The organism is Glaciimonas immobilis, from assembly GCF_011947285.1.
Taxonomy (GTDB): domain Bacteria; phylum Pseudomonadota; class Gammaproteobacteria; order Burkholderiales; family Burkholderiaceae_D; genus Glaciimonas; species Glaciimonas immobilis.
In genome coordinates this window covers 745,209-801,627 of record NZ_JAAOZT010000002.1, presented here as the reverse complement: position 1 = coordinate 801,627, position 56,419 = coordinate 745,209, and the positions used below count along the sequence as shown (strand labels likewise).

The following is a 56,419-nucleotide window of genomic DNA, read 5'->3' as shown; positions in this document are numbered from 1 at the left end:
TCGGTCACGGTAGTCGCCAATCGCGTCCATCTGACAGCACTTGATCCGCTAGGACTGACTGCCGCGCAATTACAAACAAATCCACGCGGGGCAGGAACCGGGGCCGACGCTTTTGCTACGCGCAAAAGTGTCGATCAGACCCAAGTCGGCGTAACGCTCAATCAACGTATTAGTGCGACCGACTCGCTCACCTTTACGCCCTATGGTGGTGAGCGCAAAACCACGCAATTTCTTGCATCTGCGGTAAATGGAGTGATAAATCTTAAGCGTGATTTTTTTGGTATGGATAGCAAATGGTTGCACGCCGCGAATGTCGGCGGCATGCCATTAAAACTGGTGGCCGGCGTCGATGCCAACGAAAACAGGGATCATCGCTTAACCTACTCAAACGTCGGTGGCCAGCAGCGCGTGGCACCGACAGATCAGGATTATTCGATGGAGGCGCGCAATCTTGATTTCTATTTGCAAGGGGAGCTGCATCCGACTGACCGCTTGGCATTCACCGCCGGCGTACGTCAGTCAGAAATCACCTTAAGCGCCGACAGTAACAATAATCTGGCCTCATTGGGGTCGCGCACTTACCAAGCGGTGACCGGCATGATATCGGCGCAATATTATGTCCAGGAAAATGCTAACGTGTATGTGTCTTATGGTGCCGGCTTTGATACACCGACATTGAATCAGATCATTTACAGCCCCAGCTACGTCACTTCCGGGGGAACCAATACCGGCAATATGAAGCTTAATGCGGCTAGGACGAAACAAGTTGAAATTGGCTATAAAAGCGAAATCTCCAAAACTGCTTTGGTAAAAATTGCGCTTTTTCATGCAGAAACCACTGACGATATTGTACTTGCGGCCAGCAACGGCGGTAAATCATCCTATATGAATGCCCCAAAAACGCGTCGCGATGGATTGGAACTCAGTACGCAGGTGAACCTGCCTTATAACCTGCAAGCGAACGTGTCCTACACGTTGCTGGATGCCAAGGTTGCGCAGACTTACGCCCAAACCGTTACTAATCCAGCGACTAATGCGTCGACTTCATACTCTGTTGCCAGCGGCAGGCGGATACCTGGCGTCCCTGATCAAGGATTATTTGCTGAGCTGGTGTGGCGCAAACCTGACAATTCGTTGGAGCTTGCGGTGGAGGGAAGAGCGGCGGGCAGTATCGTTGCCAACGACGTGAATAAGGCTTACGCTGGTGGATATGGCTTGATGAATTTGCGCGCAGTTTTTCGGCAGGCAGTTGGAAAATGGACGATATCTGAATTTGCGCGCGTGGATAATTTATTCGACCACTCCTACGTGGGATCTGTCATTGTTAATCAGGCCAATAGCCAGTTTTATGAGAGCGCACCTGGGCGCAACTGGTTAGCTGGCTTAAGCGCTAGCTATCGGTTCTAACTCAGTCACGTATTCAGTGGATGATTCAGTCCCTGAATCGACTAGCATAACAAAACTGACAGGCCGAAGTGCAAAGCGGGCGTTACGCAGCAGATGAACCTTTGATAAGATGAACAATCCCGTCATACTTGGACTCACTTGTCAAAAGTACAGCGTGAACGCACGGGGGCTGCCATGTCCAGAAGCAACAAAAGAATGTCACCTATCGTTGTTCTTGGATGGGCACTGATCTGCTGGTTAACGCCGGACCAGATTGCTGAAGGTGCGACGGCTGAATCTAACACTGCTGGCAAACCACCCATTTCCGTAGAGGACCTGTCGCCGAGCAACAGTAAAGGCTACGCCTCGGTCGCATTTGGAAATGGCATCCTTTACGGATCTGGTATCAATCACGCCAAGCCGATGAGATGGCGTGATGGAGAGCTCAGATTCGGACAACCTGTCGATATTTTCGGACTAGTTTCGAGCGGACACATCCCAACTGGCGAAGCGCCTCGGTTTGACGTTGTGTACTACAACGAGGGCCATCCTGATAACAACCATCGCGATGGTTACGCGCTGCAAGTGGTGCTTAGGAAAAGTCTGCGCCCTGACTTCAGCGCCGAATTTGGCATGGGGCCGTATTTCAGCATGAACAGGACCACCATCAACGGCACGGAAATCGACGATGCGCGCGTCGGGGCCATGTTCTCTTTGGCGCTGCTCATAGACCTCGATAAATCCTCGTCCGGGCTTCATTTACGGGCTGGCTACACCCATATACTCATGCCCGGCGCCCCCTCGTCGGATGCGTTATTCATTGGCGTCGGCAAAGAAATCGGACCCGCAACTTCAGACCCACCTAACAAAGCACTCAAGCGTACGATATGGTTCGGCGCAACGGGTGGCTTTGCACAGACCAATCAATCGGGACCCGGCAAACGTCCGGGTTACTCCCTGGACGCAAAAAGTTACGCCAATCAATGGGCGACCTCGTTTTCGGCGATAAAGGAAGGCGATGATGGCGTCCGCGTGAATCGTCAAGGAGTCGCCGCGCAACAGTGGACCGTGCAACGAATCAACGAAAACTGGGCTATCAGTGCTGGTGCTGGCCCATATCTTGCGGTCAATAAGCGCCAATCCGATAACTGGCGACTCATGGGCCTGGTCACCATCGCGCTGGACCGCGATCTGGGCAACGACTGGAAAGCGATCGCGAGTTTCCGACGAGTAGTGACATTTCAAAATCGGAACGACGTGGATCTAATGACCATCGGCCTCATGAAACGCTTCAGCTTTTAAAGGCAATACGGCAGGACTTGTAAGCGTCCTACATTTTTTTCGGAAAAAATCCTACATTAAACAGCGAGTATTTGCTTCACAATTAAAATTAAGAGCAGTCTTCACAAACAATCTCCGCGGACCGTCTTTATTAACAATTTTGTTCGACGGGTCTCGCGCAAATATAGAGCGCGGCGGAATGCATTGAATAAAACGCGGGACACAACGACCACCTTGTTGCGAAGGTAATCGTAGCGTCGCCGGGAACATGCGCAACGAAGTAGTTCTGTTTCTATCTTGCGAACGGAAATATTATGCCAACATATTCCTATCCTTCCCCCCCTTTTTCTAAACAGAAAGAAATTCGCCCTCCGGGTAACAATCGGGAAATGTATCCGTTGCCGGACCATGGGGAACAATCTTATAAAGGATCGCAGCGTCTTGCTGGCAAAGTTGCGCTCATTACCGGGGCAGATAGCGGCATTGGTCGCGCGGTGGCAATTGCGTATGCACGTGAAGGCGCGGACGTAGGAGTCGCTTACCTAAATGAAGACGAGGATGCCAAAGAAACGGCGCGTTGGGTAGAGGAGGCGGGCCGCAAAGCCCTGCTGTTGCCAGGTGACATTGCCGACCACGAGCACTGCCGCACGTTAGTGGCGGATACAGCACAAGCATTCGGGCGGATCGACATCCTGGTCAATAACGCAGCCTACCAAATGAGTTACGATAGTTTGGAAGAAATCACTGATCACGAATGGGATAAAACATTCTCGGTCAATATTGGCGCAAACTTCCGAATTACTAAAGCAGCGTTACCCTATATGCGTTCAGGCAGCACAATCATCAACACTACCTCAATTAATGCGGATGCTCCCAGTCCCGGCTTGATAGCATATGCGGCAACCAAAGGTGCAATTCAGAATTTCACCGGGGGCCTTGCGCAATTGTTAGCTGAAAGAGGGATACGCGTAAACTGCGTCGCGCCAGGGCCAATCTGGACCCCCTTAATTCCTTCCACCATGCCTATGGAAAAAGTGAAAAACTTCGGCCTGCAGGTGCCAATGAAACGTCCCGGTCAGCCTGCAGAGCTCGCCGCTGTATTTGTAATGCTCGCTTCTGATGAGGCCAGTTATATTTCCGGTGCAACCGTCGCTGTGACAGGGGGCAAGCCCATTATCTAAATTAACGGGCGCAGCACAGGCCGTTAACCGCGACTTTCTTTAACGTGAAGGTTACGGCGGCAGGACTTCTTCAGGAATCCCGGGCGGCCATTCTCGGTAATCAACCAAACGGCGTGTCCGATTTCTTCAGCGTGCGCAATACGAACGTCGATTTGCTGTGACGGATGCCCGGAATTTTGTACAGCTTTTCTCTTAACAAACGTTCATAGTCCCGTGTGTCTTTAACAGCAATACGAATGTAATAATCGTAGTCACCCGACACCAGATACGCCTCGACGATTTCTGGAATGGTTTCCAGGACGCGGCCAAATTCATAAAGCGTGGCATCGCTGTGGCTTTCAAGGTTAACTTGAACAATTACCGTATCCTGATAGCCCAGTTGGGCGAGATCCACCTTCACCGTATAGCCTTGTATCGCCCCGGATTCCTCCATCCGTTTGATGCGGTTCCAGCACGAAGTGGTCGATAACCCAACCTCCTGTCCGATGTCTTGGAAGCTCTTGCGCGAATCCTGTAACAGCGCTCGCAAAATGGCGCGATCCTGCATGTCGAATAGTTTTCCTTCCTTCTTTGAAATACTCATATTATTTTCCGTATTTATGCAAATTAGGCTGAAATTATGAAGCCTTTTCAGGCTTTAGAAGAATATAATTTTAGTATGAAAACCTTCCAGAATGCACTAATGCCCGACAATATAATGTTGGCCTCCGACCCGCACACGCCATTGAGCGGCGCCCAGATGTTGTTGCAGACGCTAATTGCGTGCGGAGTAGATACCATTTTTGGCTATCCGGGCGGTGCCGTATTGCCACTTTACGATGCGTTGTATTTAGAGCCGCGCCTGCGCCATGTTCTGGTACGACATGAGCAGGCAGCGGTGCACGCGGCGCAGGGTTATGCGCGTTCGACTGGGCGTCTGGGCGTGGTCATCGTCACCTCTGGCCCCGGCATCGCCAATACGACGTCGGGTTTGCTCGACGCATTAAGTGATTCGATACCGGTACTGTGTATCAGTGGCCAGGTTGCCACGACCGCCATCGGCACCAATGCATTTCAGGAGTGCGATGCGCTCGGTATCTCCCGGACGGTCACCAAGTGGAATGGGCAGATTGGACACGTGTCTACTATTCCCGATACGGTCCGGCACGCGGTCGCGCAAGCCACGACCGGTCGACCCGGCCCGGTGCTAATTGATATTCCGAAAGATATTCAGGGACAGGTGTTTGTTGCGCACCCCACGTCTGCGCCGGTTGCCGAAACGCTACCGTTGTCTGAGGGGCAACAGCGCTTGCCCGCGACCGCACTTATACGCGAAGCCGTACAGATGATCGCCACCTCACGCCAGCCTATTTTCTACGGGGGAGGAGGGCTGATCAACTCGGGCCGTGACGCATGCACGCAATTTGCCGATCTGGTCCACAAAAGCCATGCGCCGTGTACGCTCACGCTGATGGGTTTGGGCGCATTTCCCGCGTCCGACCCTCAGTGGATTGGCATGCTTGGGATGCACGGCACGCTGGAAGCAAATCTGGCAATGCACGAAGCTGATCTGGTCGTTTGCGTAGGCGCACGTTTCGACGATAGGGTAACGGGTCGCTTGCAGGACTTTTGTCCGAGAGCGCACATCATCCACATCGATATCGACCCCAGTTCCGTCGGCAAAGTAGTCAAAACAAAAGTTGCTTTGGTTGGGGACTGCGCCCAAGTGTTGGCAGTGCTTAATGCAGAATTGGAATTGATGCCGATTGAATCAGCGCGCACAACAAAATGGTGGAAGCAGATCAATCAGTGGCGCAACGAAAATTCACTGGGCTTCACATCCTCCGCCCCCAACATTGTGCCTCAGCAATTGATGCAAACACTGGCCGATCACCTTGAGGGCAGCGACGCGATTGTGTCCACCGACGTCGGTCAACACCAAATGTGGGCCGCGCAATACCTGCGCTTTGAAGCGCCGCACCGCTGGCTCACCTCGGGTGGCGCCGGCACGATGGGATACGGGTTGCCCGCAGCAATTGGTGCGCAGATTGCGCATCCCGACAAGTTGGTGGTGTGCGTCAGCGGAGACGCGTCCATTCTGATGAATATTCAGGAGATGGCGACGGCCGCACAGCATCGTTGTCCGGTAAAAGTGGTTATTTCGAACAACGGCTGTATGGGAATGGTCCGTCAATGGCAGGAGTTGCATCACGGCGCACGGTATAGCCATAGCTACAACGAGGCATTGCCAGATTTTGTCGCGCTGGCCAAGGCATTCGGTTGGGGTGCGCGTCGGGTGGTTCTGGCGTCCGAACTGGACGAAGCGATCGCTGAATGCTTGTCCTGGTCTGGACCGTTCCTGCTTGATGTTGCAGTCGAGCAGCTAGAAAATTGCTTTCCAATGATACCCGGTGGACGTGGACATCATGAAATAATGCTTTCGAAAAATCGCTGGTATGACAGACGTACAGGCACGATAGTCTCGAATCCGCCGGGTGCCGAGTCTTAAGCCGACCTTAATCAACAGCGCTAACAGGGCAATCCGGGTAAGGGCGCGATGGCCTCAGGTGGCGGCATAAACTTCCAGTCGCGATAGGAAGTCTTGCCGTCGAAGCTCAGAAACTGCAGGTCGAAATAACCGACTTCGATCAGCTTGCCCTCCGCCAGACTGTACACGCCCATGATGGTTGAAGCGCCAAAAGCGATAGGTAAGCATGGTGGCTATTGGTGGTGGGCACTTTGACCACCAAATAATTGACCCATCATGTCGAGTCGCTATTAGCGTGCGTCGTCTTAAGCAATTTTATTAAGCACGCTACTTGTGGGTCGACGTTTGGATAGCGATAGCTTTGGTTGTGCCGCCGGGCTGCAAAGACGCTGTTCTGTCGTCCGTGCACGCCCGAGCAGAATGGCTCCCGATGGTTCCGCCATGAAAAACTTCCCTTGATTGCACGGTGCGCTGCCAAAAATGCCTACGGCAGTCATCTAAAGAAATCTTTACAACTCTTAATTGGTGATGCCAGCGTTGTCGCCGGTCCCACGCGGTTGCCCATCCTTGCCATACGTGCCCCTCGCATCCTTAGAACCAAACATATCTGCACTCCTTGCGGCACGGTATAGGACTGCAAAACGTGCAAATGCGTAAGCTAAGCCACACTCGATGGTCTGCACTTTCCTTTTAATTTCATAGTTTTGTTAGTAAGAATATCACGATTTTAGGATGAAATAATAATAAAATTACAACATTGTATTTTGGAATTGGAGCGTATATTATTATTTTAATAACACAAATAAGTTGTCAATGAACACCCATCAAAATTAACAGGGGAGATTGCAATGTTCTGTATAGAAAAAACGTCGCCTTAACGTGTCCATCATCTCAAGCGCACGGCGATTGCCGCGCCTCTTTCCCGTTAGCTTTTGGCCTATGTCAACGTGCCGATTAATTGGTCACTGAACGCGGCTTTGGCGCACACGCAGGGTTGAAAAAATTAACTGCATGAGCCTGACAATGTTGCGGCTTCACGCAGGCTGCCTATTGTTCATTCGCTTGGACGTCGTCCCCTGATCTGGGGGGCATTTTCCAGCTTCTAATTCGACTATCGGAGTACAACATGCATCCCAATCGTACGATTTTGAAGGGCTTCTGTGGCGCCTCTCTGTATCCGGCGGTAGTTTCCGTTCGCACTGCCGAAGCAGGTACCGGCGTGAGGTCAGTGACGGGGGTTACCAGTGAAGGTCCACGGGCCGATTACTTTCCTAATGTTGATTTCATGGATCAGGATGGCCGCAAGATAAAGTTCTACGACGACATTATCAGAGGCAGGCTGGTCGTTATCAACATGATGTACACCGCGTGCACCGGAATCTGTCCGCCTAACACTGCCAACCTGTTGCAGGTGCAGCAGGCTTTAGGCCCGCGAATTGGACGCGATGTCCACATGGTTTCGATTTCGCTCCACCCCGAGTTTGACTCACCTGCGACGCTAAAGGCGTATGCCAAAAAATACGATATACAGCCGGGCTGGACCTTCCTCTCAGGAAAACGCGGCGATATGGAATCGGTGCGCCGCAAGTTGGGTTTCTACGATAAAGACCCTTTCGAGGATGCCAAATTGGCGCGCCATACCGGCATGCTGCGTATCGGTAATGAACGCATCGATCGCTGGTGCATGGTGCCATCGCTATCCCCAACGCGTCAAATCGTCAAATCGATCCTCGATATGGTTTAGGACCAAAAAAGTGTTTCCGAGGATTCGAAACTAAACAGCTTCATATAAAAAACGAAGAATAACGAGAGGGTAATCATCATGAACAAGATCAGGGATGGGGTAAGGGAGGCATCGTCCGAAAGATTACAAAAGGTGTTCGAAGAGTCGCAGATTACCCATAAATTCAACAAGATCCTTGCATCCCGCGGCAAGGCAAAGTGGGGGGCGTATGGCCTGATCGCTTTGGCAGTCTGCCTTCAAATGGCAGCGGTAGGGTGGTTGTACGCAGAGGTAGGGCGGCCGACTCTCCCGCTACAACGTCCGCTGGGGACACTGAAGAATGTACCGTTACCGGGGCCAGCGGGGAAGGAACTGGCAGAATTTCGTGCGCGACCACGGGCGCGCCTTTTGCAACTAGGACAAAAGCTTTTGCGCCAGAAGGTACTTGCTGACCAAACCATCGCGCCCATCGATAGCTTTTTTTGGGAGGGCTGATGTCTAACGTTCCCACCTATAGCGTTTGGCAAATTTAAGTACATCGTCGCGGTTAATTGCCTCCTGCGAGACCGTCTTAGTGCGAAATGCTTTCGAGCGAAGCGCCGCGAGTGCGTGGTCCAAAAGTGCCGATTGTTATCATCACGATGAGCATCGCGCCGGCGATAAAAATGAATACTCTGAGACCCCAAATCGGCCCAGAATGTGGGCAATTATAAACGAACTGAACACGGCGAAAAGACGGCTCCAGGAGTAAGCGAATCCGACTGCTCGCGCTCTGATACCCGTCGGGTAAAGCTCTTGCTGGTAGGTATGATAAGTGAAGGAAATAATATTGCGCGCTAGGTCATAAAGCGACTTAATCGCCGTCTGGGTAAGCCGGATGGACAAATGTTGATGCATCAAAAATCCTGTTTCTTAAGCTCGGCTCTTGATGCTGTAATTTCGTATAATTTATATTATGTCAAATCGTACGTCGCAAAAAAGCCTCAAAAATCACAATAAAAGCATGGTTTTACCGGATTTTTCTTCGCCCCACACTTGGACCGGCAACACCGTAACAAATCTAGTATCTCCCGCCTTGTCATGCCTCCTAACTGGAGGCTTTTTTTATGTATGGCCACCTTCCGATACTCCCGTTTTCGCCGTGCCAAATTCCACTGCGTTTTGCGCAAGTTCCGAAGAAACCAATACGACTGACGTATTTCAGACATCATATGCGAACGCTCAATCGCACTAATAATCAACCACTCAAATAATTCCAGTTGCATACAAATTTCTCAAGGGAACATGACGGAATACATTTTATTTTTTCCCTAAAAGCAATATTTTTACGATCCGTGACCCAGATAGCAAGTTCATCGAGTAAAGCCGTACTCTCACGCTCGCACCGTGCCTTATACTCCCGAGAACGGACTTCCAAACATCTTTGATCGATATCATTCATGTTTCCTCCGGTAAACTATATGGTATCAAAAAGGACAAGCATTTACCAGCGGCCCCGATCTCGGCGCGGTAGCTATCCAAACAACGCCCAACGCGTTATTACACCAAGTCTGGACACCCTCTAACCCGAACTCAGCAGCGATAGCAAAAGCCGTTTGAACAGCGCCGAGCATATCTGTGGACGAGATTCGCCAGGTGTTCACCTCAGGCAGAACAATGCCCCTCGAACGGAAATACCGCTTTTGATTCAACTCGCGAGAATCCATTTTCTTGCCGACGTATTTAGCAATGTAAGAAGCCAACTTATTAGCACCGTTTTTGCCGAAGCCGAACTTATGCGGGTCACGCACATTCGCTTGGCCCATTTGTTGACCGCCCTCGCCCACTCCGACAATTGATTGCCAGATCGAACGAACCAAAACGTAAGACTGGCGACCGTGCACAGCGATATGGAAGTGAATAGCGCCCCGCTCTTGCTGTTCAATCACCGCAACGTAATGGAACCCGGCCACCTTGCCGACACGCCTTGCAAACGCCTTTAAATGCTTTAACGCCAGATCACGATCAGTCATGTTTTCCCGATACGTCAATGTAATCATGCGGTCAGCCCTAATTTCCTTACAACACAAGCGCACGTTCTTTTTTGCACGCCGAGAAGCATCCTCATCATTACGCTCACGCTTTTCTGATTTACCACGCTTTGCCGGAGGAAGCGCCAACGCCTCACGACTGATAAAAAACTTTTCTTTGGAAATCACTATTTCTGCTTGACCATCAGCAAAAATACGTTGCCGGGCCGTAAATGTATCTTGCCAGCCGTGACCGTCATCATTCCACCAGTCAGGCTTAGAATTTAATTGCGGAGATTGTGAAAAATCGATTGACGATTCGAGAGATTCATTAAATAATTCAGACATTCTATTTTCCTGTTACGATCAGGTGAATCGAAGGCCTCCCGGACTGTAATCCGGTGAGGCTTTTTTTTTGTTTAAGTCAAAAACTGAATTTCAGAAAACCAGAAAAACATGAACTTCCATAGTGCATTGACCTGTTCATGTTCTTAAGTGTCCGTAGTACAAGTTTAGCGGCGCTGCGCGCCGCTCGCCTTCGTACCTCAGTCGGCGTCTCGCATCCCGCACACCTAATACAAGACCAACTTCAAAAACGGTCTTTAAGGCGACGGTATAGTACGTGCAAGGCATTCATTCCAAAATTAGGCATTAGGACTGCCCGCCTAAAACTTGCCCTTCAGACGCCCGGAGGGCGACAACCACCGAGCGCCGAACGATTGCATATAATCGTAGTTCTTTACTCGGACGGACTCGCAAGATTTTGCACTTCGTGCCGGCTCTGATCAAAACGTACATTACTAATCTCGACCGAGAGCCACTTCGTCATTTTTGCAGCAACAATAAGAGTTAAAGACATACGCTCAGCATCAGTCATTTGAGAAATGATCTCCAGAGCTTTATCATATTTTTTCATGTCCATAATTCACTTTCAAAATTAGCGGCGGAAAACCATTCTCATTTAGAACCAACAGCACCGCCGCGATGCTTTCCGAGAACACCGTAACCGTCTTCGTTTCCAAGCGTAGCCAGAACCGGAACGTTAGCGCTCGACGCCCTCACCTCACGCCCATCTTTAGCCGAAAGCATCACAGCGCCAGCACTCGAAACACCTGGCGAATTAGTAGCCAATTTAGCCGTATTTCCATTCGGATCAAATTCCATGTAAAAACCACGCGCAACAATGTCCCGACATAAAATTTCAGGAACATTTATCGGCGTAGCTTGTTGCGTATAGCAGTTACAGCGTTTCCGATCGGATATGCAAGCAGCAGGTACAGGCACAGAAACAGGCTTCGTCATCTCATCATACCGGGGCGCAGTTTGCGGAAGACCTTGCACACGAGCCGTGCGATCATAAGCAAATTGCTTCGCATCTTCCATCGCATTTTTATACGAAACACGGACAGACGATCCAGACGCTTGCGAAGCCGGTGCAACCGGCGAACCTGTTTTCGCATTCACCTGCAATTCAGGATGGATTTTCTTTTGTATATTGCCATACACCATATACACAAGACCACACAGCAGAATCACCACGACCCCTAGACCCCACACTTTCATCGGAATATTACGCTTAACAGTGTGCTGTTCAGCAGACTTGTAATACGTATAAACCTCTTTCGGATATCCCCATTTGTGTTGTATCGAGTCTTTGCGGCTGGAAGGCTTTTCCGGAGATTCGCGCACACTCATCCACTCATGCACAACCGCTCTTTCCATGCCGAACGTACGAACAATATGCAAATGCTTACCAACTAATTTGCGCACAAAATTATCAACCAGTGACGGATTTTGCGTAATCAACACAATGTCGAAACCTAGATGACGATGCACCGCTAATTGCGAATACCACTCAGGCAATTTCGAGCCGTTTGGTTTTTTCTCAAAAACAAATTGCGCCTCATCGATGACAATAATTGCACCTGCTGGACAGTCCATCCACTTGGTCGGATCAATCTTTGTCCACGGAAGCATAAGCTGATTAATGCCGTGATAAAACACCTCACGCAATTGCTTGCCCTCTTTTTCACGCTCTCTATTTTCACGCTCAACCCACTGCTTAACGTACCACAGCGTATATAACGTTTTGCCATTGCCGGGCAATCCGGTAAATAGATTTAACATTATTTGACGACCATTTTAGTGATCGATGAACCAGTGCCAACCTTGATCGCCAACGCCGTAGCAAACGCAGAAAACACTGTTGTGATCGCTTTATCGACCCACAAATAGCCAATGAATCCAATCACGTCAGCACTCAAACCACCGAAAGAAGAGATGACCGACAACTTAATTGCATCGACACCATAACTAAGCCCTGTATAAGTCAAAAAACTAATACCGAGCGCAAGGAGAATCCTACCAACCAGTGACCCCAGAACAGGCGCTAATGCACCCCAGATCGCATTAATCAACAAAGTCCAGCCCATAACGTCAACTCCTTAAAATAGCGCCTGAGAGCATGAAATACGAAGCCATTAACGCAGAAAACATAACAGCAAGACGCAATGGAATTAGATAAGGACAAACGTTAGAAAACGGGATCACTAAAGTACGACCACCATAGTCAAAACTTTTGTCTGCGAAACACGACGAAGCGCCAAGAAAGCCAGAACTGTCAAGGCCATGACCAACAGACATATCAATAATCTGCCCATTTGCTTTTGTTGGAAGAGTATTAGCCAGCGGATCGTTACCAGAGGCCATCTGATCGTACAAGTTATTCGCTGCGGTAGGGACAGACCGCGCGCAGTCTTCGTCAGCAATTCTTTTTAAAATCGCACCCTGAATGGCGTCACCGTCAACAGCGACATTTGATACAGCACCAGTACAGCCGCCAGCAGAGAGTACTTGCGAATTCCGACACGCATTTATGTTTGGATGAATCGTACAAAACTGTTTATCAGGATCTGGCAAACCATCCGCTTTACCCGGTAACCCTGTGGCATTAGGTGACGTTTGAGAAGACGTAGTACAAGATGACTTTCCATCTGTACCAGTATTGCAAACCTTGGTATCAGTCGTTTTACTTCCATCTGAATTATTAGAAGAAGATGTATCGGTGGCAGTAGTCGAACCGTCGGGATTCGTTGCTGTGACAGTCGGCGTGGTAGATTTAGTGGTCGAGGTATCCGGAGTTCCAGCAGCCGTGCCAGAGCCGGCACACATCGGCGTACCGGTTGAATCCGTACCAATATTTACCGTTCCAGCAGGACAGCCCCTTGACTGATCGCCTGACGTTTTGATCGTAGATGGCACAGCAGCAGAGCCGGGCAATCCATCATCGCGTGAAACACCGCCAACAGACTGAGTGCCATCCTGAGTATAAGAAAAAGTACAATATTTTTGGGCTGAAGGAGGACGCGAAAAACATTCCTTAACACTAAACGGAGCACTGTAATTAAAATTACACGCACCATCATTTTCAGGAATTTTTCCGTTGTAATCATTACCGTAAACATCGCCAAACTTGACCGTAAAAACAGTAGTTTTACCAGCTACACATGAGTTTTTAGGTGGAAGACAAGCCAGAGTGACAGAATCAACAGCGTCAGGTGCGTCACACGAACCCGTAGGCGGAGGAGGCTGACCATTCATGTTACCGTTATAAAGACACGTACCAGTCAAAGGATACGCTGAGTGTAAAGACCAGTCCAAATTTAACGCTTTGCTACAGTACAAAGCAGGACTACTGTAACCACCGAAATTATAAGTAGAAGCGGCACGACTTACCTTATGAACACACATCATCACAACGGCAATTGCCACACCAACAAGCACACGCCTAAGAAAATAGTTCATGCTAAAAACAAAATCCAAAACGCGCCGAGAAAAGTTACGATCACAAGCAAGCCCATACATCCCCCGATACCGTTAACTAACAACGGAGGCCGAAGCCCCCGCCGAATCATCAAACTATTGCATTACGGATAATCGCAAAAGTGAAACGAAGTATATAAAGCGCCACACCCGCAGCTCCAACAATTAACACGGTTATTAACGCCCCGTCCAGTGCGCTAATATCGACGGAAGACATTAGAGCGCAGCCCGAATCCACTTATACAATTTCACGCCAACAAACACCCCAAACACCGCCGCACCAACCAACGCAACATTTGTACCAGCGCCAGTGATCGCAGTCACATCGACAGTATCAGCCATCGAAGCACCAGCTAACGCAGTACTAGCAACAACAATTCCAGCACGAGAAAACAATTTATTCAGAGTCATTTTGATCACCATTTAAAGTACGAACGAACATTCGAAAAGCCCAAGCCGTAACCCACACGGAGAATATTGCAAGGGAATATGTAGCACCATCATTTGCAGACATTAGCAACAACGAGCCAGCTATGTCCGCCCCACTTTGCACAACATAAGTGCAACTCGACACATCGGTAACAGTTGGATCAACCTGCAATAAATAAGACCCGTCAGCCTGTTGAACTGCTACCGCACACGTACTCATTTTTAAACAACCTTAGGAGCAGCGAGAGAAACACCAGATGTAGCCTTAAGAGGTATTGGCGTAAGCAAAGAAACAGCAGATTCAACCCGTTTTTGCTGCGAAATAGCTACTTCAAATTCAACCTCGTACATACCGGGGACTGTATCCATATACCGCTGAGGTAAGAGCAACTCACCTACCAATGGCTCAATAACACCAGTATCCTTATTTACTTTATGCACGATGCATTGCGCCATGCGCATATCGTAGTCATTACCCGTTTTTTTAGACCGCCCGGCATTTGTAACAACGTGCAAAATTTGAATTGTGCTTTTCATAATTTTCTAACCTCTAGGTTGATTTTTAAGACTGATCGATGAAATCTGCTAAAATCAGATTATCCCAAACAGAGATATCCCAGAACGAGATATTATCTCAAAACGAGAATTTTGCAAGGAAAAAACATGCACATCGACAAATATTTAAATGCGGCAATGAAAAAACACGGAATCAAGACGGATAGCAACCTAGCCGACTACCTCGGTGTTGCACAGAACACGCTTAGCCAGTACAGACACGGAAAACGTTTTATTGATAACGAAATGTGCATGAAATTAGCACTTTCGCTAGACATGGATAGCCCGATAGATATCATCATGGCCGCAGATGCAGACCGAGCAGAAATGAATGGTCAAAAATCATTATGGGAAGTTTTTTCGAGGAGGACAGCAACAGCGGCTAGCGTTGCTCTCTTAACAGGTGTTGTCACTTTATTCGGGACACCGACACCAGCTCAAGCCTCACCCCTGCTAAAAAGCGTAGGCGTAGACTTTATATTATGTCAAATCGAAGAACAAGATTAATTGACCTAATCACAATAAAAACATGGTTTTACAGGGTTATTTTTGGCACCGCACTTAAACCGGCAACAACGCAACAAATCGAGCATTTCCCGCTTTGTCATGCCTCCCAACCGGAGGCATTTTTTATGTATAGCAACCTTACGATACTCCCGTCTCCTCCTAAGTATTCCGGTTTCAGCCCATGCGCAAACTCCAGCAAGCGCCGCGCCATATTTGCAACGGACTCCAGATATTTGGCTTACTTGAGTTGCTTAATGAATACTTCACCAGTCTTTGTAACAGCTCAATGCAAATGGAGCACTCACGCATCGTGCGACAAGCCCAAATTCTCATTAGCCGGAACGGCGATATCCAGCAGCCTCGGCTTTGGCAAATGCAAGTTTTTCATTAAGGCAATGAAATCGGTTCGGTTACAACCTGCTAGCCGTGCGTTATGTGTCTTCTCCCAACCGATGGTCGAAACTGAACGACCCTTGTAATCATGCGCAGGCCAGACTTTCGTGTCTTCTGATAATGTAAATAATTTGGTCGTTATCGAGGTATAAAGTGCATCGGCACTGCCGCTCTGGAAATCGGTACGACCACAACCATCAATCAAAAGAGCGTCGCCCGTAAACACATTGTCGCGCCACAAATAGGACATGCTGCCTGCAGTATGTCCTGGCGTATGAATGACATAAAGTTCTTCACCTGGGGCAAATACAATCCGATCGCCATCATTGAGCTGCAAGTCGGCAGGCCCGATACCGCATCCGGTGGGAGCGCCCGACTTCGCACCTGTGATTTGACATAATTTTCCTGCTGAAGTCACATGGTCTGCATGAGCATGCGTTTCCAGTACATAGGTAAGGCTTAGGCCGAGTCTATCCAATTGTTGCAAATCACGTTCCCAATGCCGTGCCACCGGGTCTATGATCACCGCTGCCGTTTGACCGGGAATAAAGAGGAGATAAGTGAACGTAGAGGATTCGGTATCGAACAACTGTAGTGGATTCATGATTGCACTTCCTGAAATTACGTTTGAAATGCACATAGTGAAAGCTGTCCAGTTCAGTATATCGCGAGTAAGGGTACGGCCAAAATTCCGCCGTCCGCGCCAGTTAGCGCGAGGATGATACCGACAATAAAGCCGAGAGTAAAAATCATCATCGCAACCCTGCCCTGTCTTATGTCCTGCCTCATACTTTACCCGGGCGCGCCAGCCACTCGCGACCCTTGAGCATCAACTGCCAATAGATCGCTGGCAGCAGGTTTTTCTTGAGCACCCATGCAAAGCGGCTGGCAACCGTAGGATCGATTGGAAACGTCGGCAATAATTTTCCACCGTAGCCAAATTCTGCCAATACTACTTTTCCGATTTCAACGGTTAATGGACATGCGCCGTACCCGTCATATTCGGTCATCAGAGCGTGCTGTTGACGCAGCGCCAGTAAATTTTCTGCCACCACGACGATCTGCTTGCGTACTGCGGCAACCGTCTTAGCATTGGGTGCAGAACAGGCGTCGCCGAGGCTGAAAATGGTTGGGTAGCGTAAATGCTGCAATGTTTTTTGGTCGACCTCCACCCAGCCATCGGCATTCCCGAGGCGGCTGGCTTTGATGACATCATGCGGAATCTGGGGCGGCACCACATGCAGAAAGTCGAATGATTTTTTCACTCTACTGGTCTGGCCGTCGCTGTCTTTGACATCAAACCATGCCGTACGGGCTGGTCCATCAACCGCCACCAGATTTGAATTGAACTGCAAATTGGCCTTGTAACGTTCGATATAACGCATCAAGGCTGGCACAAATGACGGCACACCAAACAACACGCCGCCAGCATTGTCGAATTCGACGCTGATATTGGACAACACGCCTTGTGCCTCCCAATAAGAGCAGGACAGATACAACGCTTTTTGCGGTGCACCAGCACATTTGATCGGCATCGCGGGTTGGGTGAAAATGGCGTGGCCGGATCGTAGCGTCTGCACCAGCGACCAGGTGTAGGGTGCCAGATCAAACCGGTAATTCGACGTCACGCCATTGCTCCCCAATGTCGCTTCAAGACCAGCTATGCCCGCCCAATGTAATTTTAGTCCTGGTGCAACGATCAGGTATTGATAGCAGTGGGTCGAACCGTCTGAAAGGGTCAGTTGTTGATTTTCCGGATCAAAGCTGCTGGCGCACTGTTTTAACCACCGGACAGTCGCCGGTACCAGGTCGGCGGTGGGTCTGACGGTGTCAGCGATATCGAATTCGCCCGCACCGACCAGGCTCCAGGCCGGCTGGTAGTAATGTTGTTCGCTGGGCTCGATGATACTGATCTGAAGTCCTGGCTCGCGCCGCAGCAGGCTAGCCGCCACGCCGATCCCGCCAGCACCGCCACCGACGATGAGTACATCGTGCGTAAACTGTTGAGCAACAACTTTCCCGTCAGTCACGGCAAGCGGGCCAGGCGCAGCGTCTTGTGCAAGCTGAAACGATGTGGAAGCGCGTCGCCCGCTGCTGCAATAAGCGAGAATCGGGGCTGAAATCAATTTATATTCTCCTAATATATTTAACTATATACTATTATTTAATATAATGTTTTAAGTAAACAGATTGGATATAAAGATGAAAAGTAATGGAGGAGGAATAGATATCCAAGCGATGCGACTGGCCGCCTTGCAGGCCAGTAGTTTGTTGAAAGCGTTGGCTAACCCTGATCGCTTGCTATTGTTATGCCAGTTAAGCCAAAGTGAACACAGCGTGGGCGAACTTGAAACCTTGACCGCCATCTTGCAACCGACCTTGTCACAGCAGCTCAGTGTCTTGCGCGAAGAAAGCCTGGTCAGTACCAGACGTGAGGGCAAACAGATTTTTTACAGTATTGCGAGTAAGCCGGCCATGGCCGTAATGCAAGTGTTGTACCAGCAATTTTGTATCACTGGCGCTGGAAAAAGTGATGGTTGACTGAGCACACTTCACGCCATGGTCCTCGCTGACAGGCGGATTATTGATCGGTATCGCTACTGCGTTCCGCTTTTCTTAAAAGTCCTGATCACGGTCGGACAATCAGTTGATGATGCGCATCAACGCCGATATCGCCACGCAATTTTGCATGGGTTTTACCATCGGAATGGTAAATCACCAGCACCGCATTATCGTGCGTTAGTGGCGACGGCGAAATGATCGTGACATTGGCTTTGCCTTCACCATCAGAGACAAATTTGTTCGCGGTTCCATTGCCGTCAAGTGGCGTAAATCCGACTGGCTTTTGATCAAAATGGTTTTCGAATACGCTATAGACGCCGTGTGGATATAGATGGGTCAAAATTAACGTAACTTTTTGTGTTCCATTAGGCATGTTGGTCAAAACAACGTCGCCCTGCCCGGCCAGCCAAGCCTTCAGTGTCATGTCCAACGACTTGCCCGTGGCGTTCATGATCGGTAGCTCGGGCATATCGGAAATCAGTGCATTGCGTACCCCGGCAATATGCTTAATGCCTTGCGGGCCGGTTGCTGCAGGGGCCGTTGGCGCTGCGACAAATACCTGCGGGTCAAGAGGAATTTTCTGTTGGGATTCACTAGAAAAAAAAGCGGCATGGGTCTGCAATGGCAATACCCGTGAGGTATGGTCTGCGAGCGCGGTCAGACTGGTTAATGTTGCTAACCCGATAATAGTAAAGTCAACGGTTTTTTTAATATTTATTGTGTAAAAGCGCATCATTTTGATCCTTGTTAACAACATTTAAAAGCGATCGCAATCGCTTCCAACCGGCATCGAAACCACCTGTTGATTTTTATCCCGACCACCAGATCAGCACTACCATCTCGTGCCGCACGGATGTCGCACTAAGCAGACAATCATTCATAGATGGCGCGCACATGGTTGCGTATAAAACGCATACACCTGGAGGCGAATCGGGCTAGAACATCGCAATCAGTGAACCCTTATCTAATCCCGGTTCTGTTTCACAAACGCACAAAACTCCGGAAACGTTGTTAAATCGTGGCCCATTTTCTTGGCTTCCAGCATGGTTTGCTCGCCGTTCCAGCCGTGCTTTTCTGCCATGCTCAAGCAGAGTATTAACGCCGCACGGGCGCCGCTTAAGCAATGCAGCAGAAATGGCCCCTCCTTGTTTTTGAGTACATCAGTCAGGTCCCTAATCTGGCGCGCGTCCGGCGCTGTTTTATTGACTGGAATGTTAACGTAAGACAGATGATGTTTTGTGGTGAGTTTCTCGTTGGAGGTAGTGGTCTCGGACGGCTCCCGAAAATCAATGATCGTGCGAATTCCTTGCTGTCTGGCGTCCTGCAGATCTTGATCACTTGGCTGCGGGCCGATATAAATTTCGTCGTCAACTTGTTTAAAGGTACTCATGATGGTCCTCTTTTAAGGGTTAAACAGCGCACCTCGGAAGGTCGTCATCGGAATCCATTGCCTGCTATAGAAAGCAATTTACACCCCGCTGTCGCTGGACATCCACCCACAATGCTTCGTTCTGAACGCGACCCACACTTCATATCAGTTCTCTAGCTTACAACACAATTACGGGGTTCAAATTAAGCTTCCTGACTGTTTTTTCATTATGCAATTACTTCATCGCGATCGCAAGATGATGCGCATTTTTTAGATTTTCCGATCAAATCGGAGCAAGCAGCAGTGGGAATACCTTCTCAAGGGTGTATTTAGTTTTGTGTAATCGGGCCAAAATCGGCCACTTGCAGGCAATCATGATCTGCCACATGCTGTCTCATCTGATCGCGATTCTGAGCAATAGCTTACCGATATCGATTATGGATGTTTGCTATGCAATAAAGATTCAATAATTGGGCAGGAAACATCGGTGGCACCCTCTTTACATTGTCCGATGAGGCCTTTCAATGTAATGCGAATGCGCTCCAGATCTCGAATTCGATCTTCCACAATTTTTAATTTTCTTTCTGCCGCATCGTGCGTTTTTGCACAGGCATTGGTTTTTTGCAATGCAAGTAATGCACTCACTTCGTCTAAGGTAAAGCCGAGCGTCTGCGCGCGCTTGATAAAACGGACTCGCTCGATTGCAGCCTCGTCGTAATAACGCAGCCCTCGCAGCTTTTTCGGTGGCTCGACAAGAATTCCCCTGCGTTGGTAAAAACGAATTGTCTCGACGTTCACATCTGCAGCAGCAGCGACTTTGCCAATTGTCAACTTCTCATCCATAAATGCCTCCTCTCATGTGCAAAAAAGATTGACTCCGTACTACAGTACGGAGCTTATAGTACCGTATTCGCTTAAATTTGAGACCTATGAACAACGACAAACTTGCAAAATCAACCCTCCTCGGAGGTGCTTTAGCTGCTATCGCTGCCTCTGCCTGTTGTTTGGGGCCACTGGTGCTTGTAAGTCTAGGGATCGGCGGCGCATGGATTTCCAACTTAACGTTGCTAGAGCCACTGCGACCAGTATTTATTATGGTGGCACTGCTATGCATGGCGCTCGCTTACCGGCAAATTTACCGGGGGCCTGATGCAGCCGACTGTGTACCTGGCAGCCTTTGTGCGCTACCACAGACCAATGTTCGATACCGCGCCATGTTCTGGGTTATGTCAATTCTGGTCCTGATTGCGTTGGCTTATCCGTACTTTGTGACGTTTCTCGAATGACACGTTGTATCAACGCCATCAAACTCGCGAAAAAATGCAATTTGTAGCTTGTGGCCCTGAGTGCGGTATGGCTTTTCGGTGATTATGCTGTATCAGCCTACGCTTGATTTAGCCGCCCTCTTTCTTAACCATTAGGAAAAATCATGTTCAAAACAATCCTTACTGCCTCTTTTGTCTTGGCGGCCATTGCTGCTTCATCCAGCGCGATTGCTGCCATCCAAACTGTCACGCTTGATGTTCCCGGCATGACATGTTCGTCATGTCCGATCACGGTAAAAAAAGCACTGATGAAGGTTGAGGGCGTCCAACAGGTCAAGACCAATTTTGATAAAAAAGAAGCCGTCGTGACTTTCGACAATGTCAAAACCAGCACTGCCCAATTGCGCAACGCTTCCGGCAACGCGGGTTACCCAGTATCGGTCAAGATCGCGCAATAAAATGCAAACACTCGACTTTCACGTTACAGGAATGACGTGCCACCGCTGCGCGACATCGCTTGAGGCGATACTTGTCAAAGTGCCCGGCGTAAGGAATGCAACGGTCTCGTACGCAAAGCGTCGTGCGAGCGTGGGCACCAGTGCTGGCATGGCGGCGGACACGGTCATACAAGCGATTCGCGCAAAGGGCTATGATGCCCATTTTGACAACAAAGTTACACAGCCCGGAGCTAAAGGTGGTCAAGCCCTCAAGGTGCTGATAATTGGAAGCGGATCAGCATCATTCGCCGCAGCCTTGAAAGCCATTGAAGAAGGTGCGACAGTCACAATTATTGAAGCCGGTGTCGTTGGCGGTACGTGTGTAAATGTCGGCTGCGTGCCGTCGAAGATACTGATCCGGGCCGCTCAGCTTGCTCATCAGCAGTCACAGCATCCGTTCTTTGCAATCGAGAGGTACGTGCCAACCATCAACCGGGCTGCGCTTTTGGCACAGCAGCAAAGCCGGGTGGAAGAACTACGCTACGCGAAATATGAAGCAATTTTGGAGTCCAGTCCGAAAATGACACTGGTGCGGGGACGCGCGCGTTTCATTGACGCCCATACTATTGAGGTAACCTCCGACACTGGCACGCCACAACGCTTTGGCGCCGATCGCATCCTGATCGCCACCGGTCGCTCCCCGGTTATACCTTCAACGCCAGGTTTGGCAGACACCCCATACTGGACGTCGACAACGGCCCTACTGGCGGACCAGGCACCGAAGCATTTATTGGTCTGTGGAGCGTCGGTCGTAGCACTTGAGCTTGCACAAGCATTTTTGCGCCTCGGCTCGAAAGTTACCTTGATTGCACGCTCTACGCTTCTGTCCAAGGAAGACTCCGCAATCGGCTCTGGCCTGCAAAAAGCGCTGGAAGCCGAGGGCATGCGCATTCTCAGCCATATCCAGATCAACAACGTTCACTATGACGGCAACTTGTTTCATCTTGAGACGGCAGCGGGCATCATCTCTGGTGACCGGCTGTTGATTGCAACTGGGCGCGACGCAAATACGCGCGGGCTAGGTCTGAAAGCTGCTGGCGTAGCGACAGACGCAAGCGGCGCGGTGATAATTGATCAGTATATGCGCACGTCCGTCACGCATATTTTTGCAGCAGGCGACTGCACTAATCAGCCCCAATACGTGTACGTAGCGGCCGCAGCTGGTACGCGCGCCGCAAGGAACATGATGGGTGGCAATATTGCGCTGGATCTGACTGCAATGCCAGCTGTCGTTTTTACAGATCCGCAGGTGGCGACCGTTGGCTTGACTGAGGCAGACGCCGTTGCAGAGGGTTTCGAGGTCGATAGTCGTTTGCTAACATTGGAAAACGTGCCACGCGCTTTGGCGAACTTCGATACAACTGGTTTCATCAAGCTGGTTATCGACAAAAATACCGGTCGACTGATCGGCGCGCAAATCCTGTCGGCGGAAGCCAGCGAAATGATCCAGACGGCGGTACTGGCAATTCGCAACCGCATGACAGTGCAGGAGCTGGGCGACCAGATGTTTCCGTACATGACGATGGTCGAAGGCTTGAAACTTTGCGCGCAAACCTTCTTCAAAGATGTCACACAACTGTCCTGCTGCGCTGGCTAACAAGAGGCAATGCGGGACGCTATGCGGAAGGCAGCCGAATCACGCATCAAATAACAGGAGTTAAACCATGAATAAGCAATATGATCTGGTTATTATTGGTGCCGGAACAGCAGCGATGACGGCAGCAATGCCGGTGCGCGCAGCCGGATGGCAAGTTGCCGTCATTGACTATCGTCCCTTTGGCGGTACTTGTGCCTTGCGCGGATGTGATCCAAAAAAAATGCTGATTGGTGGAACCAGCGCTTTCGACCATGCACGACGAATGCGCGGCAAGGGGCTCGCCGGAGACGCGCATATCGATTGGGCGGCATTGATGGCGTTCAAGCGCACTTTTACCGATCCTGTATCGATAAAAACGGAGCACCAGTACAAAAACAAGGGAGTCGATACCTTCCATGGTACTGCACGCTTCGTCGGCAAAAATACGCTACAGATAGGAGGCGAATTGCTCGACGCAAAACATATTTTGATTGCGTCAGGTGCCGAGGCAATCAAGCTGAACATTCCGGGTGAAGAATACTTGATAAATAATGAGGGCTTTCTTGAACTGGAGTCCCTGCCCCACCGCATCGTATTGGTAGGAGGGGGATATATTGCGGCAGAGTTCTCGCATATTGCCGCGCGCGCAGGCGCCAATGTCACGATTTTGCAGCACGCGGAACGGATGCTCACCGAGTTCGACGGCGATCTGGTCGACTGGCTGATGCCCTCCTTCAAAGCCCTTTGCATTGACGTGAAACTTAGCACCACTGTCGAAAAAATTGAAAAAATTGGCAATGGCTACCTGGTCTTTTCATCACGCGACGGTAAGCAGTCTATAACTGAGGCGGACTTGGTGGTGCACGCGGCGGGGCGCAAGCCTGCATTTGCCTCGATGGACTTATTAGTTGGCGGGATTGAAATCGAGAACGGACGATTAACACTCAACGAATACCTACAAAGCGTGTCCAACCCTTCGGTTTATGCGGCTGGGGACGCCGCGCAGATGGGACCGCCCTTAACGCCGGTGTCCAGTCACGACGCAAAAATCGTTGCGGCCAACCTGCTGAACGGAAACCAGCAAAAGCCGGATTACCGAGGTGTTCCCAGTGTTGCTTTCACGCTTCCTCCTATTGCCGCAGTGGGAATAACGGAAGCCGATGCGCGCAAACAAGGCCTGCGGTTTAAGATAAAAAGTCAGCAAACAGCGACGTGGTTCGCAGCCCAACAGCAGGCAGAACCGGTCAACGGGTTTAAGGTGTTGGTTGATGAAAAGACCGACCAAATACTAGGCGCCCATTTGGTGGGACCCAATGCGGACGAGATCATCAATCTTTTCGCGCTAGCTATCCGACATGGCTTGACGACACAGGATCTGAAAACCACCATGTTTGCCTATCCAACCGGTGCATCGGATATCGGGTCAATGTTGTAAATAGAGGAATGTGAAAAGGCATGCATCGGTTGATTTCAGTTGAATACACAACAAAGAAGAGGTGTAATTATGAAGCATGATTTTTCTCTCGCAAAAATGATATTAATCATTTTTGCGATCATTGGGGTCTTGGCGACCGTTGGCGCAGTTGGTATGTTGATCATGCATGGCAGCATGATGGGAAAAATGGGATCGGCTGTCGGCATGGCTAATGACTGTCGGGGAATGATGGGTGGGCGACGTTAGAAATTCCGGCTGTTCTTTTTGAAAAAGCGCGCTTACAAGTTGCCATGGAAAAAGATGCCCGACTCTTGGCAGTAGCAGACGCGAAAGACTGGGTCTATAAGCATAGATCACAACGCTTGAGCTACAAGATAAAGAGTTTAGCGAAATGACCGCCCTACTAGCGCAACAAGGCTAGGCATTTGGGGAGACGGACGAGCTGCGAGGGACTTACGAAGGCACTGTTTTCAGCGTGTCCACATCCTATTTAGCACAATTTGACAATGTGCTAAATAGGATGTGATATGTGACGGCTAATGCTAAATACTGCTCAGTAGTTTCGAACCTACGCAGAGAAGGACAATTTGACGATCTTCCACTCGTTTCAGGATGCCCCGGCTATTATTAAGGACTACTAGAAATAACAGACCAATGTGAAGTAGTTCTGACTTGACCTGACATTCGTTATACGAATCGCTAAACGTGTAATTCAGGCGAGACAGCAGGAGGCTCCTGAAGCGAATGCTAGAACTTCAACTAAGAGCATCACAGCACTTCTTGTATTGCTGACCGCTTATAAAAATATGAGTACTAAAATGCGGTTAGGCGTTTTTTTGCGCAAGAAGCAAGGTCTATGCAGTCCAGCGCCGGCCCTGAATTCGCAGCGGCGCGGCCGCCCTCCGGTATTTCTTAATATCTCTGCTACTAGAAACGTGCCGACTGCACATACAGTGCCGCACGCCTGATATTCCACATATGGCGACGAGACCGTGAGCCACTCACTTCAATATCAAGTCTCCGAATACATCGGGGCGATTGTGGCACCCATATCCGACGTCGATTAGGACGGCCGTGACAGAGGAATTCCGTATGTCGCGACGGGTGGTATCTGGTAGGCGGCTGTCTTAATACAACAAATCCGTTAACGATCTTCGACATTCGATGCCGTTTCAGCACAACTCTTAAGTAAAACACCTAACTATGTGAGCTACCTGGGGAATACGCATCTTCTGTGGGTAAAATACGCCGCAGCGACTTTGTTGCCGCTTGAAAACATTGCGGCAGACCTTCAACAATTAGTGAGAAAAAATGGCACTTGTTTGCATTAACCCGGAAAACTTCTCCCCCATAAAGGTATTGAAAAACGCGGTGACCCGCAATATTTTGTTGCACTTCATCGTCATATTTTTGGGGTTGTTGGTGTACGACCTCGGTGGCGTGGACATGCATTCGCTATTGAAAAAAAGTGCGCTAGTGTTCCTGTTTTGTATCGGGCCGCTGAATTTGTTATTTTGTTTTCAGATGACACATCGCGCTGCCAAGTATTGCAGTACTGGTCTGGCGATCATTTTTTTTCTTGATGCGACAACTAATTATTTTTTGCAACTGCATTACGGATTATCACCAAACACTTCGATTGTCTGGCAATCAATATTTAATACAACCTCGACCGAGGTATGGGAATTCTTGGCAAGTAATTGGCGTGATGTCACGGAAGCAGCATTAATTTTTGTTGCGGTTACCGGGGGCGCGCTATTTGTTTTAGGAGTCCTATCCCGTAGGGTGTTAAATGATCCAATAGTTCCTCGGCGCCTGGAAAAAATGGTTGCGATCTTTTTTACTATGATTGTCATTGCGCTGCATTTCAACCCAACCATGCGAGATGCCAACCCGATCGCTTTCTGGCCTATCCGTTATCTCGAATACCAAAGGGACATTGCATACTTCAAAGAAATGCAGGCCGCGATGAAAATTGCTATCACCAGTCAAAACGTTGGTCTCTTGAAAAGTGAAGCCGGATTGCAACGGACAGTGGTATTAGTTATTGGAGAATCATCGAATCGTGATAACTGGTCTTTATATGGTTACCCAAGGAAGACCACACCAAAAATTGACGCGATACGAAACGACATTGTCGTGTTTCGCGATGTCGTTTCTGCAGCAGCATACACACAAGACGCATTAAAAATGTTGCTTACCCCCGCCACGCTTGAGTCTCCTGAGCGTTGGCAGACCGACCCCAATGTGGTGATGTTAGCTAAGTCGGTGGGGTATAAAGTTTTTTGGTTATCGAATCAGACGCACACTAACAGAGGTGATACTTTTGTTAGTATCATCACAGAAAATGCAGACGTAAAGACCTTTACCAATTCAGGATACCGCAGTGCCTCGCCGCAGGATGATGTTCTATTGCCTCATGTTTCAGCGGCATTAAATGACACCGCTCCTCTTAAATTTATAGTCGTGCATCTTTGGGGGCAGCACCAAATGTACTCAAACCGTTATCCATCGAATGCCGGAGTGTTTGATTCAAGCGATGATGCGGTTGCACAGAGTATGCGCAGCAGCGGTCGCTCCCGATCGATTATCAAAAAGCGCAATGAATATGATAATGCCATTCATTACGGTGATCAGGTATTGGCAAGTTTAATCGGCTTGGTTGCCAAGGAAAGTAAAGAGGTCCCGACTGCACTGTTGTATGTTTCAGATCATGGTCAAGAGGTTGGTCATAACCGTGATTTTGCCGGTCATTCAATTAAAGAAGAATCCGGTTATACCGTGCCAGCATTATTGTGGGTGAACGCCATATACAGTCCTTTCGCAGTAAATAAAACCAAACTTGAAAAACGGCCTTATCAAACCGATAAAATGGATACAACGTTATTGAGGCTATTGAGGATATCCAGTGAAAATGATCAGCCGCAATACGATTTATTGGGAAAGGATTTTGCGCCGTTTTCACGTGTAATAAATGGTTATCCATATCAGTCGGGACAATCCGTTGAGCCCGCTTAATAATGAGGAGAAAGAGGTAATAAAATTTTTTGTAGTTTGCCTATCTTTAAATTTTTTTGGAGTACTTGTTTACAATATCTAATGCTCACAGGCTCGTGGCAGGGCCTATCGCGCATTTATGTAGTTGGTTATTTGATTCAAACATTGCTTGCGCTTTCATTTGGTCCGCCGCAGCAGATGGCCTGCGGCATTTTCGTCAAAACGTTCCGCTTCCTCGATATAGCCCTGCACGGTGCCGTCATGGCGCCAACCGCCCTGCCGCTTGATATCCTGAAAACGCGCTCCTGCGCGGTAAGCGCTAGTTGCCAGGCCGCGACGCAAACTGTGGCTACTTAATTGCGGTACATACGGAAGTTCCGCCAAAGTTGCTGCGTTGGTTAAAATCCCATTAAGACTTGCTTCATGCATTGCATCAACACCGATTTGCCCCCATTTGTTGATCCCTCTAAATATCGGTCCTGTCGTAATTGCAGCTGCCTTGCACCAGACTCGTAGCGCGGTGGGTGGACAACAGGCATTTTCTCCATAGGGTATAGCTTTGATAATACCCTCGCCTTTTTGGTCCGTCTTGGAGCGCGGCAATGTTATCAGCACGCCCTCCGGCTCCCACAAAATATGCTCAAATTGAAGGCGGACGACTTCGCTACGCCGATATGCCCCAAAGTAAGTGATTTGCAATAACGCGTTATCACGCAATGCTTTTAATGATCCTTGCTGCTGCAAAGCGGTCGCGATCAATCCCATATCCGCCACCGGCAGCGCCTTAGCCTTTTGAGCGGGCACACCGTTTTTCCGCTGTATCCCCAGCAAGGTTTTGCGCACAGTGGGACTAGCCGCGGGATCCGAAAACCCCTGCTGAATATGCCATTGCGATAACGCCGTCAGACGTAATGCTAATGTGCGGGGATTCAGCAAGTGTGCAAAATTCAAAAGATAACGCAACACCGTCGCTTCGTCCGCAGGAAGTATGCCGCCCCACGCCAAAAAATGTTTGATCGCCGAGCGATACGCCCGGCGCGTGTTATCAGAGGTTGCGGCCGCGAGAAATTCACGGTGTTGTAATTGCCATGGCGTGACTGAATTGCTGGGGGCGTCTTCACTTAACTGTGTTTGACTGTCTTTAACGCGGATGTTCAACGCATTGGTCCTTATTTGAGTGGTGACACTTTAGTGTCCGTTGTGAGCATCTAATCCGCCGGTATGAGTAGATTAATTAATCCAAAGAAAATCAGTTTTTTCAAGACGAACAATTCCGTGGTTTCGCTGTTCATCTGCTTAGCACCACACTGACGTAAAGCGCGGAAATGAACCCAATCCGTTTTTGTAACGGATATTACAACGCTGTTATTCTACATCAAAATATAACACACGATAACATACATTATCGTGTGTTATATAGCGGAAATTAAACCCAACAAAAAATGATAATTTAATGTATTATTACGTATTATGTATTACGTTATATTAAATAAATTGGGATAGAAAATATGGGCCGAATTGGAATCTTATATGGCGACGTAGCAAAAGCCGCCGATATGCTCATTGCAGAGGGTAAAAATCCTACGGTCGATAGCGTGCGTGAAGAATTGGGTAGTACCGGAAGCAAAAGCACTATCGCTCCCCTGCTAAAACGCTGGAAAGCAGAGCATCATCAAAGCGTGGTGACGCTGGATGTCGGCATTCCGCCGGCATTGATTGATGCGGTAAAAGTGGTTTTCGATAATTTGCAGGCGGATGTAGAACAAAGAATCATTGATGCACAAGAAGCACATCAAAAAGAACTCGCTGAGATGGCGGAGGTTTTGCAACGTCAGCACGAGGAAAACGCCGCCGCCGCTGAAGCCAATCTGGAATTAAGTGAAGAAGCCGCGCGCGCGCAACAGGTATTTGAACAACTACGCGCCGAACAACGGGCACTTAATTTAGCGTTAGCAACCGCGCAAACCGAAAACACCGGCTTGCAAAATCGTTTAACGGATCGCGCCGCCGAGATCGTGACATTGCATCAGCAGCTCGGTTACGCCCGCACCCAGTTCGAGCATTATCAAGAAGCCAGTACGATCCAACGCACGGAGGAACGCAGCGGATTTGAGCAAAGATTAATGCGGATGGAGCAGGATCTGGCGGTCAATCGCCAACAATGCAGCGATCAACTATTGCATATCTCCCGTCAAGAGGTGCAGCTAGGGCTCATTCCAACATTAGAACAAGAGATTTTGGATATGCAAGAAACGGCGCGGGCACAGCATCAGCAAGCCGCATTGGTAACCGCTGAACATGCGAACCTGTCATTCAAACTACAGCAACTCTCCACCGATCGTGCAGAGCTTAAAAATACTCTGGAATCAACCCAGAAGGCATTTCTGGACACCCGCATGCAGCTCGCCGTCAAAGAAAATGCGACGATATTATTGGAGAAACAATTTGCCCAGGCAGAGCAGAAACTGGAACGACTATTGGAAGAAAAAAGTAACTTGTTACAAGAACGGGCTATATTACAAGCGCAAGCTCTGGCGAGTCCATCGGCCTCTCCGTCCCATCCAGCATAACCAGATGATTTGCATTAGCGAAGTTGTGTTACCCCCCCGAATCACAATATAGGAGCGCTATTCCAAACGGGATGAAATGTGCGCTCAGTCACGTCCCCCTGCTTGCTCCACAAGATTTTTTATGGTTATTATGCATAATCGGTGCATAAATATTCGGTCGCTATTATCACCGTTAGCACCATTAGTCTTCATAGACAATTCCCCTCAAGAGGCCACTTTCCCATGTATGACATTCAAGAACGTATCGCAATCAGCTTCAAGTCACAAGGTCTGATGGCGACCATTGACGCGCAGCTGGTTTTAATCGCCGAGGGGGAGGTTCACATAGAATTACCATTTTCTGCGCACCTTTCCCAACAACATGGCTATGTTCACGCTGGCGCAATCACCAGCATTCTTGACAATGCGTGTGGCTATGCGGCGCTCACCAAAGCACCGCCCGGGTACGAGGTCGTCACGGCCGAGTTTAAGATGAACTTCATGCGGCCTGCGATTGGTGAACGATTTTTAGCTATCGGAAAGGTACAAAACTCCGGCAAACTACTCACTGTCTGCACCGGAGAAGTACGAGCCCTGTCAGGAACTATCTGGAAAGTGATTGCCATGATGCAGGCAACGATTGTTAATGTCCCTGTTTGACGTTTGATGTCAGCTCGGATGATCGGTCGAGGAACCCGTTCGCGTGGATACCGTATAGGCCAAAGTTGTGTTAATGTTACCGCAAACATTGGTCCTCTACTTCGCGGGGTTCCCCATGCAATTTTTTAAATTATCGATTATTTCCTGCGCTGTCATTTTTTTGTTGAACGCGTGCCACAAGGAAACCGAATCAAACGTCACCGCACCTGGCACCGCAGAGACTACGAAAACCAAAGTCCTTGAAACTGGCGCGGATATTCTGCAACGCAAGCCACCTATCGCTGCCATCAATGCCTATCTGGATGGGTTTCATTTTTACAATGGTAAGCAACATGTCCAGATGGAGGCACACCACTACTGCGCAATTCTTAATGAAGACGTTATTCAATGTGTCATTTACGACGGCAATGTGAAAGACGCCAAGCTCATGGGGGTTGAGTACATCCTGAGCGCCAAACTGTTCAAGACATTGCCGGATTCAGAAAAGGCGTTGTGGCACAGTCACGTGCAAGAGGTCAAGTCTGGCCAGCTCATCGCTCCCGGCATTCCAGATGTAGCGGAAAAAGAGCTCATGAAAAAGCTCGTTGGGACCTACGGTAAAACGTGGCATACATGGCACACGGATGTCGATAAGGTGCTACCTTTGGGCGTGCCCCAACTCATGATGGGGTTTACAGCTGACGGACAAAGCGATCCTGCCATGATTGCGGAGCGGGATAAGCGGTTCGGGATATATAGTGCCAAGAAACGGAAAGACAGAGAGGACATTCCCTCGCCACCAATTGATCCGGCGGTCAACGCCTGGGAACATGGAAAAACATATCAGATCGCCGATCCAACGGACAGTCAGCATTCACATGAGGCCGCGCCCGCTAAAAAGTCAGATAGCCGAGAGACCAACGCTCGTTCCAATAAAGAATAACAGCATATAGTCCTGAGTTATGCCATAGGCGTGTTAATTTCGGGGCGCTTGGTCTAAACGATTAAGGCGACACCACGAGTGCACCATAAGGATGCCACGTGTTAACTTAGTTGCGTTTATGGAATGCGAATTAATTCGCTAGCGCACGAGTCGTAAAGCCGATCGCGCAAACGCATTGCCGTTGCAAGCCCAGTCCACCGCTTGCCCTACTCACTGCCAACACAGGGGATCAGATCTAGAAGTCAAGACGATAAAATGTCGCTTAATCTACGATTTTGTCCGCGATGAAAACTTTAATCTCGGCTTCTTTGAAAACATTTACTAGTGTGTCCGGTATCGGTCTGTCCGTAAAAAGAGCGTCAATATCTGCCAATTCGCCCAATTTTACTAAAGCGGGACGGGCAAATTTAGAATGGTCGGCAACTAAAAATACGGTGCGGGATTGCGCAATGATCGCTTCCGCTACCCGCACCTCACGGTAATCGAAATCTCGCAGAGCGCCGTCCGGATCGATACTGGAAATGCCGATGATCCCAAAATCTACCTTAAACCGTTGAATGAAATCGATAGTTTCTTCGCCGGTGACGCCTAAGTCGCGCGCGCGCACCACTCCCCCTGCAATGATGACTTCGCATCCGGGATATCCGCTCATGATCGCAGCGACGTTCAGATTGTTGGTGATGACGCGCAGATTGCGACGGCGGCTCAGCGCTTTGGCGACTTCTTCTGTAGTGGTGCCGATATTAATGAATAAGGTCGCCTGATCGGGGATATGTTCGGCAACCAGGGCCGCGATCCGGCGCTTTTCTTCTGACTGTAAGCCTTGTCGGGCACCGTAGGCTATATTTTCAGCGCTGGATGGCAGGCCCACGCCGCCATGATAGCGTTGCAGAAGATTATGGGCGGACAGCATATTGATATCGCGCCGGATGGTTTGCTGCGTCATCCCAAAGCGATTGGCGAGGTTTTCGACCGTCACGAAACTTTCTCGCTGGACGTAATTTATTATTTCTTGCTGACGTGCATTGAGTGCGAGGTGAGGTGTTTGTGCCATAAAACGAATGCGATCTCGAGGTGGTGAACCAAAGCTAGCTGAGTAAAAACCAGTGAATATTTAGATTTCAAGTAATCAAGCACATATATTGAGTGACATATATTACCGTTGATTAGCATCGATTTTTGAGGTATTACGGATTATGTGTCAATCTATCAAAGTAAGGATGAATTTGGTGAGGAGTAGCATCTCGCCGCCAAGCAAGGACCGGGAGATGCAAACCAGCTTGAACGCCTACTGCGTTGCGACCCCATATTGGACATCCATCGGCATTCACTGCGTCTGCAGCGCGTTTACTCCATTAATCCGCGTAGTGCCTGACGACGGACCGCGCCATTGACGTCACCGCGGATTAATGTAATAGCGGTCTGCGACACGTACCCATGCACACCAGGGTCAGCCAGTATCGGCTGAACATCGCGCAAGGCCGCAATCAGCGCTGGCGTCAGCTTGTCGAGTATCGGACGGATGTCACGCGCCAGGTCTGGAGCATCATCAAACTTATACTCAGTCGGAATGGATTTGCGCCATTCAGACAGCAAATCATTTTGAATAATTTTGCCGGCATCAAATTGGTCTTGAAAAAAATGACGCACTAATGCGGGATTTAATCCTCCTAAAGCGTCTGCCTGTGCGGCGACGCTGTCAAGGATTTGTAACTCCCGTTTAGGATCATTCACCGATGCACCTGAGTTCCATTTGGATTTGGCAACGCGCTGTGCCACATTTAAGCGCTGGTCCATCAAGTTAAGTAAGTTGTTGATTTTTTTCCTCGTGGACGGTGCGATAACACTATCGTTAAAAGCAAGCTGATCGACTGGGCCAGGTGCCAGATTTTGGCAGGCGCCCACGAGCAATACGAGGACCAAACCAGATGCCCCGCGCAAATACCTTGAATAATAAACGTTTAACATGCGCTCCCTTAGTTCAAAAATTCGATGATTGAGCCACTATTTTAACTGTGGTTAAAAATAGACCCGCCAATTTGCGTTTTGCGGGGCAATTGCTGCCCAGTACTAGAATTTCATTTCAAAAATACCTTACAGAAATAAAGTCCGGAAACCGCGAGACATTGCACTCCAGAAGTTTGCTCCAAAGTATTATTTATAAATTCTTTTTGCATAATCTGTCACCTAATTTGCAGCTTCACAACATAAAAATCATCAATCAAACGTATACTATAGACTTTGCAATTAGGAAACATTCTGTATGTTGACCTCGATCAAACTGATTGAAGCTGATCCATTTTCCGATAACGTCGATTACCTGTCCACATTGGTCAAGACGTTGCGACCACCGGAACCAGACGATCACCTGACGGCCACGCAAAACGTACGTGCGCTGCTGGACCTGTTACGCAACGATCCCGCAAGTGCCAGTGCACTACGGCATTACTTATTGCACCTGTATGCGAGTCGACGTCAGACAAGTTTGTATACCGATATCGGCATTCTTCCCAACGCAGGATTTTTCACCGAACTTTTCCAGCGGATGTCGTATCGCGTTTTGCCGCCCGCGCTCGATGAGGCTTATCTGCGTGATTGCCTGGACCGGGTGCTACCCGCCGAGACCGATTATAGGTGGATCAACGCGATTCCGACTGAGGACTGGCTTGGTCTGATTGAAATCCTCTATGACGCCGCCCCAAACACCGCCGACAATATTAACCATGGCATCGTCGATTTGGCTAGTACAAAAGCGGATAGTGCAACGGCAAAAGAAGCCCCGCAGGTCACAAATGTTGTCCGCGATCTCCGGGATCGTCGCAAAACGATTACAGAATTATTGGAGGCAATGCAAACCTTGTCGTATCGTATTAGCGCAATGGGACTGGAGCCATCGTTAATCCGTTTGTATCCGGAGATGGAAGATATGGAATCGCCATTCTTGATGCAGAACGTAGAGTTTCACCGCTATCTTGCGGGGTATCGGCGGTATCTTGAAGGCGAAGTTACGATCGCGAATGTCAATGGCGCGACAGCCGAATATGGCAATGATGCGCAGAGCAAAGCCGATACAACGCCGACCAGGCAGCAAAGCGCCGCAGCGCTTATTCAGGACGCCAAACATTTACAGGTGATGTTGGATCAATGCAGCGATGTAGTGATCAAAATACGCAAGAATGCGTTGAAAAAAGGCACCAGCGTTGCCCTAACCTATTTAGTCGTGCGTCTGGACCAAAGTATCATTCGACTACGTAAACTGTTAATGCTGGCCGACGTGGAGGATGTAGTCATCGCTTCGGAGAACGGCCAAAAAATTGATCAAGAGGCAGAGGCCCCTTCTACGTGCAGCAATACGGAAAAATTGACCGCGAACGTCCCCAGCAACCTTTCAGTCTCTCCCGAGCAAATTGCAAAGCGTAACGCTGCGATCACGTTGGCCCGGGAACTAATAGAAGCGCATAACCGAAAATATGCAATTCGTGAGTTATTTGCCAGTAACATTAATTTATTGGCGCGAAACATTACAGAGAATGCCAGCCGAACCGGCGAACATTACATCGCAGAGAGTCGCAGCGAGTTCAGCGCGATGTTTCGTTCTGCCGCTGGTGCTGGGGTGATCATCGGCTTTATGGCGATGATGAAAATCCTATACTCGTATTTACGCGCTGCGCCGCTGGTAGAAGCATTTTTGTTCAGCATGAATTACTCCACCGGTTTTATGTTGATTCACGTGCTGCACTTCACGGTGGCGACCAAACAACCCGCGATGACCGCATCAAGGATCGCAGCAGGCTTGCACAGCAAGGATAACCGGAACATTGATATCGACAGTCTTGTCGACTTGATAGTCAAAGTATTTCGTACGCAGTTCATTGCGGTGACCGGCAATCTCGTTGTGGTCTTCCCCGTGGCGTATGTCATCGGTGTGACCTGGTTGCATATGTTTGGTCACCATCTGGTAACGCCTGACAAGGCGCAACATCTGCTGCATGACCTCGATCCCCTGCATAGTCTCGCCCTCTTCCATGCAGCAATCGCTGGCGGCTGCCTTTTTATAGCGGGTCTGATCTCCGGCTATTATGATAATAGTGCGCTGTACACGCACATGGCAAAGCGCATTGAACGTGTAAGATGGTTGCGCAAGTTAATAGGACAGGAACGACTGCAAAAGGTAGCGGAATACCTGGAGAGCAATCTGGGCGGTTTGATGGGTAACTTCTATTTTGGCATTTTGCTGGGTACGATTGGTACTGTCGGATTTATGGTGGGGCTGCCGATTGATATCCGGCACATCACCTTTTCTGCGGCAAACTTTGCCATCGCTTTAGTCGGCCTCGATAATAATATGGGATGGCAGACGGCGGTCCGTTCGGTGCTCGGCATTTTAGCCATCGGGACAATTAATCTATGGGTCAGTTTTTCATTAGCGTTATTTGTCGCTTTGCGTTCGCGCCAAGTACACTTTCGCCAAGGTTTGCCATTAGCGAAAGCGATACTATCGCGCTTTTGTCGGCGGCCAATAGACTTTTTCATTCCGCATAAGGATGTCGCGCCTGAAGCTGAAAGTAATTCGGTAGCGTGATTGTTCCACGGGAAGCGGCATGCAACGCACCGGTCCTGACCGATTACAGTTCCGTGCAAAAAGTAAGTAAGTATTGTTGACTGTCCTGTTTGCGATGAAGCCCAGCGCTTCGATGAAAACAAATGTGAGTGGTTACGCGACAGTCACTATCATCTGGATTGCATGTAAATTAAGCTGTTCACATTTTTGGTCGGTCAGTAGGATTTGCTGTCGATTAAAACCGATTTCCCTGCAGTTAAGCGTAGCGGCTCGGGTTTCCTTGCGAACTGCCTTAATCACCAGGGCAAGTAACTTGAAGTTTAACGCATCAATTTTTGCCGGAACAAGTTCCGCCACCGGCGAACTTGTCAGCACCCGTCGTCGCAAAACGCATTGCGAGTTGTTCATAATCCTGACTAAGAATATTGACCGTAAAGCGGCCCGACGGCGTAAATGTCTGGAAGCACTCTGCTTTGTTAGCAAGACAGACCAAGATCATCGGTGGATTACAGCGACGAAAACGCGGTCGCTGTGAATCCCCGCGATTGTCCATCTGTATCAAGCGTAGTAACGATCGTCACGCCTCTTGGAAACGAGCTCATCGCTTTTCGAAAGAGCGCCTTGATAGCATCCAACCGTTATCATTCCCCGTTGTCGGACGCTGCAAATAGACAAACAGTGGCTTAGAAGTATTAAATATCATCGTCACTTCTTCGCTCTAGCCGACTGAGCTTTACTCTATGCTGAGGAATATCGGCCCATAACGATGGTGTCAGCGGCGGTGTTGCTTCGTCAGCTACACCTAAAATAAGCAGCGCAGTGAGGTACGCACCCGCACCCGTGCCCGGATCGCCTTTTTCAAGACGACGCAAGGTCGCCTCTGAAATACTCATACGACCGCAAAGGTCGGCCGCCGTGATGCGTTGGCGCAAGCGTTGCGTATGAACGCACCGCCCCCACGTGATCAGACGTTCATGCACCAGCGTGGGTAACGTATCAATGTTCAAGAATTTTTTAGGCATCAGAAGACCCTCATAGAAAGCAGCTTATACTTCAAATACAACTTTTATAAGGGGATAATGAGCGATTACCTCGTCATAGATAGACAATAATTTATCATAAAGCTTTATCTATAAGGGCTTATTTCAAAGAAACACTAATTTGCTGAAATAATAATGACTGGACTCAGGTCATTATTGAGCATAAAGAGGTAAAGAGCGTAACTTGGCGCTAACCGAGGCATTGGTCAGAGCACTTAAGCGCTGCTGTTCAAAATCAAGCGCCGTCACTTCGTAAGTGTTAGGGTCAATGGCGATTCCACCCAGACAGTTCGACTTTCGCGATATCCGCCCTAAGCGAGATCTGAAATAGAAGATATTCCAGGGGGAAGCCACTTGCTTGGGCACAAGGAGCAAGAAATTACTAAAAAGGTTTATCGCTGCGTTGGTGAAACTGTGAAGCCAACTAGATAGCCGATAAGCAACTATTTAAAATTTCCACGAAATTAAAGCGCTTTAAAAATTTTTCGTTTTGCTTCGTCATGCTGCCTAAATAATAGGCAAAATCAGCGGGAGTTGCGGAAGTGGTCTAATAGTTGCGGAAGTGATTGCCTTAAAAGTATCAAATACATAATTAAGCAATCAAACCCCCAAAACAAAAAAGCCCTGAATAATCAGGGCTTTATGCTTAAAACTGGCGGAAGCGGTGAGATTCGAACTCACGAACGGGATAAACCGTCGCTAGTTTTCACGTCTACTGTCTAAGTCAATAAACTCAAAGAGTTACGCCCCTTTCCGTTCCGCAACCCCTCTAAATCGATAGCTCGCAGAGCCAATGCTGGCGCGGGGCTGGTTTTAGTTGCGGAACTGATTTCGAAAGAAAATACCCTTCTAATAAAGCGCGAATATATATTACCTACGTTATTTTTTGTCGCCACAATAATGTTGACTGGCATAATTTGTGTGAGTACAATAAATAATATGGAAATAAGCTTCGACCCCGACAAAAGTGAACGCAACGAAATTGAGCGCGGTTTATCATTTACTCTTGTTGAGGAAATGGACTGGACGGCGATAATTATCGAAGAAGATATCCGCAAAGAATATGGTGAACGCCGTTACGAAGTGTTAGGAATGATCGAAGATCGACTACACGTTGTAGTGTTCACACCACGCGGTGATCGAATACATGTCATCAGTCTACGCAAAGCAAATTTGAGAGAGGTGAAACGATATGACGAAAATACTTAAAACACGCTCCGGGCGCGAGATAATTCTGCCCACACCAGAAGAAGATGCAGCTATTAATGCGGACATTCTTGCCGATCCCGATGGTCATGAATGGACAGATGAGGATTTCGCACGTGCACGTCCTGCCAGCGAGGTTTTACCTAAAATATTTGGTGAAAAAACTGCCCAAGAAATGCTCAAGCCACGCGGTCGACCTCGCGCAGAACATCCTAAAGAGCGTATCAACATCCGCCTTTCACATGAAGTCGTAGAGCACTTTAAGTCTGAAGGTCAAGGGTGGCAGACGCGTATCGACTCCGCGCTACGTCAGTTCATTTCCGAACATTCCAAATAGTTTTTATGAATAAATTGAAAGGCGTCACTTCACACCACGAACGAGAAATCGCTGAACTGAGCGCTTATCCTAAATTGGCTGTGGAATATTAAAAGCTGCACGGGAATCGCTCGACAATCCCGAGAATCGTGCTGCTGGCTTAATCGCGCTTCGTACAGTCGCTGAAGCCTATGACGGACTTGCCCCAGTTGCTACTGAATTTGGCATCGGCCCCGAGTCCTAGTAAGGAGCTATGAATATGAAATGCCCATCGTGCGCAGCAGCGGAGATGGTTCATGACACCCGCGATCTGCCGTACACTTCCAAAGGTAAAACTACCACCCCTCCCTTGGTGTCAGGTGATTATTGCCCGACCTGCGATGAATCCATTTTAGGTATGGATGAATCCCGGCGCACCATGCAACTGATGCTGGCTTTTAACAAGTAAATCAATGCCCCATATCGTTGCCTCTGGGCTTTATCTGTGTACGACAACTAACGGCCAGAAGCGGTAATCCAAATGATTACGATCATGACGAGACATTAATTTCGACTTTTTGCGGATTATTATCAGATATACATCCAGACAAGCTTGATAAACTTGGTAGTACACTGTCAACAATCTGAACAATAAACAAGCGCCCAGCGAGCAATCAGTCATGAGCATAGAATTCCTTCGCACACCTTTTGAAAAAGCCAACTACTTGGCCACTCTGCTTTCCTCTCACGCGAGCGGCGGCAATGCCAATAAGAACGAATACAGCGCCCTTCGGCAAGAACTTTTGTCCATGCCCGATATCGAGCACCTTGTACCGTCATTTGTTCGGCAAAATCGGGACTTGACGTCCTTTTGGCACTTCATCCAACCCAAATTCAAGATTTACAAGGAACGCCGCGCCTACATTTCAGAACAGTTCACCCCCTTACTAGATTTTTTGGAATTCGGCCAGCAGACGGGGAATTCTGAGCCGAAGTCGGTTCCCAAGCCCGTCTCAAACATGCCAAAAGTTTTTGCAGGAGGTGATGCAATCGAACCGGTCGCGCGGAACAAGCGGAAAGTGTTCATCGTGCATGGTCGCGACAACGAAGCGAAGCAGGAAGTAGCGCGCTTTCTTTCGGACCTCGGACTTGAGCCAATCATTCTGCACGAGCAGGCCAGCTCAGGCATGACGATTATTGAAAAAATTGAGCGATATACCAACGATTCGGACTTCGCACTTGTCCTTTATACCCCATGCGACCATGGACGCGGTGCGCACGAAACGAATGTTGCTGCCCGCAGCCGTGCTCGACAGAACGTGGTCTTTGAACACGGATATTTGATGGCCAAACTTGGTCGCGAAAATGTCTGTGCACTGGTGAAGGGCGACATAGAAACGCCCAACGACATCAGCGGGGTTGTCTACGTTCCACTCGATGGCTTCGGTGGCTGGAAGAGCGAGGTGGCGAAAGAATTGAAGGCCTGCGGCTACGTTATATAGGGCGTGCTTTAGGGTCGCGGCAGTTCACCAATAATGTCAATCGCACCGGATCGAAGGACGGCTATGGGTCGAACTCGGTCTTTCGATAATGGCTTAATTCGTCCAAATCTGACCGGTAACAGGACATCTTTAACGTAAAAGTTCGCCTCAATGTACTTTATTAGTTGCATAGCAAATTACTTAGGCGTAATATAAACATATGTTTGATAACTGCCTATATTTCAATACCACTGCACTTGCCCGCGCGCTCGAACGCGAATGGGCCAAGGCGTTCGGACCATTTTTTTTAACACCATCGCAAGCATTCATGCTGCGGGTCGTGTTAAAAAAACCATCGTTATTACAAAGCGAATTGGCGAAAGAAATGGCTATTTCCCGTTCAACCGCGACTCGCGCACTGGATGGTTTGCAAAAGATGGGTCTGGTAGAGCGACGTCGAACAGAGTCGGACGGTCGTGAATATGCAATTCATCCGACTGCACAGGCTCAAGCCATGAAGGAAAGTCTGAATGCGGCAAGTGCAGTAGTTACAAAGCGTTTGAAAGACGAGTTGGGACAGCGACAATTTGAAGAAACAGTTCTGCAAGTAAAAAGTATTCGTACGACTCTGATGTAAATTTTTTTTAACCATATAGTTGCATAGCTAACTAACTGAAAGGAAATCTAAATGCCCATTCTTAACGTAAAAGTAAGCGCAATAAAATCACAGACTTTAACCAGTGAAATATCTACGCTTTTGCTTGATCTCACTACACGTATTCTTAAAAAGAAAAGGGAGGTAACGTCAATTGCAATCGATTATGTAAATCCTGAGGACTGGATTGTTGGCGGCATCTCACTTAAAGAGCTTGCGAAAAATACCTTTTACTTAAACATCACGATTACGGACGAAACCAATACTAAAGATGAAAAGGCACTTTACATCAAAGAAGTTTTCGACGGATTCGCGAATATACTCGGAGATATCCATGAGGAAAGTTACATTTATGTTCAGGATGTGAAAGCCGCATCATATGGATATGGCGGGTACACTCAAGAGTATCGCTATCATCATTAAAACGCATGGTGCGGCTGTAAGCCAGTCAGGTAACGACGCTTGTTTTCCGTCACACGACTGGCTGCTCAGGATCGAAAGCAGGCGACAATTTCTAAATTATAATTAGCCGCCTTCGTTATATTTCAGCTATACGGCTTAACGTCTTATACTATCGTTGATAGTCTAAAACAATCCTGCAGGCTCCGATTCGCGATCCTAGCTATAAATAATCAACTCAATCCTCGCCGCTGCCTTCCCTCCTCCCCCAACCATGTAATCAATCCCCACCTCCTCCATCTGAAATTCACCAAATATCGCCCGAATATCCGGATGGTCATTGATGCTTAAAATTGCCTTGCCCTTGATCGTCCGCATCAACTCCGCCATGCGCACATACTGTTCAATTCCGAAATCCACGCCGTAGCCAGCGGTCTGCCAATAGGGAGGGTCCATGTAGAAAAAAGTATGTGGCCGGTCATATTTGGTAATACACGCCGCCCAGTCAATTTTTTCTATGTACGTACTGGACAGCCGCAAGTGCGCTGCGGAGAGATTTTCTTCTATGCGTAACAAATTCAGCGGTGGTGCGGTGGTCGCTGTTCCCCAGGACTGTGACCATCGACCTTGCCGCCGAAGCAGTGCTGTTGCAGGTAAAAGAAGCGTGCTGCGCGCTGGATATCGGTCAGGGTTTCTGGCGGCGTGTCCTGCAGCCATTTGAATACCGCCCTGCTCGATAGCGCGTATTTAAACTGTCGTACGAACTCTTCCAGATGATTCTGGACGACGCGGTACAGATTAATCAGCTCGCCGTTGACATCATTGATGACCTCGACGTCGGCTGGCGGTCGCAAAAAATATAATGCTGCGCCACCTGCAAACACTTCGACGTAACAAGTATGTGCAGGGAAGCGCGGGATGAGAATATCGGCAAGGCGGCGTTTGCCACCGAGCCACGGGATGATAGGAGTTGCCATAGGGAACCTTTGGTTGTGCTAAGATGCGCCCGCCTCGCGAGGTCGCAGAGCCTTGGCTTGGTTCACTGGCCTGTTCAGTGGATTGAGGCCCAATCAGTTGTTAGTGCAACTGGTCGGGCGCTCTGTGTTTTATTGCTGAGTGATGTTCATCTTGGATTGCAGCTGGCAATCTGTTTCTATTCGGTCCTGATACGGATCCAGAGACTGCAGCGGGGCTGGGATATATTCGTCCCGCTGGATCAGCAAAGAACGATCTTTCTATCGCGAGTGTGTATGCCTGTGAAATTCCAAAGCAGAAGGCGAATCTCGGATTTATCATTCAGGCTTGCAATGCACATGATAGTTTGGTCGCAGCTTTGATGATGGCGCAACGTTGCCTTAAATCGGTAGAGCACGAAGACGCCCCCTGCATGGATCGCATCAACACCGCCCTGCTGCAAGCAGGTAAGTCATGACCATCCTGCAAAACATTCTCGGCGCATTCGCAGCCATCCTGTTCATTAGCATTGCAGGTGCCATGACCACCAACGGCGAGGACAACACGGCACTGACATCGGAAGAAATTGCAGCCGAAGTGGATGCGCAATCTGGTCGATGCTGCAAACCAGAACAGTCCAGAGCAGAGATATTTCCCCAGACACATTGGGTTAACGACATCCGATCACACTCGCCATGCTGCTGACAAACGTGACAATGACCGTCGGTGAAAAACTATTTGAATTTTCTAGTGTCGATGATTGGCATGAAACCGTCCGCGAAAAATTTACCGAACATCAGGTCAACTGGGACGTTGTGACTTGTGTGAGCGCCAGCGGCCATGTTTGCACTACTGCGCAAGAACTCTATGCCGCAGACTTCCCCGTCAAGGTTTATCACAATCCTTAGGAGCATCAACATGCGCAAAGAAAATGGGAATTCATGACAGCATTCTTTGAAATGCCGATCAGCACCGAAACCTTAGAGCCGGATGAGACCGCGACAATCACCGGTTGCAAGGCGCGACGCGATCAAATCGACTGGCTCTCCAAAAATGGTTGGACCAGTCATGCAAACAAAGCTGGCAATCCCATCGTAGGACGTTTGTATGCTCGGCTTAAGTTGAGCGGCATCAATCCGGCAACTCTAGGATCGGCTACCGGGTGGGTACCAGACTTATCGAAAATACGGTGACGCTGACATATGCGACCTAAATCAACATCGCGGGATTTGCCACCGAATATGCTACGGCGTACCCGTATCCGAAAAAGCGGTTTGAAGTGGATACGATATTATTACAATGGCCGTGATGAAAATGGCAAACGCAAAGAAATTCTTCTCGGGTCCGATCTTACTGAGGCTAAGCGAAAATGGGCGGAACTTGATTGCCCACCCATTCCGGTAGATACCAGTTTGTGCAGATATATTTTCAATCGATATGAGCGCGATATCATCTCTCAAAAAGCTGTCGGCACACAGAAGGAAAACGGCTGGTCGCTTAAGCAATTGCGGATAACGTTTAACGATGCTCCGATCAGTTCCATCACGCCGCACCATATCGCCCATTACCGGGACGCTCGCACCGCCAAAGTCCGCGCCAACCGAGAGCTTTCGCTTTTGTCTAATATCTACAACATGGCGCGCGAATGGGGCTTCACCGAAAAAGAGAATCCATGCAGAGGCGTGCGGAAGAACAAGGAACACCCACGCGATTTTTATGCAGATGCGCCGGTATGGGATGCGGTTTATAACGCCGCTTGCGAAGAGTTACGCGATGCGATGGATATCGCGTATCTGACGGGCCAGCGCAACGCTGACACGCTAAAAATGATGCATGCTCACGTCAAAAACGGCGCATTGGAAGTCAGGCAAGGCAAAACTAAAAAAATCCTCCGCATTGTCCTGGACGATCAAGATATTCGCTCTGAACTTGGTATGACAATCGACAAAATTCTTGCGCGTAAAGGGAAAGTTAAAAGCGTGTACCTGGTAGCTAACAAGGCCGGACAGCCGCTGAATAAGGGAACGCTGCGCACAAGATTCGATAACGCTCGGATCGCGGCGATCAAGCAGGTCATAGCTGAGAAAAATGGCGACTTCCAAGAGTTGGCAATCCGGATTAAACAATTTCAGTTTCGTGATATCCGTCCAAAAGCGGCATTGGAGATAGCGGATATTGGCGCGGCTAGTCGGTTACTGGGGCATACCGAGCAAGAAATCACCAAAAAGGTTTATCGACGTGTGGGGGAGAACGTTAAGCCGACTCGGTAATTAATTTTTCATCGGCCAACTATTCTTTGCCATCATGGCCAGGTCAAGTCCAAACCAAGCGTTCTGCTCAGGACGAAGGTGACGAACCCCACGCTAAGGAGCGATAGTACGAAGACTGCGGCTACCTTGCCGCCCGCGCGTAGCACCGCGCGCATGTCCCTCTCCTTCGTCCCTTTATCGTAATGCCATTTGATGGCGAAGAACATGCCCGTGCCTAACACAAGAACCTTGAACGTAACGAGGACTATAGGGATCCAATCCATGATTTTAAGTATTTCCTAATTTTTATTTGACACTATCTATTGTGAGGAGCACTACCTCAAAACGCTGCTTCAGCCGCTTAATTTTTGAGCAAAGGGCAAATCATGACGAACGAGGTCGGAACTGAATCCGGTTATGTGTCTGGCGTAGGACCTGAGCATGAATAGCCTCGCAGCACAACGTCCGCTTTAGGGCGAGTGCGGTCATACAAAGACTACTTCCTCCCAACTTAAATTTCCCTACCCTTGTTTACACAACGCGATGCGTTGTTAGCCAATCTCGCAACGCATCGTTCATCTTGGTCTGCCATCCGTCGCCACCCTGCTTGAATGCCTGAATCACATCCGCATCAAACCGGACCGTCATCTGCACCTTGGTGCCGCCTCCCACCGGGCGACCGCGCATTGGACGCAATTGTTTAAATTCTGTCGGGGACATTTCATAGCTATCTGGATCGGCAGCGATTCCCGCATTGATCGCGGCGTTCTCTTCCGCAGTGGGCATAATCGTGCCCGATTTAAGTTTCGGCATAGCGTTTCACCTCTCGTTCGTTCGCCGTGCGAAGGCGATGATGCAGCGCACATCGTCACGATCTACAAAAACAGTACAGGTGCAAATCAATATAAGCATACCCAATCATGCGCTCCTCGCTGTATGAGTGTCGCGTGTCGGCGGTCACATACAACGTGTCCCATTCAATCAGCGCCGCCGCTGCCAAAGAAATGGCGTGCTTGATTTAGTTGCTATTGTCGTTGGCTTGGTCAAATGTAATCTCCATATGCATATAGTGTAACTACATTAATGGTGATTGTAGCAATAAAATCGTAACTACGTTTAATCGTCGCCACCCTTCCCTGCAGAAATCGGTGAGATTTTATACGGTGGGAATGATGGCTGTTTTTTTGACTTAAAAGCATCATTTTTAATCAAAAAATAGCAGGGGTTGCGGACGCATTGATTTAGTTGCGGACGTTTGTCTTAAAAGATGGCAAACACACATCTAGGCAATCAAACCCCCAAAACAAAAAAGCCCTGAATAATCAGGGCTTTATGTTTAAAACTGGCGGAAGCGGTGAGATTCGAACTCACGAACGGGATAAACCGTCGCTAGTTTTCAAGACTAGTGCCTTCAACCACTCGGCCACACTTCCAGAGAGGCGAATTATACATAAGTCGCACTGAAATGACGATACCTGTATGCAAAATTTTAAGTAATTATTGATTTTTTTGTTTCAGGTGCGGTTTACACCGCCCCAAAATGATCAATCTACCAAAAACATCTGTTGTAAATCGTTAAGAAAGCGCGCGCCCAAGGGGGTTGGCTTTATCAATTTATGATCCCGGTACAGCAAGCCTCTGGCTTCTGCTGCGTTGAGAGATTGCTCGATTGTATTCAAGGACATCCCGGTTCGCTCTGTGAAGAGATTTACCTCAAAACCGCCATTCAGACGCAACGCGTTGAGCATGAACTCAAATCCTAGCTCGTCTCTTTCAATTTCAAATTCGTCCTGCACCACGTTGCCGAGGCGCGTTTGCTCCAGATATGCTTTGGGCTGCTTATAACGCATTTGCCGGATCACACGATGGGGAAATGAAATCTTGGAATGCGCGCCCGCACCGATGCCAAGATAATCGCCAAATTGCCAATAGTTTAGATTGTGGCGTGCCTGCCGGCCCGGCTGGGCATACGCCGAGACTTCATAGTGCCCGTAGCCAGCCTCGGAAGTGAGGGCGGTGATCATGTCTTGCATTTCGGCGCTGGCATCATCATCAGGGAGCTGTGGCGGAAACTTGGCGAAGTAAGTGTTGGCCTCCAACGTCAAATGGTACATTGACAGATGCGGCGGTGCAAAGCCAAGAGCGGTCGTCACATCCTGGCGCGCCTGCTCCTGCGTTTGCCCGGGCAACGCGTACATTAAATCAAGGTTGAAATTTTCAAATGTGCTTTGCGCAATGTCTACCGCGCGGCGGGCTTCACCGTCGTCATGGATGCGGCCTAATGCTTTGAGATGATCGCCGTTAAAGCTTTGTATGCCGATGGATAAACGGTTTATTCCACTCGCCCGATACGATTTGAATTTCTCGACTTCAAAGGTGCCGGGATTCGCTTCCATGGTAATTTCAGCGGCGCCGTCTAACGGCAACAACGCCCGAATGTCTGACATCAAACGATCAAGCCCAGCCGCTGACATTAGACTGGGCGTTCCACCACCGATGAAAATGGAATACACCTTGCGTCCCCAAATCAGCGGGAGCGCGTTTTCAAGATCGGCGCGCAACGCATTGAGATATTCCTCTTCGGGAAAACCACCCTTCGCCTCGTGTGAATTAAAATCGCAATACGGGCATTTTTTGACGCACCATGGAAAATGGACATACAGCGATAACGGTGGCAACGCACTCAGATGCAGTGTGCCGGGCTTCAGATAAGCCAGTGCTGCGTGCGCGGCACCATCGAGTGTTTCCCCCTGTGTTTGGGTCGAAACATTGCGGGGTTTGTTTGGCTCGCTGCCAATCAGCTTTATAGGAATCATTGGAATTTTTTAATTAAACCACGTAACGCCTGACCGCGATGTGAGAGGGTATTTTTTTCGGCGGATGTTAGTTCAGCGGCGGTTTTTCCAAGTTCGGATAACAAAAAATGCGCATCATAGCCAAAGCCTGCCGCGCCGCGCGGGGTTGCAATGATTTCTCCGTGCCAACTGCCATCTGCGATAATTGGCTGTGGATCATCGGCGTGACGAACATATACGAGTACGCAATAATAATAAGCCGATTTGTCGTCATGCGCAGCGAGGTCTGCTATCAACTTGCGATTGTTTTCTGCATCGGATTTGGGTTCGCCAGCGTAACGCGCCGATAGAACACCGGGCGCGCCGTGCAATGCATTAACGCAAACGCCAGAATCATCAGCCAAAGCGGGCAAACCCGTAAAGCGGGCGGCATGGCGCGCCTTTGTTAGTGCATTTTCGACAAAAGTAAAATAAGGCTCATCCGCTTCAGGGACGTTAAATTCGCCTTGCGGATGCACGTCGAACCCCACTTGCGCGAGTAATTGCCCAAATTCTTTTAATTTTCCAGCGTTATTGGAGGCTAAAACTAGTGGACGTGACATAAATAGTGGCAAAAAGTAAAAGGGAGAAAGCGATGCGCTCGCACCGCTGAACGACATAGGTTACCAGAGAGCGATTTTGTGGGTTGAAGCCCTCGCCCTCTTATGCGGCCAAGCCCAACACTTCGCGCTGCATGGCGATTAACTGGCCGATACCGTTTTGCGCCAGATCCAGCAAGCTATTCAACGCTGAGCGATCAAATGCGACGCCCTCTGCTGTGCCTTGCACTTCAATGAAATGACCAGCATCGGTCATTACCACATTCATGTCGGTGTCGCAGCCGGAGTCTTCCAGATAATCCAGATCCAGTACCGGCGAGCCCTGAACCACGCCGACCGAAATTGCAGCAACAAAATTTTTCAGCGGCATCGCGGCGATCACTTTACTGTCAACCAGCGTAGAAAATGCGTCGTACGCCGCCACCATTGCACCGGTGATCGCCGCTGTCCGGGTTCCGCCATCGGCCTGAATGACATCGCAATCGAGATGCAAGGTTCGCTCGCCGAATGCTTCGAGATCGAATGCAGCGCGCAAAGAACGACCGATCAGCCGCTGTATCTCTTGCGTGCGACCTGATTGTTTGCCGCGTGCGGCTTCACGATCCATGCGGGTGTTAGTGGAACGCGGCAGCATGCCGTACTCCGCCGTTAACCAGCCCTGCCCCTTGCCTTTTAGAAAGCCAGGGACTTTATCGGACAGGCTTGCCGTGCAGATGACTTTGGTATCGCCAAATTCAATCAACACGGAGCCTTCAGCATGCTTGGTGTAATTACGGGTGAGGCGCACCGCGCGCAAGGCGTCTGCGGCACGGCCACTGGGACGAGAAATTATATTTGATGCAGAAAGCATTGTTATTCCTTGGTAATATTTTGGGAAACGAGGCTACTGATCGCTGCCGCAGATTGTTCCATAGCGCCCCGGATTTCTTCTGTCGCTTTGCAATCTCGGCATCATTTAGGATGTCGTTGGCGTGGGCTATTGAGGAGGAAGCATTTTCCGAGGACAGAATTGTCGTCGGCAAGCGAGCCTTTGGCAAGGCATCTGTCAATATTCCTGTTGAGGGCGTGTAAGTTGATTGTGCATCGGCATTGCCAGTGCCTTCCCACAACATCGCCAACGCGGTGACATTATCGCTTCTTTTACCGGCAATGCTGACGGCGCTGCGAATCAACGCTGGAATTACGTTAGAAATAATGTCATTTTGAAAAAATTTCACCAACTCATGGTCGGGTAACATGGACCATAACCCATCCGAGCAAAGTAGCATGACATCACCCGCTTGCAAGCTAACAGGCCGGGACAATTCAACCTTCGGTACTTGATCTGCTCCCAAGCAGTTGAACAACTTATTCCGATCGGGATGTGTGGCACGCTTTGCTGGGTCGGCTTTGCCCAGCGCAATCAGCATCTCGATACGCGAGTGATCCCGGGTGCGCTCGCGAATTCGGCCGCGCCGCATCCAATACAGGCGTGAGTCTCCGCAATGCGCCCAGGAAGCGCTGTTATGTTGAATCAGGCAGGCGACGACTGTGGTGCGCGGGGTCTCGGGTAAATTGTGCGCCTCGCAATAGTTATGAATTGCCATGTGCGCGGCGAGGAAGCTTTCTTTAAGAAACAGGTCCGGATTTTTGATATAAGGTTGCGCGGTTTTTTTGAATAACGTTCCGATGGTGTGCATGGTAATGCTGGCGGCGATTTCGCCGTGTAAGTGTCCCCCATGCCATCGGTTAATAACAGTAACAAAGCTTCACGCGTGAAGCTATATCCCATCCTGTCCTGATTGACCTTGCGTCCACCAATATTGCTTTCTTGATAAACTGAAAATCGCATGCGCGCTCGTTTGGTTGATAAGAGAAGCGCCGAAGCGCAGTGTGCAAACAGACGATCAAACAACTAATACCAAATGGGCGGTCTCCGACGGTAACCGGGGCGTCTGGGTTCAAGCCCCTTCGTTGCGACCATCATTGCGTATTTTCCTGAATAGTATCGCCTACAGCCGGTGCCGAACGGCGAAATTGCCGCAATTTTAAGGGGGAGAAGAATGTGGCGCGTAATTTGCGCCAAACCCGTTTCCAACTCCCTACTTTCTCTATCTGCGCTGGTGCCATGAGCGCCCGCTGCAATGCAAACACACTTTGCGGACGTTGCAATGGATCAATCATCAAGCTCCACCGAACCAATTGAATTAATTCGACGGAATATATATCGCTTAGAGTGCGGAAATGGCTTTCCATTTTATCGTCAATTTTGCGCTGATCCACTGGTTGCGGTGGTGCGCCGGCCATGCAGGCAAAGATGGACGCGCCGATACTATATATATCAGTCCAGGGGCCTAGATTGCCATTCTTCTCGTATAACTCGGCAGGCGCAAAACCGGGCGTGTACATGGGATATAACTTAGGAGAATCGGTACGTAACGTCTGACGGGCAGCACCAAAATCCAGCAAAATGGGCGTGCCGTCTGCGCGCAAATAGATATTCGCTGGCTTGATATCCAGATGAAGCAGCTTGTGTGTATGCACTTCGCGCAAGCCATTCATCACCTGACGAAACATTTCACGAATAAATTTTTCGGAAACCAGCGGCTTTTCGCCACGGTCCCGACGCCGCAAAATATGCTCCTGCAAAGAGCGCCCGGACTCATACGCCATCACCATATAAACGGTCTCATTTGCGCGAAAAAAATTCAGCACACTAACGACGTTGGGATGGGAAATATGGGCGAGTGCCCGCCCTTCCTCAAAAAAACATTTCAGACCAATCCGGAATATCGGTAAATTTTCTGGCGGAATTGCGGGCGCCAACTCACCCCACTGGCGCAAGGCCAGCGAACTCGGCAGATATTCTTTTATGGCGACGGCATTACCCTCCTCGTCATAAGCAAGATAGACAATACTGAACCCACCGGAAGCAATTTTCTTTACAATGCGATATCCAGCAAGCTTCAGTCCGTCAGGCAGTGGGGCATTGGTTTGTGCTGCCATACTATCCTTGTTCCTTGATTGGTTTAAGCCAGCAATTTGCTACTTGCCTGAGATTGTCTTGATAATTCGTAAAATTGTAAACAAGAATCAAAAAGGACCATATTTTGACTATCTGTAGCATGACCGGCTATGCCGTCAATACCGCTCAAAGCACCGCAGGCACCATCACCATTGAACTAAAAAGCGTCAACTCACGTTTTTTAGATTTGCAATTCCGTATTAACGACGACCTCAGAGCACTTGAGCCAGCGTTGCGGGAGGCGATTATGGCGCATATCAGTCGCGGTAAAGTCGAATGTCGTCTAAGTTTTGGACGCAAAGCGGGCAACGAGAACACGCAAGCACTCAATACCACCTTGTTGGCTTCTTTAGCCGAACTGCAAAATACAGTACAAAAGCAATTTGGTGAGGCAAGTCCACTTTCTGTTGGAGAATTGCTACGCTGGCCGGGCGTGATCGAGGAAATCGTAATTAGTCAGGACACGTTGCATGCTGACGTGCAGGCGACAATGGCAATTGCCCTCGCCGCTTTTGTTGACTCACGCGCCCGAGAAGGCGCTGCGCTAACGGCGACGCTCGTGGCGCGCATTGATGCGATGGAAATTATCGTTCAGCGCATCACGCCACTGGTTCCACTGGTTATCGCACAATTCCAGCAGAAAGCGATTGCACGCATGCAGGAGGCGTTAGGCTTTGCGCAACCGGATTCTGGCGCTAACGCGGGTCAGACAACGGCGCAGACTTCTGGTTTATCGCGGGATGAAGCAATGGACAGAATCCGGCAAGAGGTCACTCTTTACGGTATTCGCATTGATATCGCTGAAGAGTTGTCACGGCTAGGCGCACATTTAACCGAAACCCGGCATATTCTCAAAAAAGGTGGCCAGGTTGGCAAACGTCTTGATTTCATGATGCAGGAACTAAATCGTGAGGCGAACACGGTTGGCTCAAAAGCCGCGATCAAAGAGTTAGCAGACGCTTCTATGGAGTTGAAATTGTTGATTGATCAAATGCGGGAACAGGTACAAAATTTGGAGTAAGCGTTAAAACGTCGTCGCTTAAGGTAATTTAAGATGATGTATAACGCCCTACGCTGTCAGCCAGCGTTTAGCGCTGAATCACAGGCGCTTTAATGCTGTCATGTGCAATAAAGCCGCATCACAACTTGTGTATCACAACTTGTATATATGCTTGCGGGGTAAAGCGCAAAGGCGAATGCATTGCCTTACGGTTTACCCCACAAGTTGATTCACGCAGGCACACCCTGCGTAACATTCCAATTTCAGAACGCATCTCCAGGCACACGGACCCAACCCTCCATTAACACCCGGGCACTACGGCTCATGATGGCCTTGGTAACAGTCCATTCGTCGTTGTTCTTACTAGCTTCTGCACCCACCCGCAAGGTACCTGATGGATGCCCAAAACGTACTGCACTTAACGCGCCACCGCCAGCGGCAAGATTCACCAATGTGCCGGGTATCGCTGCGGCAGTACCGATAGCGACGGCTGCCGTGCCCATCATGGCGTGATGCAGTTTGCCCATGGACATCGCCCGCACCAACAAATCGATATCACCCGCGCCGACCGGTTTGCCACTGGACGAAATATAGCCAGCTGGCTTGGCGACGAAGGCTACCTTTGGCGTGTGTTGCCGATTGGCGGCCTCATCGACATGCTGGATGAGACCCATGCGCACTGCACCATGGGCGCGAATAGTCTCAAACATTGCCAGTGCTTTAGGATCGCCATTGATCGCGTCTTGTAGCTCAATGCCGGTGTAACCAATAGCTTCGGCGTTCACGAAGATGGTCGGAATGCCAGCATTGATCATGGTGACGGTTAACGTACCAACACCCGGAACCTCAAGCTCATCAGTCAGATTGCCAGTAGGGAACATTGATCCACCAGCTCCCTCTTCATCTGCTGCCGGGGATATAAATTCAAGTTGGACCTCCGCCGCAGGGAACGTGACGCCATCCAACTCGAAATCGCCGGTTTCTTGCACCGCGCCGTCCGTGATGGGCACATGTGCGATGATGGTTTTGGAGATATTTGCCTGCCAGATACGTACCGTCGCCATGCCGTTTTGCGGAATCCGATCGGCTTCAACCAAGCCGTTACTGATCGCAAAAGAACCCACCGCAGCGGACAGATTGCCGCAGTTACCGCTCCAGTCGACAAAGGCTTTATCGATGGCGACCTGACCAAACAGGTAATCGACATCGTGATCGGGCTTGCCGCTTGTGGATAGGATAACTGTCTTGCTGGTACTTGAGGTGGCGGCACCCATGCCATCAATCTGCTTGCCGTAAGGGTCTGGGCTACCAATGACGCGTAATAACAATGCATCGCGTGCTGCGCCGGGCACCTGCGCTGCCTCGGGTAAGTCTTGCAGGCGGAAAAACACACCTTTGCTGGTACCGCCACGCATGTAGGTGGCGGGTATTTTAATCTGGGGTGCGTGAGTCATGGTCATATGGTCCTGGTTAGTCTGTGCGGCACATTCCTGCACCGCACAGCATCACAATTTTGATGCAGCTACAAAGTACTTCAGGCAGCTACCGACGACTCAAGAAAGTCCTGAGCGAACCGTTGCAGTACGCCGCCAGCTTCGTAGATCGACACTTCTTCTGCGGTATCCAGACGGCAGGTTACCGGCACTTCCAATCGCTCACCGTTCTTACGATTTATGACCAATGTCAGCGTGGTACGTGGTGTACGTTTACCAATCACGTCAAAGGTTTCGGTGCCGTCGATGTTCAAAGTCAGACGATTGACGCCTGGCTTGAACTCTAATGGCATCACGCCCATGCCGACCAGATTGGTACGGTGAATACGCTCAAAACCTTCCGCTGCGATGGCCTCAACACCGGCCAGACGGACGCCTTTGGCAGCCCAGTCACGCGACGAACCCTGACCGTAGTCCGCACCGGCGATGATGATCAGCGGTTGCTTGCGCTCCATGTAAACCTCAATCGCTTCCCACATGCGGGTGATTTTTCCTTCCGGCTCTACGCGGGTCAGCGATCCTGCTTTGACCTTGCCGTTTTCCAGCACCATTTCGTTTTTCAGGGTTGGATTGGCGAAGGTGGCGCGCTGCGCGGTCAGGTGATCGCCGCGATGGGTGGCGTAAGAGTTAAAGTCTTCCTCAGGCAAACCCATTTTGTGCAAATACTCACCGGCTGCGCTATCGAGCATGATGGCGTTCGATGGCGACAGATGATCGGTGGTGATGTTGTCGCCCAATACGGCCAACGGACGCATGCCTGTCATCGTACGCTCCCCAGCCAACGCGCCTTCCCAATACGGTGGACGACGGATGTAGGTGGTTTGTGGGCGCCAGTCGTACAGGGGGCTGACTTTTTCGCCATTATCGGCAACTACGGCAAACATCGGCTCGTACACCTTGCGGAATTGTTCCGGCTTGACACTAGAAGCAACGATTGCATCGATTTCTTCGTCAGACGGCCAGATGTCTTTCAGCGTCACGGGTTGGCCGGCGGCGTCAAGTCCGAGCACATCTTTCTCAATGTCGAAACGAATCGTACCGGCAATCGCGTAAGCCACTACCAATGGCGGTGAAGCCAGAAACGCTTGCTTGGCGTAAGGATGAATACGACCGTCAAAGTTACGGTTTCCGGACAGGACAGCGGTAGCGTACAGATCGCGGTCCAGCACTTCTTTCTGAATAACCGGGTCCAGCGCGCCGCTCATGCCGTTGCATGTGGTGCAGGCAAAGGCCACAACACCGAAGCCAAGTGTTTCTAGTTCCGACAACAATTGGGCTTCTTCCAAATACAGCTTAACTGTCTTGGAACCAGGTGCCAGCGAGCTTTTTACCCACGGCTTACGCGTCAGGCCACGGGCGTTGGCGTTGCGAGCTAACAAACCAGCAGCAATCATGTTGCGCGGATTGTTGGTGTTGGTGCAACTGGTGATGGCGGCGATGATGACGGCACCGTCTGGCATCAGACCGGGTTCGTTCTCTACCTTGCCACTGATGCCACGTGCAGCCAGTTCGGAGGTCGGCACGCGGCTGTGCGGATTGGATGGTCCAGCGATATTACGTACAACTGAAGACAGGTCAAAATTAATGACGCGTTCATATTCCGCGTTCTTCAGGCTATCCGCCCACAGGCCGGTTTCTTTCGCATACAGTTCGACCAATTTGACCAGCTCGTCGTCACGACCGGTGAGCTTCAGGTACTTGATAGTTTGCTCATCAATGTAAAACATCGCTGCAGTGGAACCAAACTCCGGTGCCATATTCGAGATCGTGGCGCGGTCGCCTAGAGTCAGGTGAGACGCACCTTCACCGTAGAACTCAAGATAAGAGGACACGACCTTCTGCGCACGCAAAAACTCGGTCAACGCCAGTACGATATCCGTCGCTGTGATGCCCGGCTGCGGCTTACCGCTCAGCGCAACACCGATGATGTCGGGCAGACGCATCCAGGACGCGCGGCCTAACATGACGCTTTCGGCTTCCAGACCGCCGACGCCGATGGCAAGCACACCTAACGCATCGACCATTGGTGTGTGGCTGTCGGTACCGATCAGCGTGTCGGGAAATGCAATACCGTCTTTGACTTGTACAACTGGCGACATGCGCTCCAGGTTGATCTGGTGCAGGATGCCATTGCCCGGCGGAATCACATCGACGTTCTTGAACGCCTTCTTGGTCCAGTTGATGAAGTCAAAACGATCTTCGTTACGGCGGTCTTCGATAGCGCGGTTTTTTTCGAACGCGTCTTTATCGAAACCACCGCGCTCGACCGCTAACGAGTGGTCCACAACCAGTTGGGTTGGTACGACCGGATTGACCAGCGACGGGTCACCGCCTTGTGCGGCAATAGCGTCACGCAGACCGGCAAGATCGACCAGTGCGGTCTGACCGAGGATGTCATGACATACGACACGCGCTGGAAACCACGGGAAGTCCAGATCGCGCTTGCGTTCAATGAACTGCTTCAGGGAGTCGGTCAGCGTCGCAGGATCGCAGCGGCGCACGAGGTTCTCGGCCAGCACGCGTGATGTGTAAGGCAGTTTGTCGTAAGCGCCAGGCGTGATTGCATCGACCGCGGCCCGCGTATCGAAGAAATCTAGTTTGGTACCGGGAAGGGGTTTGCGGTTTGCTGTATTCATGGCTCAGTCCGGGAAGAAGGAAATGATCTGGGGCAGGCTTTACTGGGTCTTGCATCCATCCGGACTGCAAGGCAGCCAGAATAGATATTCCTGAACGTTTTATTGGCATGACTGCGAGTCAATTGTAGACGCGCTGAATTGTGCACACAACCCATATTCAGCGCGGCTGACTCTCCGGGAATTAGCGCTCGCCGATAGGTACGAACTCTAAATCGTCTGGTCCGACATAATTCGCCGATGGACGGATAATCTTGTTATCGATACGTTGCTCGATCACATGCGCAGCCCAACCCGACGTGCGGGAAATCACGAACAACGGTGTAAACATCGCAGTTGGTACACCCATCATATGGTAAGAAACGGCCGAGAACCAGTCCAGATTAGGGAACATTTTTTTGACTTCCCACATCACGGTTTCAAGACGTTCGGCGATGTCAAACATTGTGGTTGAACCAGCATTTTCCGAC

General features: G+C 49.6%; 59 protein-coding genes, 1 tRNA gene and 2 pseudogenes (2 of these 62 only partly in view). 29 read left to right on the top strand and 33 right to left on the bottom strand.

Annotated elements, in window-relative coordinates:
• From HAV38_RS05940 to HAV38_RS05930, 3 genes are all read left to right on the top strand, one after another.
• Nucleotides 1–1,407, top strand: partial view of a TonB-dependent receptor family protein gene (locus tag HAV38_RS05940; RefSeq protein WP_168053280.1) — the 3' portion only. 639 nt of this gene lie to the left of the window's left edge; the window shows 1,407 of its 2,046 coding nt (coding positions 640–2,046); the start codon falls outside the window, past its left edge; it ends in the stop codon at nt 1,405–1,407.
• A gap of 195 nt (nt 1,408–1,602) precedes the next feature.
• Nucleotides 1,603–2,688: a hypothetical protein gene (locus HAV38_RS05935; protein ID WP_168053278.1), complete on the top strand. Its 1,086-nt coding sequence runs from the start codon at nt 1,603–1,605 to the stop codon at nt 2,686–2,688.
• Between the two features lie 293 nt (nt 2,689–2,981).
• Nucleotides 2,982–3,848: a glucose 1-dehydrogenase gene (locus HAV38_RS05930; RefSeq protein WP_168053275.1), complete on the top strand. Its 867-nt coding sequence runs from the start codon at nt 2,982–2,984 to the stop codon at nt 3,846–3,848.
• A 100-nt stretch (nt 3,849–3,948) separates the two neighbouring features.
• On the opposite strand, the gene HAV38_RS05925 is transcribed toward HAV38_RS05930, so the two are convergent.
• Complete coding sequence (locus HAV38_RS05925; protein WP_184013374.1) at nt 3,949–4,431, bottom strand: Lrp/AsnC family transcriptional regulator; 483 nt, start codon at nt 4,429–4,431, stop codon at nt 3,949–3,951.
• 99 nt (nt 4,432–4,530) lie between these two features.
• On the opposite strand from HAV38_RS05925, the gene ilvB reads away from it, so the two are divergent.
• Nucleotides 4,531–6,336, top strand: coding sequence for a biosynthetic-type acetolactate synthase large subunit (gene ilvB, locus HAV38_RS05920; protein ID WP_168053273.1), 1,806 nt, complete (start codon nt 4,531–4,533; stop codon nt 6,334–6,336).
• 20 nt (nt 6,337–6,356) lie between these two features.
• Here the strand turns inward: ilvB and HAV38_RS05915 are convergent, their stop codons facing one another.
• Nucleotides 6,357–6,509, bottom strand: coding sequence for a hypothetical protein (locus HAV38_RS05915; protein WP_168053271.1), 153 nt, complete (start codon nt 6,507–6,509; stop codon nt 6,357–6,359).
• A gap of 932 nt (nt 6,510–7,441) precedes the next feature.
• Between HAV38_RS05915 and HAV38_RS05910 the strand changes: the two genes are divergently transcribed.
• Together HAV38_RS05910 and HAV38_RS05905 are read left to right on the top strand one after the other, a co-directional pair.
• Nucleotides 7,442–8,059: an SCO family protein gene (locus HAV38_RS05910; RefSeq protein ID WP_245182211.1), complete on the top strand. Its 618-nt coding sequence runs from the start codon at nt 7,442–7,444 to the stop codon at nt 8,057–8,059.
• Between the two features lie 78 nt (nt 8,060–8,137).
• Nucleotides 8,138–8,533, top strand: a complete 396-nt coding sequence (locus HAV38_RS05905) for a hypothetical protein (RefSeq protein WP_168053269.1) — start codon at nt 8,138–8,140, stop codon at nt 8,531–8,533.
• A 76-nt stretch (nt 8,534–8,609) separates the two neighbouring features.
• Here HAV38_RS05905 and HAV38_RS21845 read toward each other — a convergent pair.
• From HAV38_RS21845 to HAV38_RS05870, 8 genes and pseudogenes are all read right to left on the bottom strand, one after another.
• Nucleotides 8,610–8,878 (bottom strand): annotated as a pseudogene (locus tag HAV38_RS21845) (MFS transporter); the annotation flags it as partial.
• A gap of 626 nt (nt 8,879–9,504) precedes the next feature.
• A complete protein-coding gene (locus tag HAV38_RS05900; protein ID WP_168053266.1) occupies nt 9,505–10,395 on the bottom strand; it encodes a rolling circle replication-associated protein in 891 nt (296 codons plus the stop codon).
• Nucleotides 10,396–10,786: 391 nt separating this feature from the next.
• Nucleotides 10,787–10,963, bottom strand: coding sequence for a hypothetical protein (locus HAV38_RS05895; protein ID WP_209216622.1), 177 nt, complete (start codon nt 10,961–10,963; stop codon nt 10,787–10,789).
• A gap of 41 nt (nt 10,964–11,004) precedes the next feature.
• Nucleotides 11,005–12,174: a zonular occludens toxin domain-containing protein gene (locus HAV38_RS05890; protein ID WP_168053262.1), complete on the bottom strand. Its 1,170-nt coding sequence runs from the start codon at nt 12,172–12,174 to the stop codon at nt 11,005–11,007.
• Nucleotides 12,174–12,479, bottom strand: coding sequence for a DUF2523 domain-containing protein (locus HAV38_RS05885; RefSeq protein ID WP_168053259.1), 306 nt, complete (start codon nt 12,477–12,479; stop codon nt 12,174–12,176). The genes HAV38_RS05890 and HAV38_RS05885 overlap by 1 nt, the downstream gene beginning before the upstream one ends.
• A 4-nt stretch (nt 12,480–12,483) precedes the next feature.
• Complete coding sequence (locus tag HAV38_RS05880; RefSeq protein WP_168053257.1) at nt 12,484–13,851, bottom strand: hypothetical protein; 1,368 nt, start codon at nt 13,849–13,851, stop codon at nt 12,484–12,486.
• A gap of 234 nt (nt 13,852–14,085) precedes the next feature.
• Nucleotides 14,086–14,280 (bottom strand): major capsid protein, encoded by a 195-nt coding sequence (locus HAV38_RS05875; protein WP_168053254.1) that lies wholly within the window; start codon nt 14,278–14,280, stop codon nt 14,086–14,088.
• A 240-nt stretch (nt 14,281–14,520) separates the two neighbouring features.
• Nucleotides 14,521–14,835, bottom strand: a complete 315-nt coding sequence (locus HAV38_RS05870; protein ID WP_168053251.1) for a hypothetical protein — start codon at nt 14,833–14,835, stop codon at nt 14,521–14,523.
• 126 nt (nt 14,836–14,961) lie between these two features.
• Between HAV38_RS05870 and HAV38_RS05865 the strand changes: the two genes are divergently transcribed.
• Nucleotides 14,962–15,360: a helix-turn-helix domain-containing protein gene (locus HAV38_RS05865; RefSeq protein ID WP_168053249.1), complete on the top strand. Its 399-nt coding sequence runs from the start codon at nt 14,962–14,964 to the stop codon at nt 15,358–15,360.
• Nucleotides 15,361–15,661: 301 nt separating this feature from the next.
• Here the strand turns inward: HAV38_RS05865 and HAV38_RS05860 are convergent, their stop codons facing one another.
• Nucleotides 15,662–16,357, bottom strand: coding sequence for an MBL fold metallo-hydrolase (locus HAV38_RS05860; protein ID WP_168053246.1), 696 nt, complete (start codon nt 16,355–16,357; stop codon nt 15,662–15,664).
• 181 nt (nt 16,358–16,538) lie between these two features.
• On the bottom strand, nt 16,539–17,783 hold the full coding sequence (locus tag HAV38_RS05855; RefSeq protein ID WP_209216654.1) for an NAD(P)/FAD-dependent oxidoreductase: 1,245 nt from the start codon (nt 17,781–17,783) through the stop codon (nt 16,539–16,541).
• Nucleotides 17,784–17,955: 172 nt separating this feature from the next.
• On the opposite strand from HAV38_RS05855, the gene HAV38_RS05850 reads away from it, so the two are divergent.
• The gene (locus HAV38_RS05850) at nt 17,956–18,294 is read left to right on the top strand and encodes an ArsR/SmtB family transcription factor (RefSeq protein ID WP_168053244.1); all 339 of its coding nucleotides are present in this window, start codon (nt 17,956–17,958) and stop codon (nt 18,292–18,294) included.
• 88 nt (nt 18,295–18,382) lie between these two features.
• On the opposite strand, the gene HAV38_RS05845 is transcribed toward HAV38_RS05850, so the two are convergent.
• From HAV38_RS05845 to merR, 3 genes are all read right to left on the bottom strand, one after another.
• Nucleotides 18,383–19,051 carry a hypothetical protein gene (locus HAV38_RS05845; protein WP_245182210.1) on the bottom strand — a complete coding sequence of 223 codons (669 nt, stop codon included), beginning with the start codon at nt 19,049–19,051 and terminating at the stop codon, nt 18,383–18,385.
• A gap of 228 nt (nt 19,052–19,279) precedes the next feature.
• Entirely contained in the window at nt 19,280–19,705 is a 426-nt protein-coding gene (locus HAV38_RS05840; protein WP_168053242.1) for a protein tyrosine phosphatase family protein, read from the bottom strand.
• A gap of 414 nt (nt 19,706–20,119) precedes the next feature.
• Nucleotides 20,120–20,527 (bottom strand): mercury resistance transcriptional regulator MerR, encoded by a 408-nt coding sequence (gene merR / locus HAV38_RS05835; RefSeq protein ID WP_168053240.1) that lies wholly within the window; start codon nt 20,525–20,527, stop codon nt 20,120–20,122.
• Between the two features lie 86 nt (nt 20,528–20,613).
• On the opposite strand from merR, the gene merT reads away from it, so the two are divergent.
• The 6 genes from merT to HAV38_RS05805 all read left to right on the top strand — a co-directional run bounded on the left by merT (nt 20,614) and on the right by HAV38_RS05805 (nt 27,475).
• A complete protein-coding gene (merT, locus tag HAV38_RS05830; RefSeq protein ID WP_168053238.1) occupies nt 20,614–20,970 on the top strand; it encodes a mercuric ion transporter MerT in 357 nt (118 codons plus the stop codon).
• A 143-nt stretch (nt 20,971–21,113) separates the two neighbouring features.
• Nucleotides 21,114–21,407: a mercury resistance system periplasmic binding protein MerP gene (gene merP, locus HAV38_RS05825; protein WP_168053236.1), complete on the top strand. Its 294-nt coding sequence runs from the start codon at nt 21,114–21,116 to the stop codon at nt 21,405–21,407.
• Nucleotide 21,408: 1 nt separating this feature from the next.
• Entirely contained in the window at nt 21,409–23,043 is a 1,635-nt protein-coding gene (merA, locus tag HAV38_RS05820) for a mercury(II) reductase (protein ID WP_168053234.1), read from the top strand.
• A gap of 67 nt (nt 23,044–23,110) precedes the next feature.
• A complete protein-coding gene (locus HAV38_RS05815) occupies nt 23,111–24,457 on the top strand; it encodes a dihydrolipoyl dehydrogenase family protein (RefSeq protein ID WP_168053232.1) in 1,347 nt (448 codons plus the stop codon).
• A 69-nt stretch (nt 24,458–24,526) separates the two neighbouring features.
• Nucleotides 24,527–24,703 (top strand): hypothetical protein, encoded by a 177-nt coding sequence (locus HAV38_RS05810; RefSeq protein WP_168053230.1) that lies wholly within the window; start codon nt 24,527–24,529, stop codon nt 24,701–24,703.
• A gap of 1,065 nt (nt 24,704–25,768) precedes the next feature.
• Nucleotides 25,769–27,475: a phosphoethanolamine transferase gene (locus HAV38_RS05805; protein WP_168053228.1), complete on the top strand. Its 1,707-nt coding sequence runs from the start codon at nt 25,769–25,771 to the stop codon at nt 27,473–27,475.
• Between the two features lie 156 nt (nt 27,476–27,631).
• On the opposite strand, the gene HAV38_RS05800 is transcribed toward HAV38_RS05805, so the two are convergent.
• The gene (locus HAV38_RS05800) at nt 27,632–28,612 is read right to left on the bottom strand and encodes a tyrosine-type recombinase/integrase (protein WP_168053226.1); all 981 of its coding nucleotides are present in this window, start codon (nt 28,610–28,612) and stop codon (nt 27,632–27,634) included.
• A gap of 350 nt (nt 28,613–28,962) precedes the next feature.
• On the opposite strand from HAV38_RS05800, the gene HAV38_RS05795 reads away from it, so the two are divergent.
• The 3 genes from HAV38_RS05795 (at nt 28,963) to HAV38_RS05785 (ending at nt 31,585) form a co-directional block, all read left to right on the top strand.
• On the top strand, nt 28,963–30,024 hold the full coding sequence (locus HAV38_RS05795) for a DNA-binding protein (RefSeq protein WP_168053224.1): 1,062 nt from the start codon (nt 28,963–28,965) through the stop codon (nt 30,022–30,024).
• A gap of 222 nt (nt 30,025–30,246) precedes the next feature.
• Nucleotides 30,247–30,663, top strand: coding sequence for a PaaI family thioesterase (locus HAV38_RS05790; RefSeq protein ID WP_168053222.1), 417 nt, complete (start codon nt 30,247–30,249; stop codon nt 30,661–30,663).
• 115 nt (nt 30,664–30,778) lie between these two features.
• Nucleotides 30,779–31,585 carry an OBAP family protein gene (locus HAV38_RS05785; protein ID WP_168053220.1) on the top strand — a complete coding sequence of 269 codons (807 nt, stop codon included), beginning with the start codon at nt 30,779–30,781 and terminating at the stop codon, nt 31,583–31,585.
• A 262-nt stretch (nt 31,586–31,847) separates the two neighbouring features.
• Here HAV38_RS05785 and HAV38_RS05780 read toward each other — a convergent pair whose 3' ends face one another.
• Both HAV38_RS05780 and aroQ read right to left on the bottom strand, forming a co-directional pair.
• Complete coding sequence (locus HAV38_RS05780) at nt 31,848–32,639, bottom strand: DeoR/GlpR family DNA-binding transcription regulator (RefSeq protein ID WP_168053218.1); 792 nt, start codon at nt 32,637–32,639, stop codon at nt 31,848–31,850.
• A 293-nt stretch (nt 32,640–32,932) separates the two neighbouring features.
• Nucleotides 32,933–33,553: a gamma subclass chorismate mutase AroQ gene (gene aroQ / locus HAV38_RS05775; RefSeq protein ID WP_168053216.1), complete on the bottom strand. Its 621-nt coding sequence runs from the start codon at nt 33,551–33,553 to the stop codon at nt 32,933–32,935.
• 295 nt (nt 33,554–33,848) lie between these two features.
• Between aroQ and HAV38_RS05770 the strand changes: the two genes are divergently transcribed.
• The gene (locus HAV38_RS05770) at nt 33,849–36,167 is read left to right on the top strand and encodes a site-specific recombinase (RefSeq protein WP_168053214.1); all 2,319 of its coding nucleotides are present in this window, start codon (nt 33,849–33,851) and stop codon (nt 36,165–36,167) included.
• A gap of 307 nt (nt 36,168–36,474) precedes the next feature.
• On the opposite strand, the gene HAV38_RS22080 is transcribed toward HAV38_RS05770, so the two are convergent.
• The 3 genes from HAV38_RS22080 to HAV38_RS05760 all read right to left on the bottom strand — a co-directional run bounded on the left by HAV38_RS22080 (nt 36,475) and on the right by HAV38_RS05760 (nt 37,168).
• Complete coding sequence (locus HAV38_RS22080; protein WP_209216620.1) at nt 36,475–36,645, bottom strand: flavin reductase family protein; 171 nt, start codon at nt 36,643–36,645, stop codon at nt 36,475–36,477.
• Nucleotides 36,646–36,652: 7 nt separating this feature from the next.
• The gene (locus tag HAV38_RS22385) at nt 36,653–36,748 is read right to left on the bottom strand and encodes a flavin reductase family protein (RefSeq protein WP_209216618.1); all 96 of its coding nucleotides are present in this window, start codon (nt 36,746–36,748) and stop codon (nt 36,653–36,655) included.
• Between the two features lie 90 nt (nt 36,749–36,838).
• Nucleotides 36,839–37,168 (bottom strand): helix-turn-helix domain-containing protein, encoded by a 330-nt coding sequence (locus HAV38_RS05760; RefSeq protein ID WP_168053212.1) that lies wholly within the window; start codon nt 37,166–37,168, stop codon nt 36,839–36,841.
• A 957-nt stretch (nt 37,169–38,125) separates the two neighbouring features.
• Here HAV38_RS05760 and HAV38_RS05755 point away from each other — a divergent pair.
• From HAV38_RS05755 to HAV38_RS05730, 6 genes are all read left to right on the top strand, one after another.
• Nucleotides 38,126–38,395, top strand: a complete 270-nt coding sequence (locus tag HAV38_RS05755; RefSeq protein WP_168053210.1) for a BrnT family toxin — start codon at nt 38,126–38,128, stop codon at nt 38,393–38,395.
• On the top strand, nt 38,379–38,729 hold the full coding sequence (locus HAV38_RS05750; RefSeq protein WP_168053208.1) for a BrnA antitoxin family protein: 351 nt from the start codon (nt 38,379–38,381) through the stop codon (nt 38,727–38,729). The genes HAV38_RS05755 and HAV38_RS05750 overlap by 17 nt, the downstream gene beginning before the upstream one ends.
• Nucleotides 38,730–38,967: 238 nt before the next feature.
• Nucleotides 38,968–39,156, top strand: a complete 189-nt coding sequence (locus HAV38_RS05745; protein ID WP_168053206.1) for a type II toxin-antitoxin system MqsA family antitoxin — start codon at nt 38,968–38,970, stop codon at nt 39,154–39,156.
• Between the two features lie 211 nt (nt 39,157–39,367).
• The gene (locus HAV38_RS05740) at nt 39,368–40,189 is read left to right on the top strand and encodes a TIR domain-containing protein (RefSeq protein WP_168053204.1); all 822 of its coding nucleotides are present in this window, start codon (nt 39,368–39,370) and stop codon (nt 40,187–40,189) included.
• 199 nt (nt 40,190–40,388) lie between these two features.
• Nucleotides 40,389–40,805: a MarR family winged helix-turn-helix transcriptional regulator gene (locus tag HAV38_RS05735; protein WP_168053202.1), complete on the top strand. Its 417-nt coding sequence runs from the start codon at nt 40,389–40,391 to the stop codon at nt 40,803–40,805.
• A gap of 51 nt (nt 40,806–40,856) precedes the next feature.
• Nucleotides 40,857–41,246, top strand: coding sequence for a tautomerase family protein (locus HAV38_RS05730; protein WP_168053200.1), 390 nt, complete (start codon nt 40,857–40,859; stop codon nt 41,244–41,246).
• Nucleotides 41,247–41,441: 195 nt separating this feature from the next.
• Here the strand turns inward: HAV38_RS05730 and HAV38_RS05725 are convergent.
• Nucleotides 41,442–42,199 (bottom strand): annotated as a pseudogene (locus HAV38_RS05725) (DNA adenine methylase).
• 451 nt (nt 42,200–42,650) lie between these two features.
• Here HAV38_RS05725 and HAV38_RS05720 point away from each other — a divergent pair.
• From HAV38_RS05720 to HAV38_RS05705, 4 genes are read left to right on the top strand one after another with little or no spacing between them, the layout of a single operon-like run.
• Complete coding sequence (locus tag HAV38_RS05720; RefSeq protein WP_168053198.1) at nt 42,651–42,881, top strand: hypothetical protein; 231 nt, start codon at nt 42,651–42,653, stop codon at nt 42,879–42,881.
• Nucleotides 42,872–43,084, top strand: coding sequence for a hypothetical protein (locus HAV38_RS05715; protein WP_168053196.1), 213 nt, complete (start codon nt 42,872–42,874; stop codon nt 43,082–43,084). Before HAV38_RS05720 ends, HAV38_RS05715 begins: the two co-directional genes overlap by 10 nt.
• Nucleotides 43,085–43,117: 33 nt before the next feature.
• Complete coding sequence (locus HAV38_RS05710) at nt 43,118–43,369, top strand: DUF4224 domain-containing protein (protein ID WP_168053194.1); 252 nt, start codon at nt 43,118–43,120, stop codon at nt 43,367–43,369.
• Between the two features lie 9 nt (nt 43,370–43,378).
• Complete coding sequence (locus HAV38_RS05705) at nt 43,379–44,446, top strand: tyrosine-type recombinase/integrase (protein WP_168053192.1); 1,068 nt, start codon at nt 43,379–43,381, stop codon at nt 44,444–44,446.
• A gap of 32 nt (nt 44,447–44,478) precedes the next feature.
• Here the strand turns inward: HAV38_RS05705 and HAV38_RS22250 are convergent, their stop codons facing one another.
• From HAV38_RS22250 to HAV38_RS05670, 8 genes are all read right to left on the bottom strand, one after another.
• Nucleotides 44,479–44,709 carry a hypothetical protein gene (locus tag HAV38_RS22250; RefSeq protein WP_245182209.1) on the bottom strand — a complete coding sequence of 77 codons (231 nt, stop codon included), beginning with the start codon at nt 44,707–44,709 and terminating at the stop codon, nt 44,479–44,481.
• A gap of 247 nt (nt 44,710–44,956) precedes the next feature.
• On the bottom strand, nt 44,957–45,238 hold the full coding sequence (locus tag HAV38_RS05700) for a BrnA antitoxin family protein (protein WP_245182208.1): 282 nt from the start codon (nt 45,236–45,238) through the stop codon (nt 44,957–44,959).
• Between the two features lie 530 nt (nt 45,239–45,768).
• A tRNA-Ser gene (locus tag HAV38_RS05695) sits at nt 45,769–45,858 on the bottom strand.
• A 111-nt stretch (nt 45,859–45,969) separates the two neighbouring features.
• Entirely contained in the window at nt 45,970–47,241 is a 1,272-nt protein-coding gene (gene hemW, locus HAV38_RS05690) for a radical SAM family heme chaperone HemW (RefSeq protein WP_168053190.1), read from the bottom strand.
• A complete protein-coding gene (gene rdgB, locus HAV38_RS05685) occupies nt 47,238–47,822 on the bottom strand; it encodes an RdgB/HAM1 family non-canonical purine NTP pyrophosphatase (protein WP_168053188.1) in 585 nt (194 codons plus the stop codon). Before rdgB ends, hemW begins: the two co-directional genes overlap by 4 nt.
• A gap of 100 nt (nt 47,823–47,922) precedes the next feature.
• Nucleotides 47,923–48,669 carry a ribonuclease PH gene (gene rph, locus HAV38_RS05680; protein WP_168053186.1) on the bottom strand — a complete coding sequence of 249 codons (747 nt, stop codon included), beginning with the start codon at nt 48,667–48,669 and terminating at the stop codon, nt 47,923–47,925.
• Complete coding sequence (locus HAV38_RS05675; RefSeq protein WP_311734801.1) at nt 48,590–49,498, bottom strand: PP2C family protein-serine/threonine phosphatase; 909 nt, start codon at nt 49,496–49,498, stop codon at nt 48,590–48,592. The genes rph and HAV38_RS05675 overlap by 80 nt, the downstream gene beginning before the upstream one ends.
• 283 nt (nt 49,499–49,781) lie before the next feature.
• A complete protein-coding gene (locus HAV38_RS05670; RefSeq protein WP_168053184.1) occupies nt 49,782–50,804 on the bottom strand; it encodes a serine/threonine protein kinase in 1,023 nt (340 codons plus the stop codon).
• A 104-nt stretch (nt 50,805–50,908) separates the two neighbouring features.
• On the opposite strand from HAV38_RS05670, the gene HAV38_RS05665 reads away from it, so the two are divergent.
• A complete protein-coding gene (locus HAV38_RS05665) occupies nt 50,909–51,844 on the top strand; it encodes a YicC family protein (protein ID WP_245182207.1) in 936 nt (311 codons plus the stop codon).
• 242 nt (nt 51,845–52,086) lie between these two features.
• On the opposite strand, the gene prpF is transcribed toward HAV38_RS05665, so the two are convergent.
• From prpF to prpC, 3 genes are all read right to left on the bottom strand, one after another.
• Entirely contained in the window at nt 52,087–53,277 is a 1,191-nt protein-coding gene (gene prpF, locus HAV38_RS05660) for a 2-methylaconitate cis-trans isomerase PrpF (protein WP_168053182.1), read from the bottom strand.
• A gap of 80 nt (nt 53,278–53,357) precedes the next feature.
• Nucleotides 53,358–55,952 carry a Fe/S-dependent 2-methylisocitrate dehydratase AcnD gene (gene acnD / locus HAV38_RS05655; RefSeq protein ID WP_168053180.1) on the bottom strand — a complete coding sequence of 865 codons (2,595 nt, stop codon included), beginning with the start codon at nt 55,950–55,952 and terminating at the stop codon, nt 53,358–53,360.
• 181 nt (nt 55,953–56,133) lie between these two features.
• Nucleotides 56,134–56,419: the 3' end of a bifunctional 2-methylcitrate synthase/citrate synthase gene (gene prpC, locus HAV38_RS05650; RefSeq protein ID WP_168053178.1), read on the bottom strand. Its footprint extends 866 nt past the window's final position; the window shows 286 of its 1,152 coding nt (coding positions 867–1,152); its start codon lies off the right edge, out of view; its stop codon occupies nt 56,134–56,136.

Excerpts from the sequence above, each read along its gene's own strand:
- HAV38_RS05895 (WP_209216622.1), bottom strand. The coding sequence starts at position 10,963 with ATGAAAAAATATGATAAAGCTCTGGAGATCATTTCTCAAATGACTGAT.
- merA (WP_168053234.1), top strand. The coding sequence starts at position 21,409 with ATGCAAACACTCGACTTTCACGTTACAGGAATGACGTGCCACCGCTGC.
- HAV38_RS05810 (WP_168053230.1), top strand. The coding sequence starts at position 24,527 with ATGAAGCATGATTTTTCTCTCGCAAAAATGATATTAATCATTTTTGCG.
- HAV38_RS05915 (WP_168053271.1), bottom strand. The coding sequence starts at position 6,509 with ATGGGCGTGTACAGTCTGGCGGAGGGCAAGCTGATCGAAGTCGGTTAT.
- rph (WP_168053186.1), bottom strand. The coding sequence starts at position 48,669 with ATGCTTTCTGCATCAAATATAATTTCTCGTCCCAGTGGCCGTGCCGCA.
- merT (WP_168053238.1), top strand. The coding sequence starts at position 20,614 with ATGAACAACGACAAACTTGCAAAATCAACCCTCCTCGGAGGTGCTTTA.
- HAV38_RS05900 (WP_168053266.1), bottom strand. The coding sequence starts at position 10,395 with ATGTCTGAATTATTTAATGAATCTCTCGAATCGTCAATCGATTTTTCA.
- HAV38_RS05750 (WP_168053208.1), top strand. The coding sequence starts at position 38,379 with ATGACGAAAATACTTAAAACACGCTCCGGGCGCGAGATAATTCTGCCC.
- HAV38_RS05770 (WP_168053214.1), top strand. The coding sequence starts at position 33,849 with ATGTTGACCTCGATCAAACTGATTGAAGCTGATCCATTTTCCGATAAC.
- HAV38_RS05710 (WP_168053194.1), top strand. The coding sequence starts at position 43,118 with ATGACAGCATTCTTTGAAATGCCGATCAGCACCGAAACCTTAGAGCCG.
- hemW (WP_168053190.1), bottom strand. The coding sequence starts at position 47,241 with ATGATTCCTATAAAGCTGATTGGCAGCGAGCCAAACAAACCCCGCAAT.
- HAV38_RS05885 (WP_168053259.1), bottom strand. The coding sequence starts at position 12,479 with ATGGGCTGGACTTTGTTGATTAATGCGATCTGGGGTGCATTAGCGCCT.
- prpF (WP_168053182.1), bottom strand. The coding sequence starts at position 53,277 with ATGACTCACGCACCCCAGATTAAAATACCCGCCACCTACATGCGTGGC.
- HAV38_RS05740 (WP_168053204.1), top strand. The coding sequence starts at position 39,368 with ATGAGCATAGAATTCCTTCGCACACCTTTTGAAAAAGCCAACTACTTG.
- HAV38_RS22080 (WP_209216620.1), bottom strand. The coding sequence starts at position 36,645 with ATGATCTTGGTCTGTCTTGCTAACAAAGCAGAGTGCTTCCAGACATTT.
- HAV38_RS05935 (WP_168053278.1), top strand. The coding sequence starts at position 1,603 with ATGTCACCTATCGTTGTTCTTGGATGGGCACTGATCTGCTGGTTAACG.
- HAV38_RS05890 (WP_168053262.1), bottom strand. The coding sequence starts at position 12,174 with ATGTTAAATCTATTTACCGGATTGCCCGGCAATGGCAAAACGTTATAT.
- HAV38_RS05905 (WP_168053269.1), top strand. The coding sequence starts at position 8,138 with ATGAACAAGATCAGGGATGGGGTAAGGGAGGCATCGTCCGAAAGATTA.
- merR (WP_168053240.1), bottom strand. The coding sequence starts at position 20,527 with ATGGATGAGAAGTTGACAATTGGCAAAGTCGCTGCTGCTGCAGATGTG.
- HAV38_RS05735 (WP_168053202.1), top strand. The coding sequence starts at position 40,389 with ATGTTTGATAACTGCCTATATTTCAATACCACTGCACTTGCCCGCGCG.
- HAV38_RS05925 (WP_184013374.1), bottom strand. The coding sequence starts at position 4,431 with ATGAGTATTTCAAAGAAGGAAGGAAAACTATTCGACATGCAGGATCGC.
- HAV38_RS05760 (WP_168053212.1), bottom strand. The coding sequence starts at position 37,168 with ATGCCTAAAAAATTCTTGAACATTGATACGTTACCCACGCTGGTGCAT.
- HAV38_RS05795 (WP_168053224.1), top strand. The coding sequence starts at position 28,963 with ATGGGCCGAATTGGAATCTTATATGGCGACGTAGCAAAAGCCGCCGAT.
- HAV38_RS05865 (WP_168053249.1), top strand. The coding sequence starts at position 14,962 with ATGCACATCGACAAATATTTAAATGCGGCAATGAAAAAACACGGAATC.
- ilvB (WP_168053273.1), top strand. The coding sequence starts at position 4,531 with ATGCCCGACAATATAATGTTGGCCTCCGACCCGCACACGCCATTGAGC.
- HAV38_RS05805 (WP_168053228.1), top strand. The coding sequence starts at position 25,769 with ATGGCACTTGTTTGCATTAACCCGGAAAACTTCTCCCCCATAAAGGTA.
- HAV38_RS05910 (WP_245182211.1), top strand. The coding sequence starts at position 7,442 with ATGCATCCCAATCGTACGATTTTGAAGGGCTTCTGTGGCGCCTCTCTG.
- acnD (WP_168053180.1), bottom strand. The coding sequence starts at position 55,952 with ATGAATACAGCAAACCGCAAACCCCTTCCCGGTACCAAACTAGATTTC.
- HAV38_RS05720 (WP_168053198.1), top strand. The coding sequence starts at position 42,651 with ATGACCATCCTGCAAAACATTCTCGGCGCATTCGCAGCCATCCTGTTC.
- HAV38_RS05730 (WP_168053200.1), top strand. The coding sequence starts at position 40,857 with ATGCCCATTCTTAACGTAAAAGTAAGCGCAATAAAATCACAGACTTTA.
- HAV38_RS05705 (WP_168053192.1), top strand. The coding sequence starts at position 43,379 with ATGCGACCTAAATCAACATCGCGGGATTTGCCACCGAATATGCTACGG.
- HAV38_RS05700 (WP_245182208.1), bottom strand. The coding sequence starts at position 45,238 with ATGCCGAAACTTAAATCGGGCACGATTATGCCCACTGCGGAAGAGAAC.
- HAV38_RS05755 (WP_168053210.1), top strand. The coding sequence starts at position 38,126 with ATGGAAATAAGCTTCGACCCCGACAAAAGTGAACGCAACGAAATTGAG.
- HAV38_RS05790 (WP_168053222.1), top strand. The coding sequence starts at position 30,247 with ATGTATGACATTCAAGAACGTATCGCAATCAGCTTCAAGTCACAAGGT.
- HAV38_RS05785 (WP_168053220.1), top strand. The coding sequence starts at position 30,779 with ATGCAATTTTTTAAATTATCGATTATTTCCTGCGCTGTCATTTTTTTG.
- HAV38_RS05875 (WP_168053254.1), bottom strand. The coding sequence starts at position 14,280 with ATGACTCTGAATAAATTGTTTTCTCGTGCTGGAATTGTTGTTGCTAGT.
- HAV38_RS05675 (WP_311734801.1), bottom strand. The coding sequence starts at position 49,498 with ATGCACACCATCGGAACGTTATTCAAAAAAACCGCGCAACCTTATATC.
- HAV38_RS05780 (WP_168053218.1), bottom strand. The coding sequence starts at position 32,639 with ATGGCACAAACACCTCACCTCGCACTCAATGCACGTCAGCAAGAAATA.
- HAV38_RS05840 (WP_168053242.1), bottom strand. The coding sequence starts at position 19,705 with ATGAGTACCTTTAAACAAGTTGACGACGAAATTTATATCGGCCCGCAG.
- merP (WP_168053236.1), top strand. The coding sequence starts at position 21,114 with ATGTTCAAAACAATCCTTACTGCCTCTTTTGTCTTGGCGGCCATTGCT.
- HAV38_RS05670 (WP_168053184.1), bottom strand. The coding sequence starts at position 50,804 with ATGGCAGCACAAACCAATGCCCCACTGCCTGACGGACTGAAGCTTGCT.
- HAV38_RS05850 (WP_168053244.1), top strand. The coding sequence starts at position 17,956 with ATGAAAAGTAATGGAGGAGGAATAGATATCCAAGCGATGCGACTGGCC.
- HAV38_RS22385 (WP_209216618.1), bottom strand. The coding sequence starts at position 36,748 with ATGAGCTCGTTTCCAAGAGGCGTGACGATCGTTACTACGCTTGATACA.
- HAV38_RS05930 (WP_168053275.1), top strand. The coding sequence starts at position 2,982 with ATGCCAACATATTCCTATCCTTCCCCCCCTTTTTCTAAACAGAAAGAA.
- HAV38_RS22250 (WP_245182209.1), bottom strand. The coding sequence starts at position 44,709 with ATGGATTGGATCCCTATAGTCCTCGTTACGTTCAAGGTTCTTGTGTTA.
- HAV38_RS05880 (WP_168053257.1), bottom strand. The coding sequence starts at position 13,851 with ATGAACTATTTTCTTAGGCGTGTGCTTGTTGGTGTGGCAATTGCCGTT.
- HAV38_RS05860 (WP_168053246.1), bottom strand. The coding sequence starts at position 16,357 with ATGAATCCACTACAGTTGTTCGATACCGAATCCTCTACGTTCACTTAT.
- HAV38_RS05715 (WP_168053196.1), top strand. The coding sequence starts at position 42,872 with ATGCTGCTGACAAACGTGACAATGACCGTCGGTGAAAAACTATTTGAA.
- HAV38_RS05845 (WP_245182210.1), bottom strand. The coding sequence starts at position 19,051 with ATGATGCGCTTTTACACAATAAATATTAAAAAAACCGTTGACTTTACT.
- aroQ (WP_168053216.1), bottom strand. The coding sequence starts at position 33,553 with ATGTTAAACGTTTATTATTCAAGGTATTTGCGCGGGGCATCTGGTTTG.
- rdgB (WP_168053188.1), bottom strand. The coding sequence starts at position 47,822 with ATGTCACGTCCACTAGTTTTAGCCTCCAATAACGCTGGAAAATTAAAA.
- HAV38_RS05815 (WP_168053232.1), top strand. The coding sequence starts at position 23,111 with ATGAATAAGCAATATGATCTGGTTATTATTGGTGCCGGAACAGCAGCG.
- HAV38_RS05870 (WP_168053251.1), bottom strand. The coding sequence starts at position 14,835 with ATGAAAAGCACAATTCAAATTTTGCACGTTGTTACAAATGCCGGGCGG.
- HAV38_RS05745 (WP_168053206.1), top strand. The coding sequence starts at position 38,968 with ATGAAATGCCCATCGTGCGCAGCAGCGGAGATGGTTCATGACACCCGC.